This window comes from Vibrio atypicus (assembly GCF_009811315.1).
Lineage (GTDB): Bacteria > Pseudomonadota > Gammaproteobacteria > Enterobacterales > Vibrionaceae > Vibrio > Vibrio atypicus.
Map to the genome: position 1 here is coordinate 230,686 of NZ_BLID01000004.1, position 57,671 is coordinate 288,356.

General features: G+C 44.5%; 51 protein-coding genes and 1 tRNA gene (2 of these 52 only partly in view). 24 read left to right on the forward strand and 28 right to left on the reverse strand.

Annotation, left to right across the window (positions count from 1 at the left end; translation table 11 throughout):
* Window positions 1-348 carry the 3' portion of a sensor domain-containing diguanylate cyclase gene (locus tag GVO60_RS10615; RefSeq protein ID WP_159653734.1) on the forward strand. 1,158 nt of this gene lie to the left of the window's left edge, so 348 of the gene's 1,506 nt are visible here — the last part of the coding sequence; its start codon lies off the left edge, out of view; its stop codon occupies window positions 346-348.
* A 48-nt stretch (window positions 349-396) separates the two neighbouring features.
* Here GVO60_RS10615 and sucD read toward each other — a convergent pair whose 3' ends face one another.
* From sucD to sdhC, 8 genes are all read right to left on the reverse strand, one after another.
* The gene (sucD, locus tag GVO60_RS10620; RefSeq protein ID WP_159653736.1) at window positions 397-1,269 is read right to left on the reverse strand and encodes a succinate--CoA ligase subunit alpha; all 873 of its coding nucleotides are present in this window, start codon (window positions 1,267-1,269) and stop codon (window positions 397-399) included.
* A complete protein-coding gene (sucC, locus tag GVO60_RS10625) occupies window positions 1,269-2,435 on the reverse strand; it encodes an ADP-forming succinate--CoA ligase subunit beta (RefSeq protein WP_159653738.1) in 1,167 nt (388 codons plus the stop codon). The genes sucD and sucC overlap by 1 nt, the downstream gene beginning before the upstream one ends.
* A gap of 208 nt (window positions 2,436-2,643) precedes the next feature.
* Complete coding sequence (gene odhB, locus GVO60_RS10630; RefSeq protein WP_159653740.1) at window positions 2,644-3,849, reverse strand: 2-oxoglutarate dehydrogenase complex dihydrolipoyllysine-residue succinyltransferase; 1,206 nt, start codon at window positions 3,847-3,849, stop codon at window positions 2,644-2,646.
* 28 nt (window positions 3,850-3,877) lie between these two features.
* Window positions 3,878-6,703, reverse strand: coding sequence for a 2-oxoglutarate dehydrogenase E1 component (sucA, locus tag GVO60_RS10635; protein WP_159653742.1), 2,826 nt, complete (start codon window positions 6,701-6,703; stop codon window positions 3,878-3,880).
* Between the two features lie 96 nt (window positions 6,704-6,799).
* On the reverse strand, window positions 6,800-7,510 hold the full coding sequence (locus GVO60_RS10640) for a succinate dehydrogenase iron-sulfur subunit (protein WP_159653744.1): 711 nt from the start codon (window positions 7,508-7,510) through the stop codon (window positions 6,800-6,802).
* Between the two features lie 18 nt (window positions 7,511-7,528).
* Window positions 7,529-9,295 (reverse strand): succinate dehydrogenase flavoprotein subunit, encoded by a 1,767-nt coding sequence (sdhA, locus tag GVO60_RS10645; RefSeq protein ID WP_159653746.1) that lies wholly within the window; start codon window positions 9,293-9,295, stop codon window positions 7,529-7,531.
* Window positions 9,296-9,640: a succinate dehydrogenase, hydrophobic membrane anchor protein gene (sdhD, locus tag GVO60_RS10650; RefSeq protein ID WP_159653748.1), complete on the reverse strand. Its 345-nt coding sequence runs from the start codon at window positions 9,638-9,640 to the stop codon at window positions 9,296-9,298.
* Window positions 9,634-10,026 (reverse strand): succinate dehydrogenase cytochrome b556 subunit, encoded by a 393-nt coding sequence (gene sdhC / locus GVO60_RS10655; protein ID WP_008078592.1) that lies wholly within the window; start codon window positions 10,024-10,026, stop codon window positions 9,634-9,636. Before sdhC ends, sdhD begins: the two co-directional genes overlap by 7 nt.
* Before the next feature lie 396 nt (window positions 10,027-10,422).
* Between sdhC and GVO60_RS10660 the strand changes: the two genes are divergently transcribed.
* A complete protein-coding gene (locus GVO60_RS10660; protein ID WP_159653750.1) occupies window positions 10,423-11,712 on the forward strand; it encodes a citrate synthase in 1,290 nt (429 codons plus the stop codon).
* Window positions 11,713-11,918: 206 nt separating this feature from the next.
* Here GVO60_RS10660 and GVO60_RS10665 read toward each other — a convergent pair whose 3' ends face one another.
* Complete coding sequence (locus GVO60_RS10665) at window positions 11,919-12,677, reverse strand: Nif3-like dinuclear metal center hexameric protein (protein ID WP_159653752.1); 759 nt, start codon at window positions 12,675-12,677, stop codon at window positions 11,919-11,921.
* 124 nt (window positions 12,678-12,801) lie between these two features.
* On the opposite strand from GVO60_RS10665, the gene GVO60_RS10670 reads away from it, so the two are divergent.
* Window positions 12,802-13,554, forward strand: a complete 753-nt coding sequence (locus GVO60_RS10670; protein ID WP_159653754.1) for a DUF1853 family protein — start codon at window positions 12,802-12,804, stop codon at window positions 13,552-13,554.
* Between the two features lie 49 nt (window positions 13,555-13,603).
* Here the strand turns inward: GVO60_RS10670 and pgm are convergent, their stop codons facing one another.
* Window positions 13,604-15,250, reverse strand: a complete 1,647-nt coding sequence (gene pgm, locus GVO60_RS10675; RefSeq protein WP_159653755.1) for a phosphoglucomutase (alpha-D-glucose-1,6-bisphosphate-dependent) — start codon at window positions 15,248-15,250, stop codon at window positions 13,604-13,606.
* An 89-nt stretch (window positions 15,251-15,339) separates the two neighbouring features.
* Window positions 15,340-15,876 carry a replication initiation negative regulator SeqA gene (seqA, locus tag GVO60_RS10680; protein ID WP_159653757.1) on the reverse strand — a complete coding sequence of 179 codons (537 nt, stop codon included), beginning with the start codon at window positions 15,874-15,876 and terminating at the stop codon, window positions 15,340-15,342.
* 92 nt (window positions 15,877-15,968) lie between these two features.
* Between seqA and GVO60_RS10685 the strand changes: the two genes are divergently transcribed.
* From GVO60_RS10685 to fldA, 3 genes are all read left to right on the forward strand, one after another.
* A complete protein-coding gene (locus GVO60_RS10685) occupies window positions 15,969-16,733 on the forward strand; it encodes an alpha/beta fold hydrolase (protein ID WP_159653759.1) in 765 nt (254 codons plus the stop codon).
* Window positions 16,734-16,826: 93 nt separating this feature from the next.
* Entirely contained in the window at window positions 16,827-17,048 is a 222-nt protein-coding gene (locus GVO60_RS10690) for a DUF2788 domain-containing protein (protein ID WP_004413180.1), read from the forward strand.
* A 44-nt stretch (window positions 17,049-17,092) separates the two neighbouring features.
* Window positions 17,093-17,626: a flavodoxin FldA gene (fldA, locus tag GVO60_RS10695; protein WP_159653761.1), complete on the forward strand. Its 534-nt coding sequence runs from the start codon at window positions 17,093-17,095 to the stop codon at window positions 17,624-17,626.
* A 42-nt stretch (window positions 17,627-17,668) separates the two neighbouring features.
* Here fldA and GVO60_RS10700 read toward each other — a convergent pair whose 3' ends face one another.
* On the reverse strand, window positions 17,669-18,169 hold the full coding sequence (locus GVO60_RS10700) for a DUF4442 domain-containing protein (RefSeq protein WP_159653763.1): 501 nt from the start codon (window positions 18,167-18,169) through the stop codon (window positions 17,669-17,671).
* Window positions 18,170-18,368: 199 nt separating this feature from the next.
* Here GVO60_RS10700 and fcrX point away from each other — a divergent pair, with 199 nt between their 5' ends.
* Complete coding sequence (gene fcrX, locus GVO60_RS10705; protein WP_159653765.1) at window positions 18,369-18,818, forward strand: ferric iron uptake transcriptional regulator FcrX; 450 nt, start codon at window positions 18,369-18,371, stop codon at window positions 18,816-18,818.
* Window positions 18,819-18,922: 104 nt separating this feature from the next.
* Here the strand turns inward: fcrX and glnS are convergent, their stop codons facing one another.
* Together glnS and nagE are read right to left on the reverse strand one after the other, a co-directional pair.
* Window positions 18,923-20,593, reverse strand: coding sequence for a glutamine--tRNA ligase (gene glnS, locus GVO60_RS10710; protein ID WP_159653767.1), 1,671 nt, complete (start codon window positions 20,591-20,593; stop codon window positions 18,923-18,925).
* Between the two features lie 267 nt (window positions 20,594-20,860).
* The gene (nagE, locus tag GVO60_RS10715) at window positions 20,861-22,432 is read right to left on the reverse strand and encodes an N-acetylglucosamine-specific PTS transporter subunit IIBC (protein ID WP_159653769.1); all 1,572 of its coding nucleotides are present in this window, start codon (window positions 22,430-22,432) and stop codon (window positions 20,861-20,863) included.
* A gap of 483 nt (window positions 22,433-22,915) precedes the next feature.
* On the opposite strand from nagE, the gene nagA reads away from it, so the two are divergent.
* The 4 genes from nagA to asnB all read left to right on the forward strand — a co-directional run bounded on the left by nagA (window position 22,916) and on the right by asnB (window position 28,819).
* Complete coding sequence (nagA, locus tag GVO60_RS10720; RefSeq protein WP_159653771.1) at window positions 22,916-24,052, forward strand: N-acetylglucosamine-6-phosphate deacetylase; 1,137 nt, start codon at window positions 22,916-22,918, stop codon at window positions 24,050-24,052.
* A gap of 2 nt (window positions 24,053-24,054) precedes the next feature.
* Window positions 24,055-25,269, forward strand: a complete 1,215-nt coding sequence (gene nagC / locus GVO60_RS10725) for a DNA-binding transcriptional regulator NagC (protein ID WP_159653773.1) — start codon at window positions 24,055-24,057, stop codon at window positions 25,267-25,269.
* 83 nt (window positions 25,270-25,352) lie between these two features.
* The gene (locus GVO60_RS10730) at window positions 25,353-26,942 is read left to right on the forward strand and encodes a cation:proton antiporter domain-containing protein (RefSeq protein WP_159653775.1); all 1,590 of its coding nucleotides are present in this window, start codon (window positions 25,353-25,355) and stop codon (window positions 26,940-26,942) included.
* 212 nt (window positions 26,943-27,154) lie between these two features.
* Window positions 27,155-28,819: an asparagine synthase B gene (gene asnB / locus GVO60_RS10735; RefSeq protein ID WP_159653777.1), complete on the forward strand. Its 1,665-nt coding sequence runs from the start codon at window positions 27,155-27,157 to the stop codon at window positions 28,817-28,819.
* A 76-nt stretch (window positions 28,820-28,895) separates the two neighbouring features.
* Here asnB and rfaH read toward each other — a convergent pair whose 3' ends face one another.
* Complete coding sequence (rfaH, locus tag GVO60_RS10740) at window positions 28,896-29,393, reverse strand: transcription/translation regulatory transformer protein RfaH (protein WP_159653779.1); 498 nt, start codon at window positions 29,391-29,393, stop codon at window positions 28,896-28,898.
* A gap of 307 nt (window positions 29,394-29,700) precedes the next feature.
* On the opposite strand from rfaH, the gene GVO60_RS10745 reads away from it, so the two are divergent.
* Window positions 29,701-31,092 (forward strand): peptide MFS transporter, encoded by a 1,392-nt coding sequence (locus GVO60_RS10745; RefSeq protein WP_159653781.1) that lies wholly within the window; start codon window positions 29,701-29,703, stop codon window positions 31,090-31,092.
* Between the two features lie 90 nt (window positions 31,093-31,182).
* Here the strand turns inward: GVO60_RS10745 and GVO60_RS10750 are convergent, their stop codons facing one another.
* Complete coding sequence (locus GVO60_RS10750) at window positions 31,183-33,834, reverse strand: beta-N-acetylhexosaminidase (protein WP_159653783.1); 2,652 nt, start codon at window positions 33,832-33,834, stop codon at window positions 31,183-31,185.
* A gap of 407 nt (window positions 33,835-34,241) precedes the next feature.
* Here GVO60_RS10750 and GVO60_RS10755 point away from each other — a divergent pair, with 407 nt between their 5' ends.
* A complete protein-coding gene (locus GVO60_RS10755; RefSeq protein ID WP_159653785.1) occupies window positions 34,242-35,108 on the forward strand; it encodes a TraB/GumN family protein in 867 nt (288 codons plus the stop codon).
* A gap of 409 nt (window positions 35,109-35,517) precedes the next feature.
* On the opposite strand, the gene GVO60_RS10760 is transcribed toward GVO60_RS10755, so the two are convergent.
* A tRNA-Pro gene (locus GVO60_RS10760) sits at window positions 35,518-35,594 on the reverse strand.
* 359 nt (window positions 35,595-35,953) lie between these two features.
* Here GVO60_RS10760 and GVO60_RS10765 point away from each other — a divergent pair.
* The 3 genes from GVO60_RS10765 to rluF all read left to right on the forward strand — a co-directional run bounded on the left by GVO60_RS10765 (window position 35,954) and on the right by rluF (window position 37,964).
* Window positions 35,954-36,094: a DUF3149 domain-containing protein gene (locus tag GVO60_RS10765; protein ID WP_005476401.1), complete on the forward strand. Its 141-nt coding sequence runs from the start codon at window positions 35,954-35,956 to the stop codon at window positions 36,092-36,094.
* A gap of 156 nt (window positions 36,095-36,250) precedes the next feature.
* The gene (gene smrA / locus GVO60_RS10770) at window positions 36,251-36,832 is read left to right on the forward strand and encodes a DNA endonuclease SmrA (RefSeq protein ID WP_159653787.1); all 582 of its coding nucleotides are present in this window, start codon (window positions 36,251-36,253) and stop codon (window positions 36,830-36,832) included.
* 94 nt (window positions 36,833-36,926) lie between these two features.
* A complete protein-coding gene (gene rluF / locus GVO60_RS10775; protein WP_159653789.1) occupies window positions 36,927-37,964 on the forward strand; it encodes a 23S rRNA pseudouridine(2604) synthase RluF in 1,038 nt (345 codons plus the stop codon).
* 54 nt (window positions 37,965-38,018) lie between these two features.
* Here rluF and upp read toward each other — a convergent pair whose 3' ends face one another.
* Entirely contained in the window at window positions 38,019-38,645 is a 627-nt protein-coding gene (upp, locus tag GVO60_RS10780) for a uracil phosphoribosyltransferase (protein WP_159653791.1), read from the reverse strand.
* Between the two features lie 177 nt (window positions 38,646-38,822).
* On the opposite strand from upp, the gene purM reads away from it, so the two are divergent.
* From purM to GVO60_RS10805, 5 genes are all read left to right on the forward strand, one after another.
* Window positions 38,823-39,863, forward strand: a complete 1,041-nt coding sequence (gene purM / locus GVO60_RS10785; RefSeq protein ID WP_159653793.1) for a phosphoribosylformylglycinamidine cyclo-ligase — start codon at window positions 38,823-38,825, stop codon at window positions 39,861-39,863.
* 2 nt (window positions 39,864-39,865) lie between these two features.
* Window positions 39,866-40,507 carry a phosphoribosylglycinamide formyltransferase gene (gene purN, locus GVO60_RS10790; protein ID WP_159653795.1) on the forward strand — a complete coding sequence of 214 codons (642 nt, stop codon included), beginning with the start codon at window positions 39,866-39,868 and terminating at the stop codon, window positions 40,505-40,507.
* A gap of 101 nt (window positions 40,508-40,608) precedes the next feature.
* Window positions 40,609-41,262 (forward strand): tellurite resistance TerB family protein, encoded by a 654-nt coding sequence (locus GVO60_RS10795; protein ID WP_159653797.1) that lies wholly within the window; start codon window positions 40,609-40,611, stop codon window positions 41,260-41,262.
* Window positions 41,263-41,381: 119 nt separating this feature from the next.
* Window positions 41,382-41,588, forward strand: coding sequence for a YaeP family protein (locus tag GVO60_RS10800; RefSeq protein ID WP_159653798.1), 207 nt, complete (start codon window positions 41,382-41,384; stop codon window positions 41,586-41,588).
* Window positions 41,588-41,779 (forward strand): DUF4250 domain-containing protein, encoded by a 192-nt coding sequence (locus tag GVO60_RS10805; RefSeq protein ID WP_159653800.1) that lies wholly within the window; start codon window positions 41,588-41,590, stop codon window positions 41,777-41,779. The genes GVO60_RS10800 and GVO60_RS10805 overlap by 1 nt, the downstream gene beginning before the upstream one ends.
* An 87-nt stretch (window positions 41,780-41,866) precedes the next feature.
* Here the strand turns inward: GVO60_RS10805 and GVO60_RS10810 are convergent, their stop codons facing one another.
* Together GVO60_RS10810 and purL are read right to left on the reverse strand one after the other, a co-directional pair.
* Window positions 41,867-42,196: a DUF3622 domain-containing protein gene (locus GVO60_RS10810; RefSeq protein ID WP_159653802.1), complete on the reverse strand. Its 330-nt coding sequence runs from the start codon at window positions 42,194-42,196 to the stop codon at window positions 41,867-41,869.
* 219 nt (window positions 42,197-42,415) lie between these two features.
* Complete coding sequence (gene purL, locus GVO60_RS10815; RefSeq protein WP_159653804.1) at window positions 42,416-46,327, reverse strand: phosphoribosylformylglycinamidine synthase; 3,912 nt, start codon at window positions 46,325-46,327, stop codon at window positions 42,416-42,418.
* 306 nt (window positions 46,328-46,633) lie between these two features.
* Here purL and mltF point away from each other — a divergent pair, with 306 nt between their 5' ends.
* Window positions 46,634-48,184, forward strand: coding sequence for a membrane-bound lytic murein transglycosylase MltF (gene mltF, locus GVO60_RS10820; protein WP_159653806.1), 1,551 nt, complete (start codon window positions 46,634-46,636; stop codon window positions 48,182-48,184).
* Window positions 48,185-48,388: 204 nt separating this feature from the next.
* On the forward strand, window positions 48,389-48,526 hold the full coding sequence (locus GVO60_RS22430) for a hypothetical protein (protein ID WP_167522337.1): 138 nt from the start codon (window positions 48,389-48,391) through the stop codon (window positions 48,524-48,526).
* Between the two features lie 48 nt (window positions 48,527-48,574).
* Here GVO60_RS22430 and tadA read toward each other — a convergent pair whose 3' ends face one another.
* From tadA to GVO60_RS10850, 6 genes are all read right to left on the reverse strand, one after another.
* Complete coding sequence (gene tadA / locus GVO60_RS10825) at window positions 48,575-49,117, reverse strand: tRNA adenosine(34) deaminase TadA (RefSeq protein ID WP_159653808.1); 543 nt, start codon at window positions 49,115-49,117, stop codon at window positions 48,575-48,577.
* Between the two features lie 220 nt (window positions 49,118-49,337).
* Window positions 49,338-50,897 (reverse strand): AbgT family transporter, encoded by a 1,560-nt coding sequence (locus GVO60_RS10830; RefSeq protein WP_159653810.1) that lies wholly within the window; start codon window positions 50,895-50,897, stop codon window positions 49,338-49,340.
* Between the two features lie 271 nt (window positions 50,898-51,168).
* On the reverse strand, window positions 51,169-51,600 hold the full coding sequence (locus tag GVO60_RS10835; protein ID WP_159653812.1) for a type IV pilus modification PilV family protein: 432 nt from the start codon (window positions 51,598-51,600) through the stop codon (window positions 51,169-51,171).
* Window positions 51,590-52,912, reverse strand: coding sequence for a hypothetical protein (locus GVO60_RS10840; RefSeq protein ID WP_159653814.1), 1,323 nt, complete (start codon window positions 52,910-52,912; stop codon window positions 51,590-51,592). The genes GVO60_RS10835 and GVO60_RS10840 overlap by 11 nt, the downstream gene beginning before the upstream one ends.
* A 1-nt stretch (window position 52,913) precedes the next feature.
* Window positions 52,914-53,558 (reverse strand): PilW family protein, encoded by a 645-nt coding sequence (locus GVO60_RS10845; RefSeq protein WP_225874923.1) that lies wholly within the window; start codon window positions 53,556-53,558, stop codon window positions 52,914-52,916.
* 1 nt (window position 53,559) lies between these two features.
* The gene (locus tag GVO60_RS10850; protein ID WP_159653818.1) at window positions 53,560-54,069 is read right to left on the reverse strand and encodes a GspH/FimT family pseudopilin; all 510 of its coding nucleotides are present in this window, start codon (window positions 54,067-54,069) and stop codon (window positions 53,560-53,562) included.
* Window positions 54,070-54,171: 102 nt separating this feature from the next.
* On the opposite strand from GVO60_RS10850, the gene GVO60_RS10855 reads away from it, so the two are divergent.
* Window positions 54,172-54,609, forward strand: coding sequence for a type IV pilin protein (locus GVO60_RS10855; RefSeq protein ID WP_159653820.1), 438 nt, complete (start codon window positions 54,172-54,174; stop codon window positions 54,607-54,609).
* A gap of 53 nt (window positions 54,610-54,662) precedes the next feature.
* On the opposite strand, the gene dnaJ is transcribed toward GVO60_RS10855, so the two are convergent.
* Together dnaJ and dnaK are read right to left on the reverse strand one after the other, a co-directional pair.
* A complete protein-coding gene (gene dnaJ / locus GVO60_RS10860) occupies window positions 54,663-55,808 on the reverse strand; it encodes a molecular chaperone DnaJ (RefSeq protein ID WP_159653822.1) in 1,146 nt (381 codons plus the stop codon).
* Window positions 55,809-56,008: 200 nt separating this feature from the next.
* Window positions 56,009-57,671: the 3' portion of a molecular chaperone DnaK gene (gene dnaK / locus GVO60_RS10865; protein WP_159653824.1), read on the reverse strand. The gene runs 248 nt beyond the window's last position; 1,663 of the gene's 1,911 nt are visible here — the last part of the coding sequence; the start codon falls outside the window, past its right edge; the stop codon is at window positions 56,009-56,011.

Genomic DNA, 57,671 nt, shown 5'->3' on the forward strand with positions numbered 1-57,671 from the left:
GATATTGCTCACCGATTAAATCAAACCCTTGAACATACATGTCAAAATATTTATCGATTAGGGGGGGATGAGTTTGTCATTACCATTGAAGCGCCATTCAACATGAATAAGGTTCAGCAGCTCGCGGCAAAGATTCAAACAACAGCTTATATCCCTGTTCAGCACCAGAATCATCAATTGTCTGTTAGCCTAAGCGTTGGCGTTGAACACTATAGTCATAACAATTATACGTCTATTGAGAAAAGCTTAAATAATGCCGATATATTAATGTATCAAGCGAAGTCAGATGGCCTTGGAGTTAAGTTCTCTCCGGCTTTAGATAACGCCCCGACACTACAGGCAGAATAAAAAAAGGCTTGGCACAATGCCAAGCCTTTATCATTTCAGTGGAAGGGATTACCAACCTGTCACTTCACGTAGACCTTTACCGATCTCAGCAAGAGATTTAACCGTCTTCACACCTGCCGCTTCTAGAGCTGCAAATTTGTCTTCTGCAGTACCTTTACCACCAGAGATAATCGCACCAGCGTGGCCCATACGTTTCCCAGGAGGCGCAGTAACACCAGCAATGTAAGAAACAACTGGCTTAGTCACGTTCTCTTTGATGTAAGCTGCTGCTTCTTCTTCCGCAGTACCGCCGATTTCACCAATCATTACGATTGCTTCAGTTTCTGGGTCTTCTTGGAACAGTTTTAGGATATCAATGAAGTTTGAACCTGGGATTGGGTCACCACCGATGCCAACACACGTAGATTGGCCGAAACCTTCGTCAGTTGTTTGCTTAACAGCTTCGTACGTTAGTGTACCTGAGCGTGAAACGATACCCACTTTACCTTTCTTGTGGATATGGCCTGGCATGATACCAATCTTACACTCATCAGGAGTGATAACACCGGGACAGTTAGGACCGATCATGCGAACACCAGTTTCTTCTAGCTTCACTTTAACGTCGATCATATCTGTTGTTGGGATACCTTCCGTGATAGTCACGATAAGCTCGATACCTGCGTCAATCGCTTCAAGGATTGCATCTTTACAGAATGGTGCTGGTACGTAGATAACTGTCGCAGTTGCGCCCGTAGCTTCTACTGCTTCACGTACTGTGTTGAATACAGGTTGACCTAGGTGAGTTTGACCACCTTTACCAGGAGAAACACCACCAACCATCTGCGTGCCGTACGCGATAGCTTGCTCTGAGTGGAAAGTACCTTGACCACCAGTGAAGCCCTGACAGATTACTTTAGTGTCTTTGTTAATTAGTACAGACATTATTTCGCCTCCGCAGCAGCAACAACTTTCTGAGCAGCATCTGTTAGCGACTCAGCAGCAATGATATCAACATCAGAATTAGCAAGAACTTCACGACCTAGATCTGCGTTAGTACCTTCTAAACGAACAACTACAGGCACTGTTACGCCTACTTCTTTAACCGCACCGATAATACCTTCTGCGATCATGTCACAACGAACGATACCGCCGAAGATGTTTACAAGTACTGCTTTAACATTGTCATCAGAAAGGATGATCTTAAATGCTTCTGCAACACGCTCTTTTGTCGCGCCGCCGCCTACATCTAAGAAGTTTGCTGGTTTGCCGCCGTGTAGGTTTACGATATCCATCGTACCCATCGCAAGGCCTGCACCGTTAACCATACAGCCAACGTTACCATCTAGTGCTACGTAGTTCAGTTCCCACTGAGCTGCGTGTGCTTCACGCTCGTCTTCTTGCGAAGGATCGTGCATTTCACGTAGCTTAGGCTGACGGTAAAGTGCGTTTGAATCGATGTTGATTTTACCGTCTAGACAAAGCAAGTTGCCTTCGCCAGTAATAACAAGAGGGTTGATCTCAAGTAGAGCTAAGTCGTACTGAGCAAACATCTCACCAAGACCCATGAAGATCTTAACGAACTGTTTGATTTGGTCGCCAGCTAAGCCAAGCTTAAATGCTAGCTCACGACCTTGATATGCTTGAGGGCCAACTAATGGATCGATTGCCGCTTTGTGAATCAACTCAGGGGTCTCTTCTGCGATTTTTTCGATATCCACACCGCCTTCAGTAGAAGCCATGAATACAATTTTACGACTAGCGCGGTCTACAACAGCACCTAGGTAAAGTTCATTGGCGATATTAGACGCTTCTTCAACTAGGATTTTTGTTACTGGCTGACCGTTTGCATCTGTTTGGTATGTCACTAGGTTTTTACCTAGCCACTTTTGAGCAAACTCTTTAACGCCATCTTTTGTGTCGTGCAGCTCAACGCCACCCGCTTTACCACGTCCACCCGCGTGAACCTGACACTTTACAACTTTCTTTTCTGTTGCAATGCGACCCGCAGCTTCAAAAGCTTCTTGTGGTGTATCACAAGCGAAGCCTTCCGGTACAGGCAAACCGAATTCTGCAAACAGCTGTTTGGCTTGGTATTCATGCAAATTCATTTTGATATTCCGTTTATTTTCCCTTCAAGGGATTATTATTTCCATAACGCCACATGGTGTTGTGGTACGTCTGTAGGGTCTTCTCAATCAAATCGTTATCCATTTTTTAATGGCTTCACGACTCAAATGAAGGCCAGACGTGAGCAAGTCTAGCCTTTAAAAGTTATCACCGTCTAGCCAACCAAGTCAGCTAGACGTTTTAGCGATATTAAACGTCTAATAGTAGACGTGCTGGATCTTCTAGTAGTTCTTTAATCGTCACTAGGAAGCCCACTGACTCACGGCCATCGATTAAACGGTGGTCGTAAGATAACGCTAGGTACATCATTGGCAAGATTTCTACTTTGCCATCAACCGCCATTGGACGCTCTTGGATTTTATGCATACCAAGAATCGCTGACTGAGGTGGGTTGATGATTGGTGTAGACATCAATGAACCAAATACGCCGCCGTTAGTGATAGTAAAGTTACCGCCCATCAGCTCATCAACAGTCAACTTGCCGTCACGGCCTTTAATTGCTAGCTCTTTGATGCCTTTTTCTACGTCAGCAAAGCCTAATGTGTCACAGTCTTTCAGCACTGGAGTTACTAGACCGCGTGGCGTTGATACCGCCATGCTGATGTCGAAGTAGTTGTGATAAACGATGTCATCACCGTCAATAGACGCGTTAACTTCAGGGAAGCGTTTTAGTGCTTCTGTCACTGCTTTCACGTAGAAAGACATAAAGCCTAGACGAATACCATGACGCTCTTCGAACTGATCTTTGTACTGCTTACGAAGATCCATGATTGGTTTCATGTTCACTTCGTTGAACGTTGTCAGCATTGCCGTATTGTTCTTCGCTTCCAGTAGACGGTTTGCGACTGTCTTACGTAGGCGAGTCATAGGTACACGTTTCTGGCTACGGGCTGCAGCTGGCGCTTCAACTACTGGCTCTTCTGCTTTCGGTGTTGATTTCGCTGCTGCTAAATGCGCATCGACATCTTCACGAGTGATACGACCACCAACACCTGTACCTTTCACTTGGCTCGCTTCTAGGTTGTGTTCTGCTAGTAGACGGCGAACTGCAGGGCTTAGCGCATCATTGCTTTCTTCTGTTAGTGCCGCTTTGTGACGCTTATCAGGAGAAGCTTCTGTTGCTTCTGTCGTATCAGTCGTTGGTTCACCCGCGACGGCGCCAGGCTTAAGCTTAGCGATCAGCTGCTTAGAAAGTACTGTTGCACCTTCTTCTTCAATGATTGCCTCTAGTACACCCGCTTCCGGAGCTGGTACTTCAAGAACCACTTTGTCTGTTTCGATATCAACCAGAACTTCATCACGCTCTACTACGTCGCCTGGTTTTTTGTGCCATGTTGCCACTGTTGCATCAGCGACCGATTCAGGTAAATCTGGAACCAGAATTTCAATTGTCATATCCGTTTCTTCCTTTTACTTCTAGTTCTTAGTTCGAAGCTTTTGTATTCACGTTAAGTGCGTCTTCAACCAACGCTTTCTGTTGTTTCAAGTGTACTGACATGTAACCAACTGCAGGAGATGCAGATGCTGGACGACCAGCGTATTTTAGGTCAGCACCGGCTGGGATAGCAGCGCGGAAGTTATGTTGGCTACAGTACCAAGCGCCCTGGTTTTGAGGCTCTTCCTGACACCATACAAAGTCTTCAGCATTGGTGTATTGTTCAATAGCTGCTTTTACTTCATCCAGAGGGAATGGGTATAGCTGCTCAATACGAACAATTGCTACATCATCTTGCTCGTTATTTCGACGTTGCTCTAACAAATCGAAATAAACCTTACCTGAACAGAAGACAACGCGTTTCACCTTCGCTGCATCCAAGTTGTCGATTTCTGGAATTGCCGGTTGGAATGTTCCTTCCGATAATTCTTCTAACGTCGACGTACATAACGGATGACGAAGCAATGACTTCGGAGACATCACGATAAGTGGACGACGCATAGGTCGAACAACCTGGCGACGAATCATGTGATAAACCTGTGCCGGAGTTGATGGCACAACAACCTGCATATTTTGCTCCGCACAAAGCTGTAAGTAACGCTCTAGGCGTGCAGATGAGTGCTCTGGACCTTGGCCTTCATAACCATGAGGTAGCAGCATAGTTAGGCCACATAGACGTGCCCACTTTTGCTCACCCGATGAAATGAATTGGTCAATAACCACTTGTGCACCGTTAGCAAAGTCACCAAACTGAGCTTCCCAAAGGGTAAGGCCACTTGGTTCTGCCGTTGCGTAGCCGTATTCAAATGCCAATACAGCTTCTTCAGACAACACTGAGTCGAATACTTGGAAAGGACCTTGTTTGTCGTGAATATTTGCAAGAGGAACAAACGTACTTGCATCGTTTTGGTTATGCAATACTGAGTGACGGTGGAAGAAAGTACCACGGCCAGAATCCTGACCAGAAATACGAATACGCTTACCATCGTCAACCAAGGTTGCATAAGCCAATGTTTCTGCCATACCCCAATCAACGGCTTTCTCTCCGCTGATCATCGCTTTACGATCGTTGTATAGCTTGTTAACTCGGCTTTGTAGCTTATGACTTTCTGGATACGTACATAGACGATTACCAAGTTCAATCAAACGTTCAGTATCGAACTTATTATCCCACTCAACATCCCAGTCATGACCAAGGTAAGGAGACCAGTCAACTGAATGGAGAGCCATAGGGCGCCACTCTTTCACCACAACTTCACCGTGATCAAGTGCATCACGATATTCATTAACCAGTTGTGTTGCTGTATCAATACCAAGTACGCCACGTTCCATCAGCACGTCAGCATAAAGCTTACGTGGTGTTGGGTGCTTCTTGATTTTTTGATACATCAAAGGCTGAGTTGCATTTGGCTCGTCCGCTTCATTGTGACCATGACGGCGGTAACATACCAAGTCAATCACAACGTCGCGTTTGAATTCATTACGGTAATCCAAAGCAATACGAGTGACGAAAGCCACCGCTTCAGGATCGTCCGCATTTACGTGGAAAATAGGTGCCTGTACCATCTTAGCGATATCAGTACAGTACATTGTTGAGCGAGTATCGTTCGGGTTAGATGTTGTGAAACCAACTTGGTTGTTCACAACGATACGCACGGTACCACCCACACAGAAACCACGCGCTTGAGACATGTTAAATGTCTCTTGAACAACGCCCTGTCCAGCAATTGCTGAATCACCGTGAATCGTGATTGGTAGAACTTGGCTGCCTTCTTTATCACCTAAACGGTCTTGTCGAGCACGCACGGAACCAATAACCACTGGGTTTACGATTTCAAGGTGTGAAGGGTTAAATGCTAGCGCCAGGTGTACATCACCACCTGGCGTTGCAAAGTCAGCTGAGAAACCTTGGTGATATTTAACGTCACCGGTACCCCAAGTGTCATCATGTTTACCAGCAAACTCATCAAACAGATCTTGCGGTTTTTTGCCTAGTACGTTGACTAGCATATTTAGACGACCACGGTGAGCCATACCAACTACAACTTCACGCATGCCGCTCTTACCTGCATGACGAATCAGTTCTTTCGTCATCGGGATAAGGGCATCACCACCTTCCAAAGAGAAACGCTTCGCACCTGGGAATTTTGCACCCAAGTAACGTTCTAGACCTTCAGCAGCAGTTAGCTCGTCTAGGAACATGTGTTTTTCATCTTCAGTGAATGATGGCTGACCAACTACAGATTCAAGACGCTGCTGGATCCAACGTTTTTGCTCTGTATCTGTCATGTGCATGTATTCTGCACCGATAGAACCACAATAGGTTTTTTTCAAAGATGAGTAGATATCTTTCAACTGCATCGTCTCTTGGCCAATGGCGAAAGAGCCGACGTTGAACGTCTCTTCTAGATCTTCTTCGGTAAGATTATGAAATGCAGGGTCTAGCTCCGCCACAGGTGGGCGCTGCCATAAACCAAGAGGGTCAAGCTCCGCCGCTTCATGTCCACGGAAACGGTAAGCATTGATTAATTGAAGTACTTTAACTTGTTTAGCGTCGACATCTGGATCACTAACTTGGACACTGTAATGCTTTGTTTCTTGAGCGAGTCGTCGGAAGTAGTCACGGACACGCGAATGTGGTTGTTCTACCACTTCTTCTGTCGGCTTAGGCAAGCCTTCAAAAACGCGTTTCCACTCCTCACTTACCAGATCGGGATCACTTAGATACAGTTCGTAGAGGTCCTCTACATACGTTGCATTGGCGCCAGCCAAGTGTGAAGACTCGAGCCACGCCTTCATCACGCCGTTGTGCATATTTTCCCTTAACCAGTAGTTTTCACGTTTGCTTCGGTCTTACGCCGAGCTATTAAGAGCCGACCCATTAGTAGGTCGGCAATTTTTGTTATTAAATTAGACGGAACGATTTACCAACATCGTCTTGATGTGGCCAATCGCTTTCGTCGGATTTAGTCCCTTAGGACAAACACTTACACAATTCATGATGCCATGGCAACGGAAAACGCTAAATGCATCATCAAGATTTGATAAACGTTCATCTGTTGCTGTATCTCGGCTATCAATTAACCAGCGGTAAGCCGCAAGTAGACCAGCTGGACCGATAAACTTATCTGGGTTCCACCAGAAAGATGGGCACGAGGTTGTACAACATGCACACATGATACATTCATACAAACCGTCCAAGTGCGCACGCTCATCTGGCGTTTGCAGGTTCTCTCTTGATGGTGGAAGTGCACCGTCATCAATCAAGAAAGGCTTAACTTTCGCATAGTTATCGTAGAACTGTGTCATGTCAACGATAAGATCACGCACAACAGGTAAACCTGGCAGCGGTCGAATCACAATCTTGTCACCTTCTAGTGCAGAAAGTGGTGTGATACACGCCAATCCATTTTTTCCGTTCATGTTAAGACCATCAGAACCACAAACACCTTCACGACAAGAACGACGAAATGAAATGGTAGGATCTTGCTCTTTCAGCAGAATCAAAGCATCCAGAAGCATCATATCTGATCCTTCTTCCACTTCTAGCGTGTAGTCCTTCATGTACGGTTTTTGGTCGACATCAGGATTGTAGCGGTACAAAGAGAAATTCAGTTTCATAATATTACCCTCCTTTCCTTAGTACGTACGTGCTTTTGGTGGAAATGCTTCACGATGGATTGGCTCCATGTTTACACCACGTTTCGTCATTGCTTCCGTTTCCGGGTTGTAGATAGAGTGACATAGCCACTGTTCATCGTTACGGTCTGGGAAGTCAAAACGAGCGTGCGCACCACGGCTCTCTGTACGGTAATTAGCCGCAACTGCCGTCGCATAAGCAGTTTCCATCAAGTTTTCAAGCTCAAGACACTCGATACGCTGGGTGTTGAACTCAGTCGACTTATCAGAAAGGTGCGCGTTTTTCAGACGTTCACGAATTACTTTCAGCTCTTCTAGACCTTTTGCCATTGCATCGCCTTCACGGAATACCGAGAAGTTGTTTTGCATACATTGTTGCAGATCTTTACGGATTTGCGCTGGGTCTTCACCGTCAGTGCTATTTTCCCAACGGTTGTAACGCTCTAATGAACGCTCGATATCTGCTTCTGTTGCAGGTTTCGCGTCAGCTTGCTTAAGCAGCGTTTCACCTAGGTGTAGACCTGTTGCACGACCGAATACCACCAAGTCTAGTAGTGAGTTACCACCCAGACGGTTAGCACCGTGAACCGATACAGATGCGATTTCACCACAAGCAAATAGACCTTGAACTTCAACGTCACCGCCATTCTCATCTTGACGAATAGCTTGACCCGATACTTGAGTTGGAATGCCACCCATCATGTAGTGACAAGTAGGGATTACTGGAATTGGTTCTTTAACTGGATCAACGTGTGCAAAGGTACGAGACAGTTCACAAACACCTGGTAGGCGAGACTCTAGTGTCTCTTTACCCAAGTGATCCAGTTTCAATTTAATGTGTGGACCCCATGGGCCATCGCAGCCACGACCTTCACGAATCTCAATCATCATTGAGCGAGCAACAACATCACGACCAGCTAAATCTTTAGCATTAGGTGCGTAACGCTCCATGAATCGCTCGCCGTCTTTGTTTAGAAGGTAACCACCTTCACCACGACAACCTTCAGTAACAAGAACACCTGCGCCAGCAATACCCGTAGGGTGGAACTGCCACATTTCCATATCTTGCATTGGTACGCCTGCACGCAGTGCCATACCAACGCCATCACCCGTGTTAATGTGTGCGTTAGTTGTCGATGCGTAAATTCGACCAGCGCCACCTGTTGCCAGAATAGTCGCTTTAGATTTGAAGTAACATACTTCACCCGTTTCCATACAAAGTGCTGTACAGCCAAGAACCACACCATCTTCATTTTTTACGATATCAAGTGCATACCACTCGGAGAATACCGTTGTTTTGTGCTTGATGTTTTGTTGATAAAGCGTGTGCAGAAGTGCGTGACCAGTACGGTCAGCTGCCGCCGCTGTACGTGCTGCTTGCTCGCCGCCAAAGTTCTTTGACTGACCACCAAACGGGCGTTGATAAATACTGCCGTTATCAAAACGAGAGAAAGGAAGACCCATTTTCTCTAGCTCAATAACAGACTCAGGACCGTTCTTACACATATATTCGATTGCGTCTTGGTCACCGATGTAATCAGAACCTTTAACTGTATCGTACATGTGCTGTTCCCAATGGTCTTCGTGCGCGTTACCTAACGCAACCGTGATACCACCTTGAGCAGAAACAGTGTGTGAACGTGTTGGAAATACTTTAGAAAGCAAAGCACAAGAAAGACCTTGCTCTGAGATTTGTAGTGCAGCGCGCATGCCTGCACCACCAGCGCCGATTACAACGGCATCAAATTCGCGAACTGGAATAGACACTTACGCACCCCACAGAATAAATAGACCAGAGAAGAAGTAACCAAACAATACGGCAATAACGCCTAATTGCAGGCCGCCACGAAGCTTAGCGCACTTGATATAATCAGTAAGTACTTGCCATAGGCCAATCCACGCGTGGATAAGTACCGACATAAGTGCCAGCATCGTGAACACCTTGGTGAAAGTGCCACCAAAGAACTGAGTCCAAGATACGTAAGAAATATCTGAGAAAGCGCAAAAGCTCACCAGATAGATTGTATAAAGTGTCATGATGATCGCCGTAGCACGAATCAATAGGAAATCGTGTACACCGTTACGACCAAAAGATGAAATATGTTTTACCACACCATGATCCCCGCTAGTAGTGACAGAACGGCTGTCGCTGCGAAAGCAACCTTAGCGCTCATTGCGCCAGATTCCAGCTCTTCAAAATGACCTAGGTCCATTAACAGGTGACGAATACCACCCGCAATATGATAGGCCAGCGCCGTTAGGATTCCCCACAAGATAAACTTCACGAAGAAGCCATCGACGATGTCGACTGCTTGTGCGTAACCCACTGGAGAGGATAAGGATATGGATAGTAACCAAAGTAGGATCCCGACCGCGACAAACGTAATTACACCGGATACACGGTGTAAGATAGATGCGATTGCTGTGATCGGAAAGCGAATGGTCTGTAAATCTAAATTAACAGGTCTTGATTTTCTTTCTTTCACGGGCTTGCTCACTCAGCTCCATTGAGCATTTATAGTTATAAACGAATTTTGGTTGCAAACCTGCAAAAGTTAACATTTGATTAACAAATACCACCATCATTCGACTGAGTATTTTGTAAAAAATTTGTTAACAACAAGATTTGAAACTTCACCTCACTATTGTTTCAAGCCTTGAATTTATTAGGTTTCCACCAAAATTTACTGCGCCACTATACGGCTGGCAACATTCTAATACAATTGATGTAACAATTTTTGCTACACAGCACAGATTTTTAACCTTACGTGTTCAAAAAATCATAACAAGTGCACACATCAGAGGAGAGAAATTGACTTTGATAACGAATACACGTACAAAAATGTCACACAAAACATCCTGGACGGATTAATAATAAAACAAAGGAGATTGTTATGGCGGATAAGAAAGCTACCCTTCATGTTGAAGGTCAAGCGCCTATCGAGCTACCAATTATGGAAGGTGCCCTTGGTACACCTGTAATTGACGTTCGTAAACTGGGAGCAAATGGATTCTTTACTTTTGACCCAGGTTTTCTTGCCACTGCATCTTGTGAGTCTCAAATCACCTACATCGACGGCGGCAAAGGGATTCTTTTGCACCGCGGTTACCCAATTGATCAGCTAGCAAATAACGCTGATTACTTAGAAGTATGTTACATCCTTCTTTATGGTGAAGCCCCAACCCGTGAACAATACGAGCAATTCAAAACAACTGTAACTCGCCATACTATGGTGCATGAGCAAATCGCTAGCTTCTTCCACGGCTTCCGTCGTGATGCTCACCCAATGGCAGTTATGTGTGGTGTCGTCGGTGCACTGGCCGCGTTCTACCACGATTCTCTCGACATCAACAACGATGAACACCGTGAGATTGCTGCGTATCGTCTACTATCTAAGATGCCAACCTTGGCAGCCATGTGTTACAAATACTCTATTGGCCAGCCATTCATATACCCTCGCAACGACCTAAGCTACGCAGAAAACTTCCTACACATGATGTTTGCTAACCCATGTGAAGAGTACGAAGTGAACCCAGTAGTTGCTCAAGCGATGGATAAAATCTTTACCCTACACGCAGACCACGAGCAAAATGCCTCGACGTCTACTGTTCGTCTATCTGGTTCATCAGGTGCAAACCCATTTGCATGTATCGCAGCAGGTATCGCTTCTCTATGGGGCCCTGCGCACGGTGGTGCAAACGAAGCATGTCTGAAGATGCTAGAGGAGATCGGCAGTGTTGATAACATTGCAGAGTATGTTGAACGCGCGAAAGATAAAGATGACCCATTCCGCCTAATGGGCTTCGGTCATCGCGTTTACAAAAACTACGACCCTCGTGCGACAGTAATGCGCGAAACATGTCACGAAGTACTGAAAGAGCTAAATATTAAAGATCCACTACTAGACGTAGCAATGGAACTTGAGCGTATCGCACTTTCTGATGAGTACTTTGTATCGAAAAAACTATACCCTAACGTAGATTTCTACTCAGGTATCATCCTTAAAGCGATTGGTATTCCTGTCTCTATGTTTACGGTTATCTTCGCGATTTCTCGTACTATCGGTTGGATTGCTCACTGGAACGAAATGCACAGTGATCCACTCAACCGTATCGGTCGCCCACGTCAGCTGTATACAGGTGAAGTTCAACGTGAATTTTCTCCGATTCACGAACGTGAATAATCGCTAGATAGTGATAAACAAAGGGCTGACGTACAACGTCAGCCCTTTTTTATTGTTCGCTTTTATTCTATTGTCATCCACAGTAATGAGGGAGCAAGAAGTGAGGACATCAGGAAGTGTTTAGAGATTCCCTACTCCCCTATTCTTTGGTCTATAGAATGACACCTCTCTTTATAGCTAATAGCTTTGCCTTCCCCAACTCTTAGCTACACTGGATTGTCGATATCAATAAACTCAACATCTAGACCATGCTCTGCCGCTATCCACTCACCTAGCGCCTTCACACCGTAACGCTCCGTTGCATGATGACCTGCCGCGAAATAGTGAATACCCATTTCACGAGCAGTGTAAGTCGTACGCTCTGAGATCTCACCCGAAATATAAGCATCCAATCCAAGCTGGACTGCAAGCTCTATATAATCTTGACCACCGCCAGTACACCAACCAATGGTTTCTATTATCTTACCCGCTTGATCCGGAGCGATATGCAAAGGCTGGCGATTCAGGACTTGATTAATCTTACTCGCAAACTCCGCACCAGACATTGGCTGTTTTAGTCGACCTCGCATTGCAACAGATTGAGGATGTCCTTCCATTCCACCCTCTACGTCGATATCAAGTAAACGAGCCAACTCTGCGTTGTTGCCCAGCTCAGGATGAATATCTAGAGGCAAGTGGTAACCTAACAAATTGATATCATTTTTAATCAAGGTTCGGATTCGATTACCTTTCATACCACGAATTGGCTCAGGCTCACCTTTCCAAAAATAACCATGGTGGACCAACAACGCATCCGCGTTTAACTCAACCGCTTTATCCACCAATGCTTGAGAAGCCGTCACACCAGTCACGATACGAGTTACTTCTTGTTTTCCTTCAACTTGGAGTCCATTGGGCGCGTAATCTTTAATCAACTGAGGAGACAGTTTTTCGTTGAGTATTTTTTCTAGTTGCAAGATGTTCATTCTAACTTCCAATCACTTGTGAACGCGGGTTCGTTGATTCTATGTCGCAAAGTGTATTCCAACCATAGCAACGATGCTAGGGGCTGGTTACAATAGTGCTAACTGGTTTTACTAAGGTAAAAGGATGACCCCGTACCAACGCTTCTACCAATGGATAGCAAAGACCCCCTCTCTGTTTGAAAGCAAACCGCCTTTTGAGTCATTGCAAAATCTCATATCACTACCTATTCGCAATAGTCACTATGACGGAAACCCAAGACTAGGCTTTCTCTATCAACATTTATGTACTGATCTTCTTACGAGCACCTCAAAATATTCTGTTGAGCTCGAAGAAGTTCAGATAAATAGAGAAAATGGACAAACACTCGGTGCCATCGATTTGATCCTGAATAACCATCAAACTCAAGCGCAAGAGCACTGGGAAGTCGCAATCAAATTTTATCTACTACATCATGGCACGTGGTTTGGACCTAATGCGCATGATCAACTTGATAAGAAGCTTGATCGCATGTTGACCCATCAACTTAAAATGAGTGACACCGCCGAGTTTTTAACGCAATACCCTCATCTCACAGAACTATCAGAGCACCTATTGCTACAAGGTCGCCTCTACATTAACCCCTTTTCTCCAGAGCCTATTCCGGATGAGTGTTTAGGGCTAAAAATCAACAAAAGTCAGATAGCCGGACATTGGTGCTATCAAAGTCAGTGGGAGCAAATTGGTGAATTGCTTTACGAGCTAGAAAAGCCACTTTGGGCCATTGGTTTAAAAGAGTTCAATGAGCCTATTGAAAAACCAAACGGGCGATTTGTCCATGCTCAAACGAAAGAAGGACAATTTTGGTTTGTAGTACCAGATAGCTGGCCCAATGAATAAAAAGGGCCGACAATCTGTCGACCCTTGAAACAACACTCAATCGCCTAAATTACAAACCTGCGTCTGCAAAGACTTGGTTTACGATTTCTTGCGCTTCTGCCTCGATTTGCTTTAGATGCTCAGCACCCTTAAAGCTCTCACAGTAGATTTTGTAGATATCTTCAGTACCTGAAGGACGAGCAGCAAACCAGCCGTTTTCTGTTGTCACTTTCAAGCCACCGATAGCTGCGCCATTACCAGGAGCATGAGTCAAACGAGCTGTAATAGCATCACCAGCTAGAGTCTCTGCTGTTACCATCTCAGCTGATAGCTTAGATAAAACTGCTTTTTGTGGACCATTTGCCACAGCCTGAATTCGATTGTACTCAGATGCCCCATGCTTCGCCGCGAGCTCTTCGTAGTACTCTTGAGGGTTCTTACCTGTTACTGCAGTGATCTCAGCAGCTAATAAACAAAGGATGATGCCATCTTTGTCCGTCGACCATGGCGTACCATCTTTACGTAAGAACGAAGCGCCTGCAGACTCTTCACCACCAAAGCCAAACTTACCTTCATAAAGGCCATCAACAAACCATTTAAAGCCTACTGGTACTTCACACAGTTCACGACCAAGATCTGCTACTACGCGATCAATCAATGCACTTGATACCAGCGTTTTGCCGACAGCAACATCTTTACCCCAACCTTCACGGTGGCGGTATAGGTAATCAATACAAACAGCTAAGAAGTGGTTAGGATTCATTAGACCTTTTGGAGTCACAATACCGTGACGATCGTAATCTGGATCGTTGCCAAACGCTAAGTCGTATTCATCTTTAAGTGCCAATAGGCCCGCCATCGCATAAGGTGATGAACAGTCCATACGCACAACGCCATCTTTATCTAATGACATAAACTGGAATGATGGGTCAATCGCTTCACTCACGAGAGTTAGGTCTAGGTTGTACGCTTTACCAATCTGACGCCAGTAATCAATACCACTACCACCGAGCGGATCAACACCAAGTTTTAGATTCGCTTTTTGAATCGCTTCCATGTCGATAACATTAACAAGGTCATCGATGTATGGCTTAACTAAATCCAGCTCTGAGAACAACTCTGACGCTTTAGCTTCCGCTAACGGCATGCGCTTAACGCCTTGTAGACGTTCAGCAATCAACACATTGGCGCGATCTTGAATAGCTTGAGTCAGTTCACCCTCTGCCGGGCCACCGTGCGTCGGGTTATATTTAATGCCGCCGTCTTGTGGTGGATTATGTGATGGTGTAATTACAATACCATCAGCCTTAGCGTCATTTTTAAGGTTATAAGTCAAAATAGCGTGTGATACACCAGGTGTTGGCGTGTAGCCGTTGTCCTGTTGCACAATCACTTTTACACCGTTCGCGATAAGTACTTCCACAACACTTGAAAACGCAGGTTCGGACAAAGCGTGAGTATCTTTACCAACAAATAACGGACCTGTTGTGCCCTTTTCAGCACGCACTTCTGCAATCGCTTGAGCAATCGCCAAAATATGGTTTTCGTTAAAGGTTGATTTATCTGAGCTACCGCGATGCCCTGATGTACCAAATTCTACTTTGTGATCTGGGTTTGCTGGGTCTGGTTGTAGGAGGAAGTAGTTAGAGACCAACGCAGGAATATTATGAAGGTCCTGTTGTTGAGCTTTTTGTCCCGCTCGTGGGTGCATAGCCATTTTGACATCCTTTCTTAAAATAATAGAAAACAAAAAACCCCATAATACATGATGTTAAGCGTATATTATGAGGTTTAAATCAGACTTCTTTAAATTGAGTTAGCTACTTTGTCAGTCAAGTCAGCCGGGAAGTTCATTCTTGCCATCAACTGATCTACCATCTGCCTTTTACGGCTAGTGTTACTGTTGGTAATCACCCAGAATGGTGAGCCAGGAATCGCTTTCGGTTTCGTCGTATTCCCACTTTCTAGCAAGGTCTGTTCGTTGTTAGCGAAGTAAACTCGCTTGCGACCTTTAACTTGAGTCGCCTCAGAAAAGCCATTCGGGTCAATGCGGTGAAGAGTCGATAGCACTAGCATGAATCGATCAATCGCTTTCTTAAGCCCCGCAAACTCATCCGAAATCAGTAGTGAACGCATCTCTTTCACGTAGTCTACCGTTTCTTCTTTCGCTGCGTCACGGCTAACAACAATACCTTTTGGCTGAGCCGCAGTCACTGGTGCCGGTTGCGCGTTTTGTTCATCCATTAAAAGACGACGCAAAATATCTGACGCACTCTCACCAATGTGTTGGGTTTGACTTGCGATGTAACGGTATAGATCCTCATCAACCTCAATTGTTTTCATTCGCTTTTCACAATCTCTATGTTTAAACTCTGGGGGATTATAGCGAGATCTTTAAAGAGACTCTACGGTTAACCTGCCACGAATAAAAGAAAATGTCACAACAGCTCAACTACAAAGTCGAAGGTGAAGGCCACACCATCATTTTGATCCATGGCCTATTCGGCAACCTGGACAATTTAGGTTTGCTTGCACGAGATTTACGTCAAGATCATCAAGTTATTAGCATTGATCTACGTAATCATGGTCAATCTTTTCAAAGCGATCAGCACAACTATCAATTATTAGCGCAAGATGTGTACGAATTACTCAATTCGTTAGCCCTTACGTCTTACACCTTAATAGGCCACTCTATGGGCGGTAAAGTTGCAATGAAAGTTGCAGAGTTAGCCAAGCAAAAGGTTGAAAAGCTGATTGTGCTCGACATGGCGCCCGTTGCTTATACTCAAAGCAAACATGACAATGTCTTCAATGGACTAAAAGCAGTAATGACGCAAAAGCCTACCAGCCGAAAGCAAGCTTTGGATATATTAGCCGAACACATTGAGCTTGAAGGTGTGAGGCAATTCCTTGGAAAGTCACTTTATAATTCAGGCTCTCATCTTGAATGGCGCTTTAACGTCACGAGCTTATGGAATAACTATTGGCAAATCCTTGGTTGGGAACCAATCGAAAAGATAATGACGCCAACCTTGTTCATTAAAGGTGGTGACTCTGATTATCTCATCGCAGATCATCAAGCTGATGTTCAAAAGCAGTTTGCCAATGTCAAAGCGCACGTGATTGCTAATACTGGCCACTGGTTACATGCTGAAAAACCAGCAGAAGTACTGCGCGCGATCCGTAAATATATTGCATAAAACAGAATGAGAGATCTGTTACGCTTCGCCCGTTAACTTTATCTACTAACAGTGGTATAGTTCGGCGCAAGTAATTTGGCATAAAGGGATCCCATGCTTTACGACTACATGAACATGCTCGAGTCTATTGGTCTCGATCTACTTTTTGCGTCTATATTCTTTCTTATTGGTATGGCAATAAAAGATGTCTTAAAAGCGGGTAATGTTCCCCCTTTCGGTCGTCGCATCGTATGGTTAGTCCTTTTCCTTGGCTGTGCTGGCTTTATTGCTAAAGGCATTATTCAGCTTAGCTGGGAAGGTGGTGGTATAGGTTGATTTCCACCTAACCCACAACAGAAATTAGTAAAGGTAACGAATCTATGGCAAGTGTAGGCATCTTCTTTGGTAGCGATACAGGTAACACTGAAGCTGTTGCAAAGATGATTCAAAAGCAACTAGGTAAACAACTGGTTCACGTTCAAGATATCGCAAAAAGCAGCAAAGAAGACATCGATAACTTCGATCTTTTGCTACTAGGTATCCCAACTTGGTACTACGGTGAAGCACAATGTGATTGGGATGATTTCTTCCCAGAATTAGAGCAAATCGACTTCTCAACTAAGCTGGTTGCAATCTTTGGTTGTGGTGACCAAGAAGATTACGCAGAGTACTTCTGTGACGCTATGGGCACTGTACGCGATATCGTGGAAGCGAAAGGCGGCACTATCCTTGGCTACACATCAACAGATGGCTACGAATTTGAAGCGTCTAAAGGTCTTGTTGAAGGCGATGACTCTCAATTCGTTGGTCTATGTATCGATGAAGATCGTCAACCAGAACTCACCGAAGAGCGTGTTAACAGCTGGTGTAAACAGATTCACGAAGAGATGTGTCTAGCTGAGCTAGAAGACTAAGCATCACTTTGAACAAAAAAACCTCCGCTTTCGGAGGTTTTTTTATGCCGTTTGTTCTTCTACGTCTTCTCGGTATTTCGGTTTTTTACGCACGTACAACTTACGTTGCACCTCTGAGACGACATTGCCCTGCTTGTCTTTGACATGGATAACAAACTCAGGAAAGCACTTCTCACCATTGGCCGTTTGGCGAATAATCTCTTCGACTTGCTCTAATGGCACAATAAAGTCCGCATACAAATCACTTTGACCGGGTTTGATAAAGTTAATACTCGCCTCTTTGTCCCAAACGAAATACTGCTCACCTAAAATCCCCATTAGCATTAGCGAATAAACAGGATCTGTGAGAGAGAAAATGCTGCCGCCATATTGAGTCCGGTTGGCATTTTTGTTCCACCATCGTAGCTTCAGCTTCATTTTTACTTCACGGAAATCATCGCTAATTGAGAGGATTTTTATTCCCGCCCCCCAAAATGGAGGCCAACTATTCAAGGCAAACTTCACTATATTTGGCTTGTAGATTTTGGACATCCAACTTCCCATTCAAATATCCCTGTATAAATATGAACAATGTTACACAATTGTAACTGGTTAGACCTCTAATATCAGTGACCTAACACGAGTTTACAAAAAATCCCTAGTAACCCTTTGAAGTTCGTGGTTTATTGTTGTCTTGTAGTGCCCTATAATGTTAGGAATATTGAATTCTGTTAATTACTGCAGATCATCAACAGGAAAGTATATGTCAGATAATAACCAAGCGCTTAAGGATGCTGGTCTAAAGGTAACCCTTCCTAGACTCAAAATTTTAGAAGTACTACAGCAGCCTGAATGCCAACATATTAGCGCTGAAGATCTATATAAGAAGCTGATTGATCTAGGGGAAGAGATCGGTCTTGCTACTGTGTATCGCGTATTGAACCAATTTGATGATGCAGGTATTGTGACTCGCCATCACTTTGAGGGCGGTAAATCAGTATTTGAACTATCAACTCAACATCACCACGACCACCTAGTGTGCCTTGACTGTGGTGAAGTGATTGAGTTCTCTGATGACTTGATTGAAGAGCGTCAGAAAGAGATCGCGGCTAAATACAATGTAACCCTAACCAACCACAGCTTGTACCTTTACGGTAAATGCGGTGATGGGACATGTAAAGAAAACCCAGACGCACACAAAGCTAAGAAATAAAGAAAAAGCCGCTCATGCGGCTTTTTTAATAACGTCATATCTGCGAGTTCAACGCAAAAAAATGCCAGTCAAGTGACTGGCATTTTTATAACGATTAATCGCAATTATTTTGCTTCAATCTTTGCCCATGTATCACGTAGGCCTACAGTACGGTTAAATACCAAAGCGTCAGCTTTAGAGTCTTTTACGTCTGCACAGAAGTAACCCATACGCTCAAACTGGAAGCCCTTTTCTGCTTCCGCATTTGCTAGGCTCGGCTCAACAAAACCGTTTAACTTAACCAATGAATCAGGGTTAATTGTTTCAGCAAAGTTATCCGCTGCAGCAGGGTTAGCCACAGTGAATAGACGATCGTATAGACGAATTTCAGCAGGTAAACCTTTATCAGCCGATACCCAGTGGATAACGCCTTTAACTTTGCGGCCATCTTCTGGGTTCTTGCCTAATGTATCAGCATCGTAAGTACAGAAGATCGTTGTGATATTGCCTTCTGCATCTTTCTCGATACGCTCAGCTTTAATCACATACGCACCACGAAGGCGAACTTCTTTACCTAAAACAAGACGCTTGTACTTCTTGTTTGCTTCTTCACGAAAGTCTTCACGCTCAATCCAAACTTCACGAGTAAACGGTACTTCACGCTCGCCCATCTCAGGTTTGTTCGGGTGATTTGCTACTGTCAGCGTTTCAACCTTATCCGCATCAAAGTTTTCAATCACAATCTTAACAGGATCAAGAACGGCCATTGCACGTGGTGCATTTTCGTTTAGGTCATCACGAATACAAGATTCTAGAGAGCCCATCTCAATCATATTGTCTTGCTTAGTTACACCAATACGCTTACAGAATTCACGGATAGACGCAGGAGTAAAACCACGACGACGCAAGCCAGAAACTGTCGGCATTCGTGGGTCATCCCAACCGTCAACCAAGTTTTCTGTCACAAGTTGGTTTAGCTTACGCTTAGACATCACTGTGTATTCAAGATTTAGGCGACTAAACTCGTACTGACGAGGTTGGCAGTCAATCGTGATGTTATCCAGCACCCAATCGTAAAGACGACGGTTGTCTTGGAACTCTAGCGTACAGATAGAGTGCGTAATGCCCTCCAACGCATCAGAGATACAGTGTGTGAAATCGTACATTGGGTAAATGCACCACTTATCACCTGTCTGATGATGCTCCGCAAAACGAACACGATATAGAACAGGATCGCGCAGTACGATGAAAGACGACGCTAGGTCAATCTTAGCTCGTAGACATGCTTTACCTTCTTCGAAACCACCGTCACGCATTTTTTCAAACAGCGCTAGGTTTTCTTCAGGCGTACGATCACGGTACGGGCTTGGCTTACCTGGCTGGGTAAGTGTGCCACGGTACTCACGGATCTGCTCAGGACTTAGCTCTTCAACGTACGCTAAGCCTTTGTTAATTAATTCCACTGCGTAGCCGTATAGCTTGTCGAAGTAGTTTGATGAGTAACATACTTCACCATCCCACTCGAAGCCTAACCAGCTCACATCATTCTTAATTGACTCAACGTATTCAACGTCTTCTTTTTCTGGGTTAGTGTCATCAAAACGAAGGTTACACTTACCCTGGTAGTCCTGAGCAATACCAAAGTTCAAGCAAATTGACTTAGCGTGACCGATATGCAGATAACCATTTGGCTCTGGCGGGAAACGAGTATGCACGCTTGTGTGTGTACCATCCGCTAAATCTTTATCGATGATTTGGCGAATGAAATTCGATGGACGAGCCTCAGCTTCACTCATCTATAGCACCTCAATTGTTGTAGTATTGTTCAGATAATTCTTAACTGTGACGGTATCATTAGCCGCCAAGTACATAACGTCTAATGATCCACAATTCTCTACCAATACACAACTACAACCGAAGCTTAATTCGCAAATAATCGTCGAATTATCTTCCCATCATTCAAAAGATGGTTAGCTTTTCAGCGATTCCGCTTTGTTTTTCTCTAAACACAAAAAAGCCTCCCGAAGGAGGCTTTTATTACTTACCTGTTTAACCAGAGGTTACTAAGGAAGTTTTACATCAGATAGGTCTTCGTTAACACCGATTGCTTTCATTTCGCCAGCAACGATTTCAGCTAGAGGACCAAGGATAACTTGAAGGTTGTTCTCACCTAGTTTAACAACACCTTTAGCACCAAGCTTCTTAAGAACAGCTTCGTCAGCTACAGAGCGGTCTTTCAGTGTAAGACGTAGACGAGTGATACAAGCATCGATAGAAGTTAGGTTGCTGTGACCACCTAGAGCTTTTAGGTATTGACGCGCTAGGTCACCTTTTGGAGCGTCACCAGCTGGAGCTGCTGCACCTTCTTCATCGTCTTCACGACCTGGCGATTTCAGGTTGAAAGCGCGGATTGCGAAGCTAAATGTGAAGAAGTATAGAGCACCAAATGCTAGACCGATTAGTAGTAGCGTGAATGGTTTAGTTGCTAGACCCCAGTTCAATACGAAGTCGATAAGACCTGCAGAGAAACCAAAGCCGTGTAGCGTACCAAACATGTTAGCAACAACTAGAGACAGACCAGTAAACACAGCGTGCATTGCGTATAGTGCAGGCGCTAGGAATACGAACATGAATTCTAGTGGCTCTGTGATACCTGTTAGGAATGAACAGAAACCTACTGAGAATAGAGCACCACCAACTTGGCTACGTTTTTCAGCTGGAGCTGCTAGGTACATTGCTAGAGCTGCACCTGGTAGACCAAACATCATAACTGGGAAGAAGCCGTTCATGAATACGCCAGCGCCTTTGTCGCCACCGAAGTAACGGTGTAGGTCACCAGATTTAACTGTTTCAGTTACTTCTTTAACAGTTGCAGTGATTTCTGGAGTTACAGAGTTAGCGAATTCGAATGTGTGAGCTTGACCAACAACAAGAGTCTTAGCTAGAGCTGGGTCTACACAAAGCTGTTGGATAGCAGGAAGAGCTTGACCTGCAGCTTGAGCACCAGTAACTAGAACTTCTTGACACGTACCCATACCAAACCAGAAGTATGAGTTAAGAACGTGGTGAAGACCTACAGGGATAAGTGCACGGTTAAGAGTACCGTATACGAATTGACCGATAGCGCCAGAAGTAGAAACTGCGTGTGCTAGTGCGTCAAGACCACTTTGGATGCCTGGCCATACAACACCTGCAACAGCACCTGCAACTAGCGAGAATAGGCCGGCCATGATCGGTACTAAACGTTTGCCAGAGAAGAATGCCAACCACTCAGGAAGACGTGTTGCATGGAAAGCGTTGTAAGAGTGACCAGCAATGATACCAGCGATGATACCACCGAAGAATGACATGTTAATGTCAGCGTTAATTGTTGTAGCCGTTGCTGTTAGTACGAAGTACGCAACTGCACCAGCTAGGCCTGCAGCACCTTGGCCATCTTTAGATAGACCGATAGCGATACCAAGACCGAAAAGAAGTGGTAGTTGACCGAAGATTGCTCCACCAGCTTGCGCCATAAATGGAATATCTAACAGGTCGCCTTGACCTAAACGTAGTAAAAGCGCCGCAACTGGAAGCGTTGCGATAGGAAGCATAAGAGCTTTACCTAACTTTTGCGCATATCCAAGAATATTCACCTTAAGTTCCCCCTATAGGATTTTTAGTATTTTGGTCGAGCCACTTTTTTTAGTCGCTCAATTTAGTCGAGTTCAGTTTATGACATTAATTTTGCTCCGCAAATTAAAACCTCATCATTTGTGATCCTAATCACCAGAAACAGTCAATATGGGAGGTTTTTGCTAGCGAGATCATAAAACTTATTTTACAATACAAAAAAATAGCACTCATCGGATAAAATTCGCAGTATCCTCTGGGCATTATTAGAGGCTTCAAGTGTTGCCGAGCAACGTCTTAGATAACGAAAATGCTCTGGCTCGTGTTACCATCAGTACACGCTTCATCAGCTTGAATACTCAGCGTAGAGAGAATTATTTTTCCGCTTGCTAAAGATATTTTGCGATCTAATTGAAGTTTAAAAATAAAGTCTTAATAAAGACGCAATTGCTTCGGATTAGAGGTCTAAAAAGTATTAAGAATCTAAAGATAAGGATTAGCTAACCATGTATGCGCTAACTAACTGTAAAATCTACACAGGTAACGACGTTCTAGTTGACCATGCTGTGATCATTAAGAACGAACTGATCGAAACAGTTTGTCCTCTTACTGAGCTTCCAGAAGGCATTGAGATTCGTGACCTAAACGGTGCCAATCTGAGCCCAGGCTTCATTGACCTACAATTGAATGGTTGTGGTGGTGTGATGCTTAACGATGAGATTACAGCTGAAACGATGCAGATCATGCACGAAGCTAACCTTAAATCAGGCTGTACAAGTTTCCTGCCAACGCTAATCACCTCTTCAGATGAAGATATGCGTCAAGCTGTTGCAGCAGCTCGTGACTACCACGCGAAATACCAAAACCAGTCACTAGGCCTACACCTTGAAGGTCCTTACTTGAATGTGGCGAAAAAAGGCATTCACAGTGTTGATTACATTCGCCCATCTGATGACAGCATGATCGACTTCATGTGTGACAACGCAGATCTTATCGCCAAGGTAACACTCGCACCTGAGCACAACGAACCGTCTCACATTGAACGTTTAAAAAACGCTGGCATTGTTGTTTCTATCGGTCACACTAACGCAACTTACGCTGAAGCGCGTCGAGGCTTCGATGCTGGTATTACTTTCGCAACTCACCTATTCAACGCGATGACCCCTATGGTCGGTCGTGAACCTGGTGTTGTTGGCGCAATCTATGATACTCCGGACGTATACGCTGGCATCATCGCGGATGGTTTCCACGTTGACTATGCAAACATCCGTATCGCTCACAAAATTAAGGGTGAAAAATTAGTATTAGTGACCGATGCCACAGCTCCTGCAGGCGCTGACATGGATTACTTTATTTTTGTAGGTAAGAAAGTATATTACCGTGATGGTAAGTGTGTTGATGAAAATGGCACACTTGGCGGCTCAGCACTCACTATGATTGAAGCAGTTCAAAATACAGTTGAGCACGTCGGTATCGCTCTGGACGAAGCACTGCGCATGGCTACTCTGTATCCTGCGAAAGCAATCGGTATGGATCAAAAACTAGGCCGTATTAAGAAAGGCATGGTGGCGAACCTTACTGTATTTGATCGTGACTTCAACGTCCAAGCGACTGTTGTTAACGGACAATACGAGCAAAATTAAGAATGAATGGCGGACAAATAGGTAACGTAGATTTAGTAAAACAACTAAATAGTGCAGCAGTTTACAGACTGATCGACCAGCAAGGTCCTATCTCCAGGATTCAAGTTGCCGATGTCAGTCAACTGGCGCCTGCAAGTGTTACAAAAATTACCCGCCAATTACTAGAGCGCGGCCTAATCAAAGAGGTCGCGCAACAAGCTTCTACAGGTGGACGACGCGCAATATCTCTTACAACAGAGGTTGAGCCATTCCATTCTGTAGCAGTTCGTATCGGGCGAGATTACATCCAATTCAGCTTGTATAACTTGGGTGGCAAAGAGCTCGCTTCTGATTACACTGAGTTTTTCTACACGACTCAAGAAGAGTTGGTCGATGGCCTACTCTCTCATCTAAAGCAGTTTATTGCAGCGAATCACAACACTATCAATCAGATGATTGCGATTGGTATTTCACTACCTGGCTTGGTCAACCCTGAAACAGGTGTCGTTGAGTACATGCCAAATATCACCATCGATAACTTGGGCTTAGCGGAATTAGTGCGTAACACGTTCCACGTACAATGTTTCGTAGGTAACGATGTTCGCGGTATGGCATTAGCTGAACACTATTTTGGCGCGAGTAAAGATTGCCAAGATTCTATCTTAGTCAGCGTTCACCGCGGTACGGGTGCAGGTATTATCGTCAACGGCCAAGTCTTTTTAGGTTTTAACCGCAACGTAGGTGAAATTGGTCACATTCAAATCGACCCTCTCGGCGAGCAGTGCCAATGTGGTAACTTCGGTTGTTTGGAAACAGTTGCCGCAAACCCTGCCATTGTTGAGCGCGTAAACAAACTGATTGCTCAAGGGTACGAGTCTAGCTTAACAACTCTGGACTCTATTACGATTGGTGATGTCTGTGAACATGCTAATCTGGGTGATGAATTAGCAAAACAAAGTTTAGTGCGAGTTGGTAACCAATTAGGTAAAGCCATCGCTATTACCATCAACTTGTTCAACCCACAGAAAGTGATCATTGCAGGTAATATTACTCAATGTGAAGAGATCGTATTTCCAGCGATTCGACGCAACGTTGAAAACCAATCTCTCACAACTTTCCATAGTGACTTACCGATTGTCGCATCACAAATTGATAAGCAGCCTACGCTAGGTGCGTTTGCGATGATCAAACGTGCTATGTTAAACGGCGTTTTGTTACAAAAATTACTCGAAGACTGATCGCCTAAGCAATTAGTTGAGTTAGAATAGTGGGCTATGTCGTCAGACATGGCCCTCTTTTTTAGGATAGAACACAAATAAATATGGAACTCATTTTAATCTCAACCGCTTTCTTAGCTGGTTTTCTTTCGCTGAAATGCAACCTTCCTCCGCTGGTGGGCTTTTTGCTCGCGGGGTTTGGACTGCACGCCTTTGGTTTTCAAACCAACGACACCATCATCACGCTCGCTGATCTAGGTGTTACACTGTTGCTGTTTACCATCGGCCTTAAACTCGATATCAAAACGCTGTTATCCAAAGAGATATGGGCAGGCGCGACAATACACAATCTTTTGTCGACCCTTTTGTTTAGTGCCGCTTTATTCTGCTTCAAATATCTGGGCATCAGCTCACTGGCTGCTATGTCAACTGAACAGATTGTTCTGTTAGGCTTTGCGCTATCCTTCTCTAGCACCGTATTTGCGGTCAAATCTTTACAAGAGAAAGGTGAACTTAATGCTACCTATGGCACCATCGCAATCGGTATTTTGGTCATGCAGGATATTTTTGCCGTGGTGTTCTTAACAGCATCAACAGGCAAACTCCCAGAGTGGTACGCCATCGCCCTCTTTGCTCTACCTCTGCTGCGTCCTCTATTCTTCCGCTTGCTTGAATGGGTGGGACACGGCGAGATGTTGGTCCTATTTGGCATCTTCTTCGCATTAGTTGTCGGCGCCGGTCTATTCGAGTTAGTCGGCATGAAGCCAGATTTAGGCGCACTGATTCTAGGTATGATGCTTGCGGGTCATAAAAAAGCGTCTGAGCTATCCAAATCCCTATTTAATTTGAAAGAGCTGTTCTTAGTCTGTTTCTTCTTGAATATAGGTCTGTCTGAACAACCAACTCTGTCGGGTTTTGCATTAGCGATTCTGTTTATGCTGCTGCTACCACTTAAGGGGATTTTGTACTTTGTTGTTTTGAACACCTTTAAGTTCCGAGTACGCACCTCACTACTCGCCTCTTTGTGCCTATTTAATTTCAGTGAGTTTGGCCTCATTGTGGGTGGTTTAGCATTTAAGATGGGGTGGATGAGTGGTGATATCCTAGTGGCACTTGCGATGGCAGTATCGATCTCATTCGTATTATCGGCGCCAATTAACCGCTATGGTCATAAGATTTACCAGCGTTCTAGTCGTTGGCTAAAAGAAACCGCCGCAGAAAACCTTAATCTTCGCGATCAATTGATCAATCCAGGTCACGCTCAAATCTTAATTTTGGGTATGGGCCGTATTGGCACAGGTGCTTATGATGAGTTGCGTACTCGCTACGGCAAGATCAGTTTAGGTATAGAAGTACGAGAAGAAGCAGCAAAAGAGCATAAAGCACAAGGCCGTAATGTCATTTCAGGCGATGCGACCGACCCGGATTTTTGGGAACGTATTCTCGATACGGCCAATGTAAAACTGGTTCTACTCGCAATGCCACACCACCAAGGTAACCAAATCGCATTGGAGCAACTGCAACGCCGTAACTTCCAAGGCCAAATCGCAGCAATCGCTGAATACCCAGATCAACTTGAAACTCTCATTGAAGATGGCGTTGATGCCGCATTCAACATCTACAATGAGGCAGGAAGCGGGTTTGCTCGCCACGTATGTGAGCAGTTAAAACCAGAGTTCAACGCTCCAAAATAACCTCTCTAAGGGCTATCAAATTCGATAGCCCTTTCATTCTTCGCTCACAAAACAAACAAAACACAGATTCCATTCACCAAAAGTCAATTTTTATTAGATATTATTTACCGACAAGTACTTTTTAGTATTTTTTTAATCAATCACGGTTGATTTTTTTAATCAAAATGGCAAATTGAACTTAACAGGTTAAATTATTATTAAAGGGAAGTTGTATGTGTTCGATTTTCGGTATTTTGGACATCAAGAGTGACGCAGAGGCGCTACGCCCAATCGCACTAGAAATGTCTAAAAAACTTCGCCACCGAGGTCCAGACTGGTCAGGTATTTATTCATCAGATAAAGCAATTCTTGCTCACGAGCGTCTTGCAATTGTCGGTCTGAACAGTGGTGCTCAGCCTATTTATAGCCCAGATAAAAAACACATCCTTGCTGTTAACGGTGAGATCTACAACCACAAAGAGATTCGCGCACGTTACGAAGGTAAGTACGACTTCCAAACAGACTCTGACTGTGAAGTTATCTTAGCGCTATATCAAGATATGGGCGCAGATTTGCTTGAAGAACTAAATGGTATCTTCGCTTTCGTACTCTATGACGAAGAGAAAGATCAATATCTAGTTGGTCGCGACCACATCGGTATTATTCCACTGTACCAAGGCCAAGATGAACACGGTAACTACTACGTTGCCTCGGAGATGAAAGCGCTTGTCCCTGTATGTAAGACAGTAAGTGAATTTCCTCCAGGTTGTCACTACAGCTCATCAGATGCAGAGCCACAACGTTACTACACGCGTGACTGGAATGAGTACGCAGCAGTGCAAGGCAACAGCACAAGCAAAGAAGAGCTGACAGAAGCACTAGAAGCAGCGGTAAAACGCCAGCTAATGACAGATGTGCCTTATGGTGTGCTTCTTTCTGGTGGTCTTGATTCATCAATCACATCAGCTGTTGCAAAACGCTTTGCTGCAATGCGAATTGAAGATGACGAGCAATCGGAAGCTTGGTGGCCACAATTACACTCATTCGCTGTCGGCCTTGAAGGTGCTCCGGACCTTAAAGCTGCTCGTGAAGTCGCAGACCAAATCGGTACGGTTCACCATGAGATGACTTACACGATCCAAGAAGGTCTTGATGCGATTCGTGATGTGATTTACCACATCGAGACTTATGATGTTACGACTATCCGTGCTTCAACCCCTATGTTCCTAATGGGCCGTAAGATCAAAGCTATGGGTATCAAGATGGTTTTATCTGGCGAAGGTGCAGACGAAATTTTTGGTGGTTACTTATATTTCCACAAAGCGCCAAACGCGAAAGAATTCCATGAGGAAACCGTTCGTAAACTGTTGGCTCTTAACATGTTTGACTGTGCGCGTGCGAACAAATCGCTTGCAGCTTGGGGTGTAGAAGGTCGCGTACCTTTCTTAGATAAAGAGTTCATTGATGTTGCGATGCGTCTAAACCCAGAAGATAAAATGTGTGGCAACGGTAAGATGGAAAAACACATCCTACGTGAGTGTTTCGAACATTACCTACCAGAATCAATTGCATGGCGCCAGAAAGAGCAGTTCTCTGACGGTGTTGGCTACAACTGGATTGATACACTCAAAGAAGTGGCTGAAGCGAAAGTAACAGACCAACAGATGGAAACAGCACAATTCCGCTTCCCATATAACACGCCAACAACGAAAGAAGGTTACGCTTACCGTGAAATCTTTGAAGAGTTGTTCCCGCTGCCATCAGCAGCAGAATGTGTACCTGGTGGCCCTTCTGTCGCATGTTCATCAGCTAAAGCGATCGAATGGGATGAATCATTCCAGAACTGTGTAGATCCATCAGGTCGTGCAGTTCAAGCAGTCCACAACGACGCTTATTAATCGAATACCAATAACGCAAAAGAGGCTCCTAACTAGGAGCCTCTATTTTATATTAAATCTAAGCCATAATGAGCAGTTACTTAAGCTCTAAATCTTTATTTTCAACCGTTACCTCAACTTGCTTGCTGAGCATCTTAACCAACAAGATGGAACGGGTTTCTCCATCAGCTTCTTGGTAGATAGCTTCAATACCTGCAAACTGACCACTCATCACGCTTACACAATCGCCTTTCTCTGGTAGCGACTCTTGCTGCGGTTCAACGTGTAACTTCTCAATTTCTTTGAGTGTGACGATCAAATCACCTTGAAGTATTTGTGGTACTGCACCTTGCCTTACAAAATCCACCACCCCTCTTGTTGAGCGTACGGTGGTAAAAGTCGGCCCCTGCTCAACATCGAATCGAGCAAAAATATAAGATGGAAAAAGAGGTTCTAACTTCACCTGTCTTTTGCCTCGAATCATCTTTTCCACTTGGGTTTCCGGGTAGTAACATTCCACCCCCTGATTTTCTAAATGCAATTTCGCACGCTGTTGCTCACTGCGTTTGCAATAAATTAAGTACCACTGTTTCATTGTTATTTAGCCAACTGTTATTTTGCCTAACATCCTAGCAATTTTGCCTAATGTTAGTAAGTAAGAAATTGAAAGCATACTTAACCAAAATCAATGACAGCTTAGCGTCAATTACAACCTTCGATTTTGCAACATTAGTTTGTAGCACAGATATAACCCTTAAATTACCCTGACTTTTTCTTTATTAACATAAACTTACCGAACAGATGGTAGTTATTATCATCTCGCCACTCATTGCAGTTTATTTATCCAAGATGTATATGTAATCAAAAATAAAATTCTTTAATAGATAGCATTAGTAAAATTTATGACAAACCAACATCAACAATTCTTTGGTCATCCTCGTGGCCTGTTCCTTTTGTTCGGAACCGAACTATGGGAGCGATTCTCTTACTACGCGATGCGTGCCATCCTAGTTCTATATTTAACAGACACAACTATAAATGGCGGCCTGGGCTGGTCGACTAAAGATGCTCTAGATCTCTACGGCATCTATACTGGACTCGTTTACATTACGCCTATGGTTGGTGGCTGGCTAGCGGATAACTACTTAGGTCAGCGACGTTCTATTTTGATTGGTGGCGCACTAATGGCCATCGGTCAATTCACACTGGCTCTACCTGCAGATGTGATCGGCATGAGCGTCGTTCACAGCTTCTATCTAGGTCTAGCACTACTTATCACGGGTAATGGTCTTTTCAAGCCCAATATCTCTACTATGGTGGGTGACTTGTACGAAGAAGGCGATAACCGTCGTGATGGCGCATTCACTATCTTCTATATGGGTATCAACCTAGGTGCTCTTATTGCGGGTGTTGTTTCTGGCTCTGTTACTAACGAATTTGGTTGGAAAGCAGGCTTTGCCGTGGCAGGTGCAGGTATGATCATAAGCTTGATTATGCAAATGACTCTAGCCAAATCTTGGTTGGGTGATATCGGCACTGTACCGGCAGCTGCTCGTGATTTAGAAAAGAAAAAGTCAAAACAAAAGCAACCACTCACCAAACAAGAAGTTGACCGTCTTAAAGTTATCTTGGTTATGGGATTGTTTGTGATCGTGTTTTGGGCAGGCTTCGAACAAGCTGGCGGCCTAATGAACATCTACACTCAACAATACACAGACCGAATGATCGGTGGATTTGAAGTGCCGGCGGCTTGGTTCCAGTCTCTGAATCCATTCTTTATCATCACTCTTGCACCAATCCTTGCTGCACTATGGGTGAAAATGGGTCCAAAAGAACCAAACTCACCAGTTAAGTTTGCCATGGCCCTATTCTTCCTCGCCCTTGGCTTTCTATGTATGGTCGGTGCGGTAATGGAACAAGGCGGAGACACAGCAGTAAAAACATCAATGCTATGGTTAGTTGGCGCGTTCTTCTTCCATACGCTCGGTGAACTGTGCCTATCACCAATTGGCCTATCTCTTGTAACTAAGCTTGCACCGCTACGTTTAGCGTCATTGATGATGGGCGCGTGGTTTGGCTTTAATGCAATCGCGAACTATGTCGCGGGCTTGATTGGTTCCCATGTGGGTGAACTCGGTGCCCTACCTATTTTTGGTGGTATCGCAATTGCTGCAACGATTTCAGGTGTGGTATTGCTTATGTTCTCTAACACACTCGTTCGTTGGATGCATGGCGCTGAAACGCCGATTAGTAATGCAGAACAAGTTGAAGAGCAGCAAACTCAAATTGCTTGAGCTCTGGCTCTTCAAGTAACCAACTTAAAAAACGCCCGACCAAATTATTGGCCGGGCGTTTTATTTTCACTTCACATAGATAAGAAAAGGTTATTTGACGCTAGTTACACGGCTTACTTTTTCCCCTGTCGCCGAAACTGAACGAATAAAGACTTCACCTTCTACTGCCGGACGTGCGCTGTCAGCGTAAGTCAGCCAGTTTTCACCATCCAGAGAGTATTGCAGCTCAACACCTGGGAACTGAATGTTCATTGCAAGCGTTCCTTGTTCTACTTTTGCACCAGGAACAGGTAGGCGGTAATCAATGCCTGACTTTTCTAGTTTCACCAACTCTCGCTGGCCAAGGATATTGGCAAAACGGTTAAAGTCTTTATTGCGTGCTTCTTTGTCAACTAAGTTAGTCTCTTGAGAATACTCAACACCAACCTTGTAATCGTTTTCCCACTCTGCGCGGTGCCAAGCACGTTCCGCAGCCGCTAGTACACGAGGGAATACCATGTACTCATACTGTTCATCAGTGCGCACCGTTTCTGACCAAAGCTGAGCAGATAAGCCATAGAAAGGTTTCGCTTCAATTTCACCTTTTCCAGTAAAGCCGTTACCGTCACGATCTACCGACGTTTCTGCGTTTTGAGGCATGTTCTCTGGTGCAAAACCAAACATCTTACGTGTATCTGTCGCACGCGTTGCCCAGTAGTAGCCACGCTCTTTAGCATCGATTTCGTATGGCATATCCATGTAGACATAGTCTGGGTTAGAAACAATCACGTCGTATCCTTTCTTAGACCAATCATAGACTGATGAAGTACCGCCCCAGTAAAGTACATCCCAGAAGTTTACGCGCTTGTCCGCAGTCGCGAACGCATCTGAACCTTCACTGTACTTCAAGCCATCTTGCCATGCTTGGAATGCAGGAATACCTTTCTCAGCAACAATCTTAGACACTTCTTCTGCAAAATAACTCGGTAAGTGACCAAAATCGCTAACCGTACCGTTGGCAATCAGCTTTTGGCATTGAGGCGATTGTGCAAACGGCTTGTCTTGAGCTGAAAGATCAATCGTCCCTTTCCAGCTTACTTTCTCTTCTGCGTTCACATCTTGGAAACCAGCGCCTAGCTTGATGTTCTTCGCTTCGTCACCGCCAAAATGCCACGTTGTTAACGGTGTGCCGGCTTCTTGGTGCATCGCTGCTACTTCCGAAATCACCTTGTCGACAAAGCGAGTTGAAGATTCAAGACATGGGTTGATAAAGCTGTGCTTGTCGTAGAACTGAACCGTTGTAACATTTGAAGCATCTTGAGGGTCCATTAAACGGAACTCATTCGCTTCAACTTCTTTACCTTGTTCCATCAAACGCTCATAACGTGCTTCCATTGATACCACCGCTGAACGAGCGTGCGCTGGCATATCAATTTCAGGAATCACCTCAATACCACGAGCTTTAGCGTGCTTAAGGATCTCTACGTAGTCTGCTTTGCTGAAGTAACCAGAACCAAAGTTGTCTGTCGTTGGGCCAGAGCCTAGCTGAGGTAACAGACAGCTCTTCTCTTCAAGATCAAAACAACGATTTGAACCCACATCCGTTAATTCTGGAAGACCTGGAATCTCTAAACGCCAGCCTTCATCATCTGTTAAATGAAGGTGAAGCTTATTCATCTTGTACGCTGACATCTGGTCTAACGTTGCCAAAATAGCGTCTTTTGAGTGGAAGTTACGCGCCACATCCACCATCACACCACGGTAATCAAAACGAGGTGCATCTTTAATAGACAGCTGTGGAAGCGACTGAGCATTCTGGCTATCTACCAGGCCAAAGATAGATTGAACTGCGTAAAAAGCACCTGTTTGATCAAAGGCTTTAATCGCGATACCTGAATCTGTAATGCTTAACTCATAAGCACCTGATTTTGCTAAGTCACCTGTGAAGTCAGCAGGAACAACAGCAACACTCACTGGGAGCGAGCCGCTCACATCCACATTAACCACAGCTGCGCGATCTTCAATTGCTGCAAACTGAGCCGCATCAAATTGATCTTTTGGTAGAGAGATACCTTTAGCGATGCTAACAGAGCCCTTACCTGCTTCGACAAACATTGGAGTAGGCAGTAAGGTTGTTGTCACATCTTGTGCGGTGATATCAGAGTTTTTCTCAAAGCGAGATACCGCTGTCGCCATTACATTATTGTCATCAGGCGTACGTTTCAGGTTGTCACCCTCTAAACCCGTTACAAAAGAGGCAACATCTTCGGTATTAAGAGAGGCAATCAGCTTAGGTTCTGCATTTGGTGCCGTTACAAATGCACCTGGCATAAAGTCAGTTTCAAATAGCTGCCAGTATTCGCCAATTAGGGGTAACACAACCTCTTCACCAGCGGCAAAGCCATCAAATTTTTCAGTCGGTTCAAGTTTATGTAGGTCACCCGTTACGCGTGAAATTTTGAATTGTTCGTTATCAACATCAAGAATTAATCGGATGCTATGGAAGTAGATAGCCCAATCTTTAGAGTCAACCGCTTCACCTTGGTTCACTAAAGTCATGTTCACTTTATTACAAGAAGCCCACTCAGCGCCTAAGTCTTGACACGCAAGACCGTCATTCGCGCCATGGTTGGTTAATACTTGGTATTGAACATCCAGGTTATCTGCAAGTGAGTTGACCACTTGTTGCTCAGACGATTGAAAAGAAGCACATCCTGCTAACGTCGCTAATACAGACGCTGCAACTAGACTTTGTTTAAACATCTTACTTACCCCAAAATATGAAATAGAACCCAAAAGGAGGTTCGAAAACTTAAGATGTAAACAACATAACTCGAGTTATTTTTTAGCGTAAAATTAATGATTAATGATAGTGATCTGATTCAAATTTTATATTTTCCAATTTACAAAAATAACTTTAAAACAGACACTTAAGGAAAACGTTAATTTCGACATACTTGTTTTAACGAGATTACTGGGAGATGAATCACAGGTTAATGGCCTAAAACCCTCTTTTAGTTGAATCAAGATCACAGCATGCTATTTGTTATCTTAGGCTCTAATTTCAGCCACTGTTGCAGACTGTGATTTCAAGCACGAAAAAAGCTCGTCAAAACACGTTGAAATCAAACAAAACAACAATTTTTCAGTAACGCACCAAGGACAACAACATGCATAAACACCTCTGTGCTCTCGTACTCATATTCAGCACACACGCTTTGTCAGAACCACTCTATTGGAGCGCGGAAAGAGGAAAACTGAAGTATCTGATTGTTGGCTCTGTACACGTGGGGGATGACAGCATGTATCCCTTACCAGAAAAAATTAGTAAGACCCTAGCAAAAAGTAACGGATTAATACTTGAAGCCGATATTAGGAAAACTGAGGGACTTCAATACCCAGCAGCGACGCTCGCTAGTCACAATATTCTGAATAAACAGCAACAGAAAGACCTCGCGGGGATTGCGAACTTGTTAGAACTAAATCCCAATGAAATGTTAAATGCCCCACCTTGGGCGGTTGCACTTACAATTCAAATGCGACAAATCCAGTATTTAGGCTATCAAGCAGACAATGGCGTTGATGTACACCTGATGAACAAAGCAACACTGAGAAATATTCCTGTACTAGGCCTAGAGCCACTCCAGTTCCAAGTCGATCTACTCACTGGACAAAAGGAAGGCGGAAAAGAACTGTTAACCAGTACCATTGAACAATTTGATCATAATGAAAACGCTATCCACTGTTTGATCGATAGCTGGAAAGCAGGTGATTTAAAAAAGTTAAATCAATTTGCCAAATTGACAGAAATGTCACCAGAATTTGAACAAGCTTTCTTAACAGATCGTAATCTCAATTGGGTTGAGAAACTTGCTGATCCAAGTTGGCTACCAAATAAACAAGGTCAATACGTAATGGTAGTAGGCACATTACACCTTATTGGCGAAGGTAATGTAGTTAGCCTACTAAAAGAAAAGGGCTTTCGAGTTAAACAAGTCTCCACCAGCGAACAAGCGAAGTGCGAGTTTAAGTATTAAGTAAAGACAGCTTCGTCAACATAGGTATAGATAGGCTAAAAGCGTGAGTTAAGATTCATCAATTGTTCTACGATTCTATCAAGAGATTCCCTACTCCTTCACTCGCCAGTCTATGGAATGACAAATACAAAAGCCTATTTGAATGAAAAAAGGCTCTACATTTCTACAGAGCCTTTCTTTAAATACAGTCGCTGAAGAGCCAGATTCTAATTTCAGACGAACCCCACGCAGGTTCTAATCCTATTTCCTATACTCTAAAACGACGAAAGCCTGCTATAAAAGCAGGCTTTCTTAATTTGGTCTTTGAAGAGACATTCTTTAAACATCAGGCGAACCCGCATCTGTTCGAATCTCTACATTGTAGAATGCAAAAAAGGCTCTGCATTTCTGCAGAGCCTTCTTTTAAATGTGGTCGGTGAAGAGGGATTCGAACCCCCGACCCTCTGGTCCCAAACCAGATGCGCTACCAAGCTGCGCTATTCACCGATAATGTTGACTTCGGAATTCACATGACTGAGGGTCGCCCTCTGGTCTGCTATTCCTAAACCCCGAGATGCGTTACCAAGCACGCTATTCACCGAGATGTTTAACTGAGAACTTATCCCCGTCAACGGATGCGTATATTACGGATTCTCAGAATGAACGCAACCCCTTTTAATTAACTTTTTCAAATTATTAGCTCAGTTGCCTAAAACGTCATCAACGGGCGACAAAGTGTGAGCAAAAACACACCAAGAGGAACAAATGTGCAACCAAATAACAACAATTGATCTAGATCAGTGTTGCATATTTAACCAAGGTTTACCGTGGAACTGTCATCTCACTTTGTACTCGATGGAGGAACTATGGACTTTTGGCTTGATCTCCTATTTGGTAATGCGGTAGGTCTATCTTCAATGATTGTCATCTTTGGAGCCTTGGGTCTGATGCTATTCTATGGCGGTTTTATCATCTACAAAGTGATGAACGACAAATCTCCTCACTAGAATCGCTTAGCCCTATTCTCAGAATAGACATTCGCTATGCACCGAAGTAGATACATTGTCTGCTTCGGTTTTTTATTTCTCGCCTATGAATTAGTGATCATTTCCTTTTTAGATTGGTATAATAGCAGTATTGATTTACTACTCTGAGATGTAGCCATGTCTCACGATGATGATTTTGCCCTTTTTCAAGAAATGATGGGCGACGTAAAACCACTTCAACAAGATACAACCGAGCATAAAAAACAGCATCAAGTCACTGACGCACACCTCGCTAAGCGTGAAGCAGCGATATGGTTGACTGAAGACGATCCTGAATACTTATCAATTGATCACGCAACCATGCTCAAACCTGATGACATGATTGAGTTTAAACGTGATGGCGTTCAAGAAGGTGTTTACCGAAAACTAAGGCTCGGGAAATACCCAATTCAAGCGCGATTGGATTTACATCGTCGAACTCTCAAAGAAGCCCGCGACGAAGTTGTGAAGTTTCTTAAGCAATGTATTCAGTGGGATATTCGCACTGTCGTTATTGTTCACGGTAAAGGCGAAAAATCGAACCCACCTGCAATGATGAAAAGCTTCGTCTATCAGTGGCTACAACAGATACGCGATGTACAGTGTATCCATAGTGCTCAGCGCTTCCATGGCGGTACTGGTGCTGTCTACGTTATGCTAAGGAAAAGCGCCGAAAAGAAACTCGAAACTCGCGAGCGCCACCAAAAGCGTATGGGATAATTACACCATCAATGCTAAACTCTCTATGGCAGCCTAATGAGGCTGCTTTTTATTTTTTAACGCCGTTGTGAAACGTAACTAAGGTTCAAACAACATGTCTCAAGATTCTGCAAAACGTTTAAATAAATACATCAGTGAAACAGGCTTTTGTTCGCGCCGTGAAGCCGACAAGCTCATTGATCAAGGTCGAGTAACGATTAATGGCAAGATCCCTGAAATGGGTACCAAGGTCCTACCTGGTGATGATGTCTGCATTGATGGTAAGCCTGTCAGTGCCAAAGAGAAGCCTGTCTATATTGCTCTGAATAAACCAACAGGTATCACTTGTACAACTGAACGTGATATCCCAGGAAACATCGTTGATTTTGTCGGCCTTAAGAAACGTATCTTCCCTATTGGTCGATTAGATAAACCTTCCGACGGCCTGATTTTCTTAACCAACGACGGCGATATCGTTAATAAAATCCTACGCGCGGGGAATAATCACGAAAAAGAATACGTGGTTCGTGTTGATAAGCCGATTACGGATGACTTCATTAAGAAAATGGGGGCTGGCGTCAGCATTCTCGATACCGTGACTCTGCCTTGTAAAGTGACGAAGGAGACTAAATTCTCTTTTCGCATCGTATTAACTCAAGGTCTTAACCGCCAAATTCGCCGCATGTGTGAAGCGCTAGGATATGAAGTGTTTAAGCTTCGTCGTGTTCGCATCATGAACATCTCTCTTGATGGCATTCCAAATGGTCAGTGGCGTTACATGACTGATGCAGAGGTCGCAGAGATTCTGGCGATGTGTGAAGGGTCAGTAAATACCGAAGACGCATCAAAGGTCGACGCAAAAGGCCACCGCATTCGCCGCGCGACAGATGCGAAACTGTTTGATAGCCGTGAAGAAAACCAAGAGTCGACTGCACGTCGCAATCAAAAGCAGCGCACTTTTAAAGGTCGTAACGCCGATGAGTTTCGTCATGCTCCCAACTCAAAGAAAGGCCGTGCCGATAGATCTGATGACAAGCGTGGCCGCTCAAGTAATCAAGGCCAAGGTAAGCCAGCTTATAAGGGCAAGTCAGATAAATCAGCACACCGCCCAGCGAAACCACGCGTTGGCGGTACGTTGAGTCTGAAGAAATAGTAAAAGAAAAGGGAGCCAATCGGCTCCCTTTTTTAATCATTTCGCACTCTCTAATTATAGAGTACCGAAGATCTTATCACCTGCATCACCAAGACCAGGAACGATGTAGCCCTTGTCATTTAGCTTCTCATCGATAGCAGCTGTAAATAGCTCGACATCTGGGTGCGCTTTTTCTAGTGCTTCAAGACCTTCTGGAGCAGCAACAAGAACAAGAACTTTAATCGCTTTACAACCTTTCTCTTTTAAAAGATCGATAGTTGCGATCATTGACCCCCCCGTTGCAAGCATTGGGTCAACCACTAGAGCGATACGCTCATCCATGTTTGATGCTAGTTTGTTGAAGTATGGTACTGGCTCTAGCGTCTCTTCGTCGCGGTAGATACCAACAACACTGATACGTGCACTAGGCATATGCTCTAGAACACCATCCATCATGCCAAGACCAGCACGTAGAATTGGCACAACTGTTACTTTTTTACCTTTAATTTGATCTACTTCAACAGGACCGTTCCAACCTTCAATGGTTACTTTTTCCGTTTCAAAGTCCGCAGTCGCTTCGTAAGTTAATAGGCTACCAACTTCAGTTGCTAGCTCACGAAAGCGCTTAGTGCTGATGTCACCTTCTCTCATTAGACCAAGTTTGTGCTTAACAAGAGGGTGTTTTACTTCAACAACTTTCATTTCCATCTCCGGATATCAGGTAATTTTTAAACAAACCTCCAGATTATAAACGATTTCGTTCTCAATTTCTTGCTATCAATCAAAAGAAAAAACTTGCGCAAACGTTTGCTATCTATGTTTATCCACTGTTAGAATAGCGCCGTTTTCATATCCAACTTAAAAACCGAGGACTTCCCTGTGAGTGCTGATAACACATCTCTTAGCTATAAAGACGCTGGCGTTGATATTGATGCAGGCAACGCGCTTGTTGACCGTATTAAAGGTGCTGTAAAACGTACACGTCGCCCAGAAGTAATGGGTGGTATTGGTGGTTTTGGCGCATTATGTGAACTACCAACGAAATATAAGCAACCTGTACTAGTTTCTGGCACTGACGGTGTAGGTACAAAACTTCGCCTTGCTTTGGATATGAAAAAGCACGACACCATTGGTGTTGACCTAGTTGCAATGTGTGTGAACGATCTTATCGTTCAAGGTGCTGAGCCACTATTCTTCCTAGATTACTACGCAACGGGCAAGCTAGATGTAGATACCGCTGCTGATGTGGTTTCTGGCATTGCAGATGGCTGTGTACAAGCTGGCTGTGCACTTATCGGTGGTGAAACTGCTGAAATGCCGGGCATGTACGAAGGTGAAGATTACGACGTTGCTGGCTTCTGTGTTGGCGTTGTAGAAAAAGAAGACGTGATCGATGGTACTAAGGTTGCCGCTGGTGATGCTCTAATCGCCGTCGGTTCAAGTGGCCCTCACTCAAACGGTTACTCTCTAATTCGCAAGATTCTAGAAGTATCTGGCGCAGACAAAAATGAAGAACTCGCTGGCCGTACTATCGGTGAACACCTACTAGAGCCAACAAAAATTTACATCAAATCAGCGCTTAAGATGATTGCAGAGCACGATATCCACGCGATCTCACACATCACTGGCGGTGGTTTCTGGGAAAACATCCCTCGCGTACTTCCACAAGGTACTAAAGCCGTTGTCGACGGTAACAGCTGGGAATGGCCAATTATCTTCAAATGGCTACAAGAAAAGGGCAACGTAACGACTCACGAGATGTACCGTACATTCAACTGTGGTGTTGGCCTTGTGATTGCTCTACCTAAAGATCAAGCAGATGCAGCTGTTTCACTACTAAACGCTGAAGGCGAAAATGCTTGGGTTATCGGTGAAATTGCGAACGCAGAAGCTGGCGAAGAACAAGTAGAGATCAAATAAGCATGAAGAGTATCGTTGTTTTAGTTTCAGGAAATGGCTCGAACCTGCAAGCGATCATTGACGCATGTAAGACCCAAATTACAGGTGGTCGTGTCACCGCTGTGTTTTCTAACAAAGCCGATGTGTATGCGTTAGAACGAGCAAAGAAAGCCGATGCAGGCGCTCACTTCCTTGATCCAAAAGCATTCGATACTCGTGATGCCTTTGACCAAGAGCTCATGAAGCAAATCGATGAGTATCGTCCAGACGTGATCGTCCTTGCTGGTTACATGCGCATTCTAAGTGGCGAGTTTGTTCGTCACTATATGGGCCGTATGATTAACATCCACCCTTCTCTATTGCCTAAGTACCCTGGGCTCAATACCTACCAACGCGCAATTCATGCCGGTGATGAAGAGCATGGTACTAGTGTCCATTTCGTCACTGAGCAACTAGATGGTGGCCCAGTAATTCTGCAGGCTAAAGTGCCAATTTTCGACGAGGATAACGTTGAGACGTTGACAGAGCGTGTTCAAACTCAAGAGCACAAAATCTATCCAATGGTGGTTAAGTGGTTAGTTGAAGAACGCTTGGTCATGAAAGATGAAAAAGAAGCTTACCTTGATGGTGAACTTCTCGGTATCCACGGCCACGCTGAGCACTAATTATAGATTTTCAATCCATTTGGCGAGCTTAATGCTCGCCTTTTTTTCATCTTCTGTTCATCTTGGATAAGCTAATCTGTCAGCAACAGAGGAGAACAAAGATGGATTTAAAAAGCTTACTTAACCAGGCCCTCAACTCTGATCTTGTCAAACAAGGTCAACAGCAGATCAAACAACAATCAAGTTCAGGTTCCCTAAAATCATTAGGTGCGGGCGCTGTTGGTGGCGGATTGGTTAGTCTTTTAATGGGCTCAAAAAAGAGCAAAAAGCTCGGTAAAAAGGTGGGTAAAAACGCCCTAAAAGTGGGTGGAGTCGCCTTACTAGGTGGACTAGCTTATAAAGTCTATAACGACTATCAATCCAAGCAAGCGACATCAGCCTCACAAGATACATTTAACCCTAATGACGACATTCATAGCCAACTTATTATTAAAGCCATGATTGCAGCAGCCAAAGCTGATGGTCATGTCGATTCACAAGAAATGGAACGTATTGAGCTCACTCTCAAACAGGCCGGTGCGGATTCGCAATTACAGCATTTACTACATGAAGAACTCAACAAGCCTCTCGAGCCAACAGAGGTGGCAGGCTTAGCGCAATCACCACAACAAGCTTCAGAGATCTATCTTGCATCGCTCATTGTTGTCGATGAACAGAACTTCATGGAAAAAGCCTACTTACAAGAGTTAGCCAAGCAGCTAAACCTATCGCCCGAAGTGACCTATCAGCTTGAGCAACAACTCGTTAGCGAGTGACATTGTGCATATATCACACAGCCAGTTCTATCTCTTGCGCTAGGACAAACCTAGCTTTTGAGTTTCTAATGACGAGTGTGTATATTTGAGAGCAGTTATCATTTATCGGAGTTAAGCCCATGCAAGTATATGGCTGTTGTGAACTGATTCGTGAGCTTTACGCGCAAATCGGTAGTGGCGATCAAGCTTATGTCCCACAAGCAATTTCATGCGCTGTAAGAGCATTGAACGATATTGCTGCTGATGAGTCGCTACCAAAAGAAGCTCGTGAAAAAGCAGCTTTTGCAGCTGCAAACCTACTTATCTCGGATTTTGAGGATAAGTAATGAATCTTGCCAACTTTGAGTCAATGGACCCAATCATGCTGATGAGCATCATCAATATGAAGCTTCGTGATGATTTCGGTGGTGATTTAGACAAGCTGGTTGCTTACTTCGATATCGATAAAGCAGCGCTAGAAGCAAAACTGGCAACCGCTGGGTTTGACTTCTTACCTGACGCTGGCCAATTCCGTTAATTGAGTCTCTCCACGTCAGACACACAAATTAGATACAAAAAAACCGCCTTACATTGGGCGGTTTTTTATCAAATGACGACAGAAGAATTACTCTTCGTCGAAGAAATCGTCTTCTTCACGTGCCGCTTTTTCTGCTAGGTAACGTGCTTTTTTCTCAGCAGCTTCTTGAGCTAGACGCTCTTCACGTTCTTCACGTACTTTGCGCGCTTCACCTTTGCGCTCGTTGCGTTCCGCTTGGTTCTTGATGAAACCTGCAAGTTCTTTCTCAGCCCAAGCTTGAGCTTCTGCTTCAGTTTCAAAACCAGTTTCGCGCTTTGATACTGTTGTTTTACGTGAAGTTACTTGACGAGTGATCTCTGCACACCAGCCGTTACGTTTTTCTGTAGTACGGATAGCGAATTTTGGATTTTTAGACATTTAATTCATTCCTAAGGGATTAATCAGGGATTCGGTCAACTTGATAACTCCATCTAAGCTGAGCTATTTAACACCATCCCTTGGTAAGCGCGGTATTAGAGCATAAAAGTGAGTTCTATGCTGCAAGTTTTTTAACTGACCACTCAAAAAGAAAACGCTGGTCTCTCAACCAGCGTTCTATTATTTTTATTGAGTGAAAACTATTGTTCTCTCAATTAATTAACCCACGTTCTTACGTGCGTTTTGGAACATACGCATCCAAGCACCGTTTTCACCCCAACCTTCAGGAGCCCAAGAGTTAGCAACCGTGCGGAATACACGCTCTGGGTGAGGCATCATAATAGTCACTCGGCCATCAGTAGTTGTAAGACCTGTGATTGCGTTTGGTGAACCATTCGGGTTGTTCGGGTATTGCTGCGTTGGATTGCCGTGATTATCAACGTAACGAACTGCAACTGTGCCTGACGCTTCAATCGCTGCTAGGTGGTCAGCATCACGCACTTCTACACGACCTTCACCGTGAGATACGGCGATTGGCATACGAGAACCTTCCATACCGTTGAAGAATACAGAATCAGACTTCTGAACTTCGACTAGGCTGAAACGCGCTTCAAAACGCTCTGATTCGTTACGCACGAAACGTGGCCAGTACTCCGCACCTGGGATTAGGTCACGTAAGTTAGACAACATTTGACAACCGTTACATACACCTAGAGAGAAAGTATCTTCGCGCTTGAAGAAGCTTTCAAACTGGTTACGCGCATCTTCGTTGAACAAGATAGACTTCGCCCAACCTTCACCTGCGCCTAGCACGTCACCGTAAGAGAAGCCGCCACATGCTACTAAGCCGTTGTACTCTTCCAGTACCGCTTGACCCGTTAGGATGTCACTCATGTGAATATCAGTTGCTTCAAAGCCTGCGCGGTCGAATGCTGCTGCCATTTCAACGTGAGAGTTAACGCCCTGCTCACGCAAAATTGCCATCTTCGGCTTAGCACCTTTAGCAATAAACGGAGCTGCAATATCTTCGTTTACATCGAAGCTTAGTTTCACGTTTAGACCAGGGTCAGAGTTGTCTTTCTTCGCTTCGTGTTCTTGGTTTGCACATGCTGGGTTATCACGTAAAGATTGCATCTTGTGTGTGGTTTCAGCCCAGATAGTACGTAGTTCAGTACGGTTGCGCTCTAGAACCACTGTGTCACCAGAAGTGATCACTAGCTCGTCAGATGCTTCTACTGAGCCAATTACATGTGAACATGCTTCTAGGCCATTCGCAGCAAGCGTTGAAAAAACTGCATCTAAATCATCGTTCTTAACTTGTAGTACTGCACCTAGCTCTTCGTTGAATAGTGCTGCTAGTGCATCCTCGCCAAGGTCAGCGATATCTGCTTTCACACCACAGTGACCCGCAAACGCCATCTCAGCAAGAGTCACAAACAGACCACCATCACCTTTATCGTGGTAAGCCACAATTTGGTCGTTTGCCACTAGAGCCTGAACACCTTCATAGAAACCTTTTAGCTGTACTGCATTGTCTACGTCTGCTGGCTTATCACCAAGCTGCTTGTATACCTGCGCTAATGCTGTTGCGCCTAGACGGTTTTGACCATTACCTAGGTCGATAAGAACCAGTGACGTGTCACCTAGTCCTTCCAAGGTCTCAGGAGTACGAAGCTGAGGCGTGATTGTCTTGCGCACATCTTCAACACGAGCAAATGCAGTGATAACGAGAGATAGCGGAGACGTTACTTCTTTCTGCTCACCATTCTCTTCCCACTTGGTCTTCATCGACATTGAGTCTTTACCCACAGGGATAGTTAGACCAAGTGCTGGACATAGCTCTTCACCCACAGCTTTAACTGCTTCGTAAAGGCCTGCATCTTCACCTGGGTGACCTGCTGGAGACATCCAGTTTGCCGACAGTTTGATGTGTTTGATATCACCGATGTTAGTCGCGGCGATGTTAGTGATTGCTTCACCCACCGCTAGACGAGCTGATGCACCGAAGTCTAGCAGAGCCACTGGTGTACGCTCACCCATTGACATCGCTTCACCGTGGTACGTGTCGTAGCTTGCTGCGGTTACTGCACAGTTTGCTACTGGAACCTGCCATGGGCCAACCATTTGGTCACGCGCAACAAGGCCAGTCACGGTGCGGTCACCGATAGTGATAAGGAATGTCTTCTCTGCAACTGTTGGCAAGCGTAGAACACGCTCTGCCGCATCGTTTAGCTCAATACCGTCACGGTTAATTGCTGGGTTATTTGCTTTTAGCGTCTTCGCATCACGGTGCATCTTAGGTGTTTTGCCTAGTAGCACATCCATTGGCATATCGATTGGCGTATTGTCGAAGTGTGAATCTTCAAGTTTCAGTTCACGCTCTTCCGTTGCAACACCTACTACAGCGTATGGTGCGCGCTCACGCTTACAGATCGCATCAAACGCTGCCATGTTCTCTGGCGCAACGGCCATTACGTAACGCTCTTGAGATTCATTACACCAGATTTCTAGTGGGCTCATGCCCGGCTCGTCGTTTGGTACATCGCGAAGCTGGAAAATACCGCCACGCTCGCCATCGTCAACAAGCTCTGGAAGTGCGTTAGAGATACCGCCCGCTCCCACATCGTGAATGAATGCGATTGGGTTTGCATCGCCAAGCTGCCAACAACGGTCAATCACTTCCTGACAACGACGTTCCATCTCTGGGTTTTCACGCTGTACAGAAGCAAAGTCTAAATCTTCTGCTGATTGACCAGATGCCATAGAAGATGCCGCGCCGCCACCAAGGCCGATGTTCATTGCAGGGCCACCCAATACGATTAGGCTTGCACCGACTGGGATCTCTTTCTTCTGTACGTGCTCGTCACGGATGTTACCCATACCACCAGCAATCATGATTGGTTTGTGGTAACCACGTACTTCTTCACCAGCGTGAGAGTTTACTTTCTCTTCGTAAGTACGGAAGTAACCTAATAGGTTTGGACGACCAAATTCATTGTTGAACGCTGCGCCTCCAAGAGGGCCTTCTAGCATAATGTCTAGTGCTGTTACGATACGGCCTGGCTTACCGAAGTCTGTTTCCCATGGCTGTTCAAAGCCAGGAATACGTAAGTTTGAAGTAGTGAAACCAACTAGACCCGCTTTTGGCTTACCACCAATACCTGTCGCGCCTTCATCACGGATTTCACCACCAGAACCAGTCGAAGCGCCCGGCCAAGGAGAGATAGCCGTTGGGTGGTTGTGCGTTTCCACCTTCATCAGGATGTGCGCTTTCTCGTGACTGTAACCGTATTGACGAGTTTCAGGGTTAGGGAAGAAGCGCCCTACTTCAGAACCCACCATTACGGCTGCGTTATCTTTGTAAGCAGACAGAACGTTTTCTGGCGTCGTTTCGAAAGTGTTCTTGATCATCTTGAACAGAGACTTCTCTTGCTTCACGCCATCGATAGTCCAATCCGCATTAAAGATCTTGTGACGACAGTGCTCAGAGTTCGCTTGTGCAAACATCATTAGCTCAATGTCAGTTGGGTTACGACCTAGCTTATTTACGAATGCATCGTAAAGGTATTCGATTTCATCGTCTGCAAGTGCAAGACCTAGGGTAACGTTTGCGTTTTCAAGCGCAGCACGACCACCGTTTAGTAGGTCAACATCCGCTACTGGTGCTGGCTCTGCTACTTGGAAAAGTGCGGTTGCTGATTCGAAGTCAGAGAAAACCACTTCCATCATACGATCATGCAAGATTGCTTTTAGCTCAACCAACTGAAGTTCAGAAAGCTCTGCAGAAGTTTCAATGTAATAAGCAGTACCACGCTCTAGACGAACGACTTTGTCTAGACCACAGTTGTGTGCGATATCAGTTGATTTAGAAGACCACGGAGAAATGGTACCCGGACGAGGTGTCGCTAGAAGAAGTAAACCCGCAGGCTCATGCTCTTCAATCGTTGGACCGTAAGTCAAAAGTTTTTCTAGCTTCTCAACTTCAGACGCATCTAGGTCTGCCGTAAGATCAGCAAAGTGGGCAAATTCAGCGTAAATACCTGTTACAGGTAAGCTTAATTCACGGCAAAGCTCTAATAGCTTGTTAACACGAAACTCAGATAGAGCTGGGGAGCCACGCAAAATTCTCATGTGCTTAGGTCTCTTATGCAATTGATTAAGGTGATATTGGAATAAATTCAGTGGGTTACTGTATTTTCTTCGAAGCTATTCCCGAAGGTTTTTCAAACCTATGCCGATTCCACCTCTTTGTTGCGAGCGCATTATAAAGCAATTACTTTTGTGATGTAACACCAAAAGCAACCGTTTGCGTCATTTTTTTTGTCAATTTTGAAATACAGCAAAATGTTGAAGTCCACTCGATTGCTATCTCATTGTCTTGCCTTGTGATGCCACTTTGATATAAATGCCTTACTGGATGTATGAGATTATCATTGAATGAAAAAGTATTACCTCTCCCAACTGCGATCTTTGGGCACTCTGTTTATTGCCACACTCCTTTTAACTGGGTGCCAGATCGAATCTGAACCCAAGAGTGAACTAGAGCAGATCAAAGAGCGCGGCGTATTGCGTGTCGGGACACTAAATAATCAACTTTCTTACTATATCGGTCCTGATGGTCCAACTGGTCTCGACTACGAATTGGCGCGCGAGTTTGCTAACGAACTTGGCGTACAACTTGAGATGAAGCCAGCCTATCGGATTTCTAGCCTCTATCCTGCTCTTCGCAACGGTGAAATTGATATTATTGCTGCTGGGTTGAGCCAATCTCCCGAACGCCTTAAAACATTCCGCCCAGGTCCAGCTTACTACTACGTCAGCCAACAAGTAGTCTACAAAAAAGGGCAATGGCGTCCACGCAATCTTGAACAACTGCTAGAGCGGCAGCCTGAGTTGGTTGAGGAAAACAATAATGAAGCGGTACTGCAAATCGTTGGCGATTCACATTTCAATCAAACCTTAGCCAAAATTCAAAATGAGTATCCGCAATTCCTATATAAAATCGACCCAAATGCCGACGTAAATGATTTACTCAAAAAAGTATCGAAAGGTGAATTGCAATTTACAGTGGCTGATTCTGTCGAAGTGTCGCTTTCTCAACGTATATACCCAGACATTGCACTTGCGTTTGAATTAACGGAAGATCAACCTATCTCATGGTTTCTACGTCGCTCACAAGATGAGAGCCTATATGCACTGCTGATCGAATTCTTTGGTCATATTAAGCAGTCTGGTCATCTCTCGTCACTGGAAGAGAAATACATCGGCCATATCGATAGCTTCGACTACGTTGATACAAGAGCCTTTATTCGCGCGCTAGATTCGAAGTTACCGAAGTGGTCTCCACTGTTTAAGAAGTACTCTGATGAGTTTGACTGGCGCTTAGTGGCAGCGCTGGGTTATCAAGAATCTCACTGGAATCCAATAGCCAAATCACCAACTGGAGTGCGAGGCATGATGATGCTCACCTTGCCGACCGCAAAAAGTGTTGGGGTGACAGACAGACTGGATCCAGAACAATCAGTTAAAGGTGGTGTCGAATATCTGCGTCGTATGGTGGCACGTATTCCGGACTCGATTGAAGAGCATGAAAAGATCTGGTTTGCACTGGCTTCCTATAACGTGGGCTATGGTCATGTCATGGACGCAAGACGATTAACCAAACGTCAAGGTGGTAACCCAGATGCATGGGCTGATGTCAAAGACCGTTTACCGCTACTTCGCCAAAAGAAATATTACAGTCAAACACGCTACGGCTATGCTCGTGGTGATGAGGCTCGAAACTATGTTGAAAACATCCGACGTTACTATCAAAGCATCATCGGTCATGTGGAGCAGCAAACTCTAGAGGCCGACAATAACAATATTGACGATATCACCGTCATTCAAGTTCCTGAAGTTGCGATATCTGGTGCCCAGACAGTATCTTCCTCAATTGCAGCTAAAGAGTTGAATGCTGAAGAGGTTAAAGTACCACAAGCTGACTAAATGATACCTAGGGCGCATTTTTGAACAAAGAGTGCGCCTTTACTGTCTAACCTTTTAGGTATCAATATCATCGAAACCAAACATAACAAGCCACTGTCTTAAATTGGTAACAATTGCTCGGTATAACAGCCGCTGAATACAATGACTTACAGACGCTTTCATTTAGTAAGTCGAGTTAAAAATAACCCATAGAGGAGATTGCCCATGATGAAACGTAGAGTGCAATCAAAAAACTTGAATAGAACCGTCGCGGCTAACCGTCGTAAACGTATGCTAGCTAATAACAAGAAAAAAGTGATCGCCCGTCATCGTGCATTCATGCAACTGATTTGCGACGTATAAGTTCGATGAGCAAATGCCTTTACTTGGGCATTTGCTATCTATTCTTAATTACTGCTTCCCTGATTTTTCTTGTTCCGACTCTAAGGCCGCTTGCTGAGCTTTTCTAAGTTCTTTCTTTTCTTTACGACGACGTTTGAAAAACGCCTGCAATTGGCTACGACACTCTTCTTCCAATAAACCTTGCTCGACATCGGCATAGTGATAAGCCGCTTGGTGTTCAAACAGGTTCAATACTGTACCAGCCGCGCCCGCTTTCAGATCTGCGGCACCAAAAACAATGCGCTTAACTCTACTATGTAACAACGCACCGGCACACATAGGACAAGGCTCCAATGTGACGTATAAGGTAGTATCAAGTAGGCGGTAGTTTTCTAAGATTTGACCTGCCTTACGTAAGGTTTGCATCTCTGCGTGTGCAGTTGCATCGTAGTGGCCAATCGACTGGTTCCAGCCCTCTGCGATAATCTCGCCCTCTTTACTGACTAACACAGCACCGACAGGCACTTCTCCTTCAGTTTCTGCTTGTGCTGCGAGATCCATTGCTCGGCGCATGAAGTGTTCATCTTGTGGGGAGAATTGAGAGTCAGACAAAAGGTGCTCCAAGATTTAGGAAAGGTCGTTGTAGAAAGTGGATTTTAACCTGCTTATGAGGGAAGTGAAAGCGAGATACAGGTCCTTAAAAGTTAAGGAATGAACGAATTGGGGATCTATTGAATGCGTAACTAAAAAGAGAATGGGGTTTACTTTCTCACTTACAAAAAAGCGCCGGTCCTTAAACCAGCGCTTTTTAAAATTACCAATGTAACGATAATTACATTGTGTACGTGTATGGCGCTTGGATACCTAGAGGAATACCTAGAGCCCAGTAAGCGATTAGGAAGATAGACCAACCGATCAGCATTGCAATCGAGAATGGCATCATCAATGACGCTAGAGTACCGATACCTGTCGACTTCACGTAACGTTGACAGTAAACCACCACAAGCGGGAAGAATACCATTAGAGGTGAAATGATGTTCGATACAGAATCACCTACACGGTAAGCAGCTTGAGATAGCTCAGGAGAAATACCAACCGCCATTAGCATTGGAACTAGGATTGGACCAATCAGTGCCCATTTTGCTGACGCGGAACCGATCAGTAGGTTTACAGACGCTGTCAGTAGAATCATACCAACAATCGTTGCTTCACCAGGTAGGTTCATCGCTTTCAGACCTTCTGCACCGTATAGCGCAAGCATTGTACCAATGTTTGATTGAGCAAATGCTGATAGGAACTGTGCACAGAAGAACGACATTACAATGTATGCGCCCATTGTCGACATGGTATCTGCCATCGCTTTGATGATGTCATTACTTGTCTTAAATGTGCCTGACACTTTACCGTAAACGTAACCTGGAATGATGAACAGAATGAAGATCAATGGAACGATTGATTTCATTAGCGGTGCAGAGAACGCTGTGATTTCACCTTCAGGAGAACGCAATGCTGAGTTTTCAGGAATAATTGCTGCGATAAGAACCGCGATACCTGCCATCATTGCCCAACCCGCGTAACGGAACGCTTTAGATTCCAGTTCAGTGAAAGAACCTAGATCTGGCGCTTTTTCAGCATCTTCGTCAATCGGAGTATTTGCAAGGCGTGGCTCGATGATCTTTTCAGTCACATACCAACCAATTGCAACGATAATTACTGACGAAACACCCGTAAAGAAGATGTTTGCTAGAGGGTTAACCACATACTCTGGATCAAGAACTTGTGCTGCTGTTTGTGTGAAACCAGCCAGTAGAGGGTCAATACCTGATGGGATAAAGTTTGCAGAGAAACCGCCTGATACACCTGCGAATGCAGCTGCAATACCCGCTAGAGGGTGACGACCTGCCGCGTGGAAAATGATACCACCAAGAGGAATAACCAGTACGTAACCCGCATCTGCTGCTGTGTGAGACACGATAGCAACAAGAATAAGCATTGGAGTAAGAAGCTTAGCTGGCGTGAAGTTAAGCATCTTTTTAAGGCCTGTTGTAATAAAGCCAGAAGAGTCAGCAACACCGACACCTAGCATTGCAACAAGAACGATACCTAAAGGTGCAAAGCCCGTAAAGGTAGTGACCATATTTGCTAAGAAGCTTGCTAGAGATTCGCCAGTTAAAAGGTTGTTGATTGCAAGAGCTTCGCCAGAACGAGGGTTAATAAGATCAAACGATACGTTTGAAAGAAGTGCAGATGCACCCCAAGTAATCATTAACGCCCAAAAGAACAAGATAGCAGGATCTGGAATTTTATTACCTGCGCGTTCGATAAAGTTTAGAAAGCGATCCATACCACTCGGCTTGTTCGATGGCGCTTTATTTACTGCTTGGTTACTCATGGTAACTCCATAGTGTGATGTTGTTGTCTAGGGCTTCTGATTGTTGTTTTGTCAGCCTATGATTCACCTTACATTCTATTAAATAGGCTTACTAAAAGCACAAGATTCTGAAGGTTTTTCCATATTTGGAGACATATTTTGCAAAAACAACATCTACGTGCAACAAATCAAAAACACAACCACACCAGAGAATGAAACATATTTAAAACTAATTTGAAAAATATAGCGCACGGTTGTTAGTAAAGTTGATTCAACATCAACAGATATGAAACTAATTACTATCTAACTCACTATATTTGGAAATGGCACTGCTCAATTTGACCGACTGCTTGTCGCCAAATCGATCCCACCAACATACCTCAACGGTTATCACACTTACTGCATCACTCAATCCAGAAAACGGCGTCACCTGACATTCGGTTTTAAACCCAGTAGACTTAACAGAACAAATCATTGCACTATTACAACTGTCGCCACTGATGTCCGCATAGCTATAACTCCCTGTGGCAGAAGACATGCCTCGCTGAGTAAAATGCTCCAACTTTTCCTCGGCTTTATACAAAGCTTCAATGCTCAAAGCGGCATAATCTGCTTTCGATTCAGATACGCTTTGCAGCTTGACCAAACCCAGAGCGGCAATACCGATCATCACAAAAGCGATCAGGACTTCAATAAGGCTCATACCCTTCTGCTTACAAATCATGCCACGAGCCTCGATACCAAGTTGTTACTTTAAATTTCTTACTAGGATCCTCAATCACATCGCGGTTGTAGGTAAAAGTAAGAGCCGCATTAAATAGAGCGAAGGTTCCGGGCGCATCCATTACATACCCCCCAGTTGGATTAAAGGCGCCATTTTGGAAATAACCAATTTTTCCTTTGGTCATGCTCACCGTTGACGACAAAGCATTAATCACACCTTCCAATACACTGTCCGCCCCACCGACACTATGATCATTTTCTGTATGCTCCCACCCTGTAAACGGGGGGAGATTGTCATCGCTGTCTTTCATCTCATCAGAGATAAAGTGGTAAAGCATACCTTTGAAACTCTGGCTGCCAGTGACCGACAAGATACCGTTATGGATTACGAGAATAATTCCTCCCGATAAATGGTTGTCAATGGCATCACTGATATTGTCAAAATCAGCATTATTTATTTCGCAGCCACCGTATACCCAAATCACGTCTTTGCCATTTTCAATATTGCGCTTAACCTCTTCGGCACACTCAGTATTAAATATCGGCGCACCTAAGTCAGAAGCACTCGAAAAATTCTCACCATTAAGTCCATATGGTACATAACCGAATTTGGTTTTATCGGACATAACACTAAACCAATCATCTCGTGGAACATTAAAGACATCTAAGAAAGGATCCATTGTCGTATCTTGCTTATAGTCTTCGGCAGTATCAGCTAAGTTAGACACTCCAAAAGAGTAATTGGTGTCTCTACAATACTGTTCATTAGGTGGTGTGCTATCTGGAAAAGAACGGTATGGTTTTATCGTTTGATAAGGGTGGTAGGTGTTATAGCTGGTAGCATGGAAATAGTTAAAATATCTCACCGAAGTGCACTGCCACTCATTGCTTCCCAAACTCTTACCTGGATCGGCTGACGATGTGTAACCGCCATTTATCACAAGGTCTGACTTAGAACGGATCGCACCAGTAGAAGAAACCACTGGGGCGGTAAACGCTTTTTTCAAAGTGACGTAACCACTCTTAGAGTGGATAACATTGGGCGTTCCTACAACAATGTATAGTTCATCAAGGCCGAGCAGCGCCTTACAGGAAGAGACACTTGCAGGTACCGCGTTCAACTGCTTAGCCTGGGTATAAACACATTCCAATCCGCCCTCAGCCGCCCAGTGATCTTTTCGAGCTTCAACTTCATTTTGTGCCCGCTTGATTTGATAAAAGAGCCCTTTATAGCTACCCAAAGAAACCAGTAAACTCAAAATAAGCAAGATACTGGTGATCAATAAGGTCGCGAACCCATGCGATGTTTTCATATCACCAGTTCCTCTGTTTAACTTGGAAAGATAACGACTGAGTCATTGAGGGGGTATTTTTCAGCGAAGTATCGAGCTCAACGGTCACTAACGCTGAAGAGACTTTTGCGCCAGGTAGTGCCACTAAGGAGACATCGAACTTATCCACCAAGATACGCTCTTTGTGAAATAGAGTGTTGCAGTTATGACCAATCATTCCAGGAAAATTTTGCGCCTCAAGCACTGACATGACGGTTGATTGCTTTTTCTCACATATTCTCAGAACATTGTTTGCGGAAGACGTTTGCTCGTACACAACATTGGTATAGGTATAAGATCCGCCAGAGACAGCAGAGACATACGCATAAGCGAGTAGTCCCGTTGTTGCGCTATTTTCGACATAATAAAGGTGCTCCGCACCAGACAACTTTACCTGATGAGATGAAATGCCATTATAACCAGCCCTATGCATGTCAAGTTTCATCATCTGTAATACGCTATTGCTACTTTGCAGTAATGTCAGCTCCTTTGTTCGCTCTGTTGCAACCCTCTGCCCTAGCACTAACACCGTTCCTATAATGCCAATCGCAATGATGCCAACCGTAGAAGCAACCATGAACTCAATTAAACTCGCCCCTAACTGGCGTGAAGAAACCACGGCTCTCATATCAACAACGCTCATAGTTTAAATAGAGGGCTGAATTAGGCGAGCAAACACGTACAATGGCAGAGCGATGATAAGTCCTCATTTCCAGCAGATCGGTAGACGCATTAATAGGGTGAAACGAGATGCGTCCGCTTTTAGGTCGACCGTGAGTTTCATCAAAACTGATTTGATCTGAGGTATACGTATTTGAAAGTGTAATGCCATCAAAAGGTTTGCCAGATAGATGCAAAAGACGATTACCGACACCTTGCGTATCTCTGTCTGTCAGCTCTAAAGACCAATCGCCGCTACTATTCGTTGCTCCAGACATCACAATATGAATCCACAATCGCTCGCGCCTCATGACAGCTTCGGACTTTGCCATCAATACAAAGCCACTTAACTCCTTGGCTAACCTTTCCATCTTTATCTTCTCTGAGACAGAGCTATAGCTTGGCACGGCCCACACCATCAATGCGCCAATAACCAATATCGTTATCAGTAACTCAAGTAAGGTAAAGCCGCGAGACATTTCCCAAAATCCTATGTAAAACAGTAAGTAACCATATTCAACCTTGCACAGAGGGTATCATCAAAGAAAAATGGTCAAGTCGGTAAAAAGGAACTACGCGAAATGATTCGAAGAAATGAATGCAAGAGAAGAAAAAATCGTTTAGGAGGGATGACATTGATCGAATTACTGATCGTTGTCTCTGTTGTCGCTATTTTGGCAACCATTGCTTATCCAAATTATCAAAGCTATGTGCTCAAATCCTATCGAACTCAAGCCCTCGCCGATCTCTCAAGAATTCAGCTTCAGCTAGAGTCTTCATATAACAGTGGCTATAGCTGGAGCAGCCTTGTTTCAGGCGGGGTCTGCTCGATTTGCGAATCGCCCACTGATCGATTCAGCTTTTCTGTAGTCAGCCAAGCCAACAAAGCTTATATCATTAAGGCAACCGCACAATCGGGGACAGGGCAAACCAAGGACCAATGCCTAACCGACCAAAACGCCAACTATATTAGCCTCGACTCGACCAATACGGTTTACCCTGAAGATTGCTGGATTTAAAAAACAAAAAAGCCCGCATTGCTGCAGGCTTTTTAATCAAATTAACGCACAAATTAGCTTGTTAGATCATCAAAGAACTTTTTAACGCCGTTGAAGAAGCCTTCAGATTTTGGCTTGTGTTTAGTTGCAGCTTCACCGCCACACGACTCTTCAAACTCTTTAAGCAGTTCTTTCTGACGAGAGCTTAGGTTTACTGGTGTTTCAACCGCTAGTTTAACGATTAGGTCACCCACGCCACCGCCACGAACACCTTTCACACCCTTACCACGCATACGGAACATACGGCCAGTTTGAGTTTCTGAAGGAACTTTCAGGCTTACACGGCCGTCTAGTGTTGGGACTTCTACTTCACCGCCCAATGCCGCCATTGCGAAGCTTACTGGCACTTCACAGTAAAGATTGTTGCCATCACGCTCAAAAATGTGGTGCTCTTTTACGTGGACTTGTACGTACAAATCGCCTGCTGGTGCACCCATTTCTCCCGCTTCACCTTCGCCAGATAGACGAATACGATCGCCAGTATCCACGCCAGCTGGGATCTTAACGTTAAGTGTTTTGGTTTTTTGCTTACGACCTTGACCATGACAAACATTACATGGGTCTTTAATGATCTTGCCTTGACCGTGACAGGTAGGACAGGTTTGCTGAACAGCGAAGAAACCTTGACGCATCTGAACTTGGCCATGACCATGACAAGTACCACAAGTTTCAGCAGAAGAGCCTTTCTTCGCACCAGAACCTTCACAGCTATCACAGTGAACCAAAGTAGGTACTTCGATCTCTTTTGATACACCGCGAACCGCTTCTTCAAGCGTCAATTCCATGTTGTAACGTAAATCGGCGCCACGTTGCGCGCGCTGTTGACCACCGCCACGACGGCCGCCACCAAAAATATCACCGAACACATCGCCAAAGATATCACCGAAATCTGCACTGCCGCCGCCACCGAAGCCGCCGCCGCCCATGCCACCTTGTTCAAAGGCTGCATGACCATATTGGTCGTAAGCCGCTTTCTTTTGCGGATCTAGCAAGATCTCGTACGCTTCTTTTACTTCTTTAAACTTGTCTGATGCAGTTTCATCACCCTGGTTACGGTCCGGGTGGAATTTCATTGCTAAGCGCTTGTAAGCTTTCTTAATATCGCGCTCTGATGCATCGCGGCTAACGCCTAATACTTCGTAAAAATCACGTTTTGACATGTTCTTCGTCACCAAATTTATTACTGCAAACGACCAAATGTCGCTTGGTGTTTATATCGATCTAACTAATGGCTCTGAATTTTAGCGACTTCACACTAAAAAGACACTTTTAGTTAGATGGACATAACTTTTACAAACATACGGGCGTATGAGTTTCCTCAAACGCCCGCATCATATTCAAGTTAAGTCAGGTTCAAGAATTACTTCTTGTCTTCTTTCACTTCTTCGAACTCAGCGTCTACCACGTCGTCGTCTTGCTTAGGCTGTTCGCCAGCTTCACCTGCTTGTTGAGCTTGTGCTTGCTGTTGAGCAATTTCCATTAGCTTTTGAGCTGCAGTCATTAGAGCTTGAACTTTTGCATCAATCTCTTCTTTGTCTTCGCCCTTACGCGCTACTTCAAGTTCAGAGATAGCTGCTTCAATCTTCTCTTTCTCTTCTGCAGGTAGAGCTTCACCAGCTTCTTCTACTTGCTTACGAGTACCGTGAATCATTTGGTCAGCTTGGTTACGTGCAGTTGCTAGCTCTTCGAACTTCTTGTCCGCTTCTTTGTTCGCTTCTGCTTCTTGAACCATTTTCTCGATGTCTTCATCGCTTAGGCCACCAGAAGCTTGGATTGTGATCTTCTGCTCTTTACCTGTCTGCTTATCTTTAGCAGATACGTGAAGGATACCGTCAGCATCTAGGTCGAATGTTACTTCGATTTGTGGCATGCCACGTGGTGCTGGCTGAATGCCTTCTAGGTTAAATTGACCTAGAGACTTGTTGTAAGTCGCTTGCTTACGCTCACCTTGAAGAACATGGATAGTTACCGCGTTCTGGTTGTCTTCTGCTGTAGAGAAAACTTGGTTCGCTTTAGTTGGGATAGTTGTGTTCTTCTCAACTAGCTTAGTCATTACGCCGCCCATAGTCTCGATACCTAGAGACAGAGGAGTAACGTCTAGTAGAAGTACGTCTTTAACATCACCAGCTAGTACACCACCTTGAACTGCAGCACCCATTGCTACTGCTTCATCAGGGTTTACGTCACGGCGAGCATCTTTACCAAAGAACTCAGCCACTTTAGCTTGAACCATTGGCATACGGGTCTGACCACCAACTAGGATAACATCAGTGATGTCGCCTACAGATAGGTCTGCATCCGCTAGAGCAACTTTTAGTGGCTCAAGAGAACGTTGTACTAGGTCTTCAACTAGAGATTCTAGTTTCGCACGCGTTACTTTAACGTTCATGTGCTTAGGACCAGTCGCATCAGCAGTAACGTAAGGTAGGTTTACGTCTGTTTGAGTAGTAGAAGAAAGCTCGATCTTCGCTTTTTCTGCTGCTTCTTTAACACGCTGCATTGCTAGAGGGTCGTTCTTAAGGTTGATACCTTGCTCTTTGTTGAACTCGTCTACTAGGTAGTTGATTAGACGTGTATCGAAGTCTTCACCACCAAGGTGTGTGTCACCGTTAGTTGCTAGTACTTCAAACGTTTTTTCGCCTTCAACTTCATCGATTTCGATGATAGAGATATCGAATGTACCACCACCAAGGTCGTATACCGCGATAGTGCGGTCGCCGCCAGACTTGTCTAGGCCGTAAGCTAGAGCCGCTGCAGTTGGTTCGTTGATGATACGTTTAACTTCTAGACCTGCGATACGGCCAGCATCTTTAGTTGCTTGACGCTGTGCATCGTTAAAGTACGCAGGAACAGTGATAACAGCGCCAGTTACTTCTTCACCTAGGAAGTCTTCTGCCGTTTTCTTCATTTTCTTCAAGATTTCAGCTGAAACTTGAGGAGCAGCCATTTTTTGGCCTTGCGCTTCTACCCAAGCGTCACCGTTGTCAGCCTTAACGATTTTGTAAGGCATGATTTCGATATCG

Bases quoted from the DNA above. Each gene is read 5' to 3' on its own strand.
- GVO60_RS10830 (WP_159653810.1), bottom strand. From the start codon at position 50,897: ATGAGTAACCAAGCAGTAAATAAAGCGCCATCGAACAAGCCGAGTGGT.
- purN (WP_159653795.1), top strand. From the start codon at position 39,866: ATGAAGAGTATCGTTGTTTTAGTTTCAGGAAATGGCTCGAACCTGCAA.
- GVO60_RS10840 (WP_159653814.1), bottom strand. From the start codon at position 52,912: ATGAAAACATCGCATGGGTTCGCGACCTTATTGATCACCAGTATCTTG.
- GVO60_RS10700 (WP_159653763.1), bottom strand. From the start codon at position 18,169: ATGGGAAGTTGGATGTCCAAAATCTACAAGCCAAATATAGTGAAGTTT.
- GVO60_RS10795 (WP_159653797.1), top strand. From the start codon at position 40,609: ATGGATTTAAAAAGCTTACTTAACCAGGCCCTCAACTCTGATCTTGTC.
- GVO60_RS10835 (WP_159653812.1), bottom strand. From the start codon at position 51,600: ATGATTTGTAAGCAGAAGGGTATGAGCCTTATTGAAGTCCTGATCGCT.
- pgm (WP_159653755.1), bottom strand. From the start codon at position 15,250: ATGGCTATGCACCCACGAGCGGGACAAAAAGCTCAACAACAGGACCTT.
- odhB (WP_159653740.1), bottom strand. From the start codon at position 3,849: ATGACAATTGAAATTCTGGTTCCAGATTTACCTGAATCGGTCGCTGAT.
- GVO60_RS10855 (WP_159653820.1), top strand. From the start codon at position 54,172: ATGATTCGAAGAAATGAATGCAAGAGAAGAAAAAATCGTTTAGGAGGG.
- glnS (WP_159653767.1), bottom strand. From the start codon at position 20,593: ATGAGTGAAGCTGAGGCTCGTCCATCGAATTTCATTCGCCAAATCATC.
- sucA (WP_159653742.1), bottom strand. From the start codon at position 6,703: ATGCACAACGGCGTGATGAAGGCGTGGCTCGAGTCTTCACACTTGGCT.
- GVO60_RS22430 (WP_167522337.1), top strand. From the start codon at position 48,389: ATGATGAAACGTAGAGTGCAATCAAAAAACTTGAATAGAACCGTCGCG.
- GVO60_RS10665 (WP_159653752.1), bottom strand. From the start codon at position 12,677: ATGAACATCTTGCAACTAGAAAAAATACTCAACGAAAAACTGTCTCCT.
- GVO60_RS10730 (WP_159653775.1), top strand. From the start codon at position 25,353: ATGGAACTCATTTTAATCTCAACCGCTTTCTTAGCTGGTTTTCTTTCG.
- fldA (WP_159653761.1), top strand. From the start codon at position 17,093: ATGGCAAGTGTAGGCATCTTCTTTGGTAGCGATACAGGTAACACTGAA.
- seqA (WP_159653757.1), bottom strand. From the start codon at position 15,876: ATGAAAACAATTGAGGTTGATGAGGATCTATACCGTTACATCGCAAGT.
- GVO60_RS10805 (WP_159653800.1), top strand. From the start codon at position 41,588: ATGAATCTTGCCAACTTTGAGTCAATGGACCCAATCATGCTGATGAGC.
- fcrX (WP_159653765.1), top strand. From the start codon at position 18,369: ATGTCAGATAATAACCAAGCGCTTAAGGATGCTGGTCTAAAGGTAACC.
- purL (WP_159653804.1), bottom strand. From the start codon at position 46,327: ATGAGAATTTTGCGTGGCTCCCCAGCTCTATCTGAGTTTCGTGTTAAC.
- GVO60_RS10685 (WP_159653759.1), top strand. From the start codon at position 15,969: ATGTCACAACAGCTCAACTACAAAGTCGAAGGTGAAGGCCACACCATC.
- GVO60_RS10765 (WP_005476401.1), top strand. From the start codon at position 35,954: ATGGACTTTTGGCTTGATCTCCTATTTGGTAATGCGGTAGGTCTATCT.
- mltF (WP_159653806.1), top strand. From the start codon at position 46,634: ATGAAAAAGTATTACCTCTCCCAACTGCGATCTTTGGGCACTCTGTTT.
- rfaH (WP_159653779.1), bottom strand. From the start codon at position 29,393: ATGAAACAGTGGTACTTAATTTATTGCAAACGCAGTGAGCAACAGCGT.
- GVO60_RS10755 (WP_159653785.1), top strand. From the start codon at position 34,242: ATGCATAAACACCTCTGTGCTCTCGTACTCATATTCAGCACACACGCT.
- GVO60_RS10810 (WP_159653802.1), bottom strand. From the start codon at position 42,196: ATGTCTAAAAATCCAAAATTCGCTATCCGTACTACAGAAAAACGTAAC.
- upp (WP_159653791.1), bottom strand. From the start codon at position 38,645: ATGAAAGTTGTTGAAGTAAAACACCCTCTTGTTAAGCACAAACTTGGT.
- rluF (WP_159653789.1), top strand. From the start codon at position 36,927: ATGTCTCAAGATTCTGCAAAACGTTTAAATAAATACATCAGTGAAACA.
- nagC (WP_159653773.1), top strand. From the start codon at position 24,055: ATGAATGGCGGACAAATAGGTAACGTAGATTTAGTAAAACAACTAAAT.
- GVO60_RS10640 (WP_159653744.1), bottom strand. From the start codon at position 7,510: ATGAAACTGAATTTCTCTTTGTACCGCTACAATCCTGATGTCGACCAA.
- sucD (WP_159653736.1), bottom strand. From the start codon at position 1,269: ATGTCTGTACTAATTAACAAAGACACTAAAGTAATCTGTCAGGGCTTC.
- GVO60_RS10670 (WP_159653754.1), top strand. From the start codon at position 12,802: ATGACCCCGTACCAACGCTTCTACCAATGGATAGCAAAGACCCCCTCT.
- GVO60_RS10690 (WP_004413180.1), top strand. From the start codon at position 16,827: ATGCTTTACGACTACATGAACATGCTCGAGTCTATTGGTCTCGATCTA.
- smrA (WP_159653787.1), top strand. From the start codon at position 36,251: ATGTCTCACGATGATGATTTTGCCCTTTTTCAAGAAATGATGGGCGAC.
- GVO60_RS10660 (WP_159653750.1), top strand. From the start codon at position 10,423: ATGGCGGATAAGAAAGCTACCCTTCATGTTGAAGGTCAAGCGCCTATC.
- sucC (WP_159653738.1), bottom strand. From the start codon at position 2,435: ATGAATTTGCATGAATACCAAGCCAAACAGCTGTTTGCAGAATTCGGT.
- GVO60_RS10745 (WP_159653781.1), top strand. From the start codon at position 29,701: ATGACAAACCAACATCAACAATTCTTTGGTCATCCTCGTGGCCTGTTC.
- dnaJ (WP_159653822.1), bottom strand. From the start codon at position 55,808: ATGTCAAAACGTGATTTTTACGAAGTATTAGGCGTTAGCCGCGATGCA.
- asnB (WP_159653777.1), top strand. From the start codon at position 27,155: ATGTGTTCGATTTTCGGTATTTTGGACATCAAGAGTGACGCAGAGGCG.
- GVO60_RS10750 (WP_159653783.1), bottom strand. From the start codon at position 33,834: ATGTTTAAACAAAGTCTAGTTGCAGCGTCTGTATTAGCGACGTTAGCA.
- GVO60_RS10850 (WP_159653818.1), bottom strand. From the start codon at position 54,069: ATGTCTCGCGGCTTTACCTTACTTGAGTTACTGATAACGATATTGGTT.
- GVO60_RS10845 (WP_225874923.1), bottom strand. From the start codon at position 53,558: ATGAGAGCCGTGGTTTCTTCACGCCAGTTAGGGGCGAGTTTAATTGAG.
- GVO60_RS10800 (WP_159653798.1), top strand. From the start codon at position 41,382: ATGCAAGTATATGGCTGTTGTGAACTGATTCGTGAGCTTTACGCGCAA.
- nagA (WP_159653771.1), top strand. From the start codon at position 22,916: ATGTATGCGCTAACTAACTGTAAAATCTACACAGGTAACGACGTTCTA.